At 71.8% G+C, this 57,671-nt stretch carries 45 protein-coding genes, 1 pseudogene and 1 riboswitch (1 of these 47 running past the window's edge); of the genes and pseudogenes, 26 read left to right on the plus strand and 20 right to left on the minus strand.

Translation table 11 applies throughout. The features are described 5' to 3' along the window. The 3 genes from ACFZB3_RS43750 to ACFZB3_RS43760 form a co-directional block, all read right to left on the minus strand. Nucleotides 1–989, minus strand: a 989-nt coding sequence (locus tag ACFZB3_RS43750; RefSeq protein ID WP_391387885.1) for an alpha-amylase family glycosyl hydrolase, incomplete at its 3' end; no start/stop codon positions are given. Next, a complete protein-coding gene (locus ACFZB3_RS43755; protein WP_391387888.1) occupies nt 986–3,040 on the minus strand; it encodes a maltotransferase domain-containing protein in 2,055 nt (684 codons plus the stop codon). The genes ACFZB3_RS43755 and ACFZB3_RS43750, both read right to left, overlap by 4 nt. A gap of 281 nt (nt 3,041–3,321) precedes the next feature. After that, nucleotides 3,322–4,524: a S8 family serine peptidase gene (locus ACFZB3_RS43760; protein ID WP_391387891.1), complete on the minus strand. Its 1,203-nt coding sequence runs from the start codon at nt 4,522–4,524 to the stop codon at nt 3,322–3,324. 255 nt (nt 4,525–4,779) lie between these two features. Here ACFZB3_RS43760 and ACFZB3_RS43765 point away from each other — a divergent pair, with 255 nt between their 5' ends. Next, nucleotides 4,780–7,404, plus strand: a complete 2,625-nt coding sequence (locus ACFZB3_RS43765; RefSeq protein ID WP_391387894.1) for an alpha-glucan family phosphorylase — start codon at nt 4,780–4,782, stop codon at nt 7,402–7,404. Nucleotides 7,405–7,483: 79 nt separating this feature from the next. On the opposite strand, the gene ACFZB3_RS43770 is transcribed toward ACFZB3_RS43765, so the two are convergent. The 3 genes from ACFZB3_RS43770 to ACFZB3_RS43780 all read right to left on the minus strand — a co-directional run bounded on the left by ACFZB3_RS43770 (nt 7,484) and on the right by ACFZB3_RS43780 (nt 12,013). Continuing rightward, complete coding sequence (locus ACFZB3_RS43770; RefSeq protein WP_391387897.1) at nt 7,484–7,999, minus strand: DUF1990 family protein; 516 nt, start codon at nt 7,997–7,999, stop codon at nt 7,484–7,486. Nucleotides 8,000–8,070: 71 nt separating this feature from the next. After that, on the minus strand, nt 8,071–9,717 hold the full coding sequence (locus ACFZB3_RS43775) for a M4 family metallopeptidase (protein WP_391387899.1): 1,647 nt from the start codon (nt 9,715–9,717) through the stop codon (nt 8,071–8,073). Nucleotides 9,718–9,967: 250 nt separating this feature from the next. Continuing rightward, nucleotides 9,968–12,013 (minus strand): M4 family metallopeptidase, encoded by a 2,046-nt coding sequence (locus ACFZB3_RS43780; RefSeq protein WP_391387902.1) that lies wholly within the window; start codon nt 12,011–12,013, stop codon nt 9,968–9,970. A 456-nt stretch (nt 12,014–12,469) separates the two neighbouring features. Here ACFZB3_RS43780 and ACFZB3_RS43785 point away from each other — a divergent pair, with 456 nt between their 5' ends. Both ACFZB3_RS43785 and ACFZB3_RS43790 read left to right on the plus strand, forming a co-directional pair. Beyond that, complete coding sequence (locus ACFZB3_RS43785) at nt 12,470–13,900, plus strand: ammonium transporter (RefSeq protein WP_391387904.1); 1,431 nt, start codon at nt 12,470–12,472, stop codon at nt 13,898–13,900. A gap of 55 nt (nt 13,901–13,955) precedes the next feature. After that, complete coding sequence (locus tag ACFZB3_RS43790; protein WP_089098676.1) at nt 13,956–14,291, plus strand: P-II family nitrogen regulator; 336 nt, start codon at nt 13,956–13,958, stop codon at nt 14,289–14,291. A gap of 9 nt (nt 14,292–14,300) precedes the next feature. Here the strand turns inward: ACFZB3_RS43790 and ACFZB3_RS43795 are convergent, their stop codons facing one another. From ACFZB3_RS43795 to ACFZB3_RS43810, 4 genes are all read right to left on the minus strand, one after another. Next, a complete protein-coding gene (locus ACFZB3_RS43795; RefSeq protein ID WP_391387906.1) occupies nt 14,301–16,040 on the minus strand; it encodes an ABC transporter transmembrane domain-containing protein in 1,740 nt (579 codons plus the stop codon). Further along, complete coding sequence (locus ACFZB3_RS43800) at nt 16,037–17,824, minus strand: ABC transporter transmembrane domain-containing protein (protein WP_391387909.1); 1,788 nt, start codon at nt 17,822–17,824, stop codon at nt 16,037–16,039. The genes ACFZB3_RS43795 and ACFZB3_RS43800 overlap by 4 nt, the downstream gene beginning before the upstream one ends. A 72-nt stretch (nt 17,825–17,896) precedes the next feature. Then, nucleotides 17,897–19,765 carry an ABC transporter transmembrane domain-containing protein gene (locus ACFZB3_RS43805; RefSeq protein ID WP_391387911.1) on the minus strand — a complete coding sequence of 623 codons (1,869 nt, stop codon included), beginning with the start codon at nt 19,763–19,765 and terminating at the stop codon, nt 17,897–17,899. After that, nucleotides 19,762–21,663, minus strand: coding sequence for an ABC transporter transmembrane domain-containing protein (locus ACFZB3_RS43810; RefSeq protein ID WP_391387914.1), 1,902 nt, complete (start codon nt 21,661–21,663; stop codon nt 19,762–19,764). Before ACFZB3_RS43810 ends, ACFZB3_RS43805 begins: the two co-directional genes overlap by 4 nt. Before the next feature lie 192 nt (nt 21,664–21,855). Between ACFZB3_RS43810 and ACFZB3_RS43815 the strand changes: the two genes are divergently transcribed. Genes ACFZB3_RS43815 through ACFZB3_RS43830 form a run of 4 tightly spaced genes read left to right on the plus strand, consistent with a single transcriptional unit; the run spans nt 21,856 to nt 25,423 of the window. Next, nucleotides 21,856–22,764, plus strand: a complete 909-nt coding sequence (locus tag ACFZB3_RS43815; protein ID WP_391387917.1) for an ATP-binding cassette domain-containing protein — start codon at nt 21,856–21,858, stop codon at nt 22,762–22,764. After that, nucleotides 22,761–23,495 (plus strand): ABC transporter permease, encoded by a 735-nt coding sequence (locus tag ACFZB3_RS43820; protein ID WP_391387920.1) that lies wholly within the window; start codon nt 22,761–22,763, stop codon nt 23,493–23,495. Before ACFZB3_RS43815 ends, ACFZB3_RS43820 begins: the two co-directional genes overlap by 4 nt. A gap of 28 nt (nt 23,496–23,523) precedes the next feature. Next, nucleotides 23,524–24,780 carry a histidine kinase gene (locus ACFZB3_RS43825; protein WP_391387926.1) on the plus strand — a complete coding sequence of 419 codons (1,257 nt, stop codon included), beginning with the start codon at nt 23,524–23,526 and terminating at the stop codon, nt 24,778–24,780. Continuing rightward, entirely contained in the window at nt 24,770–25,423 is a 654-nt protein-coding gene (locus ACFZB3_RS43830) for a response regulator (RefSeq protein WP_391387929.1), read from the plus strand. Before ACFZB3_RS43825 ends, ACFZB3_RS43830 begins: the two co-directional genes overlap by 11 nt. Before the next feature lie 28 nt (nt 25,424–25,451). Here ACFZB3_RS43830 and glgX read toward each other — a convergent pair whose 3' ends face one another. After that, nucleotides 25,452–27,746, minus strand: a complete 2,295-nt coding sequence (gene glgX / locus ACFZB3_RS43835) for a glycogen debranching protein GlgX (protein WP_391387932.1) — start codon at nt 27,744–27,746, stop codon at nt 25,452–25,454. 244 nt (nt 27,747–27,990) lie between these two features. Between glgX and ACFZB3_RS43840 the strand changes: the two genes are divergently transcribed. The 7 genes from ACFZB3_RS43840 (at nt 27,991) to ACFZB3_RS43870 (ending at nt 35,091) form a co-directional block, all read left to right on the plus strand. Then, nucleotides 27,991–29,226, plus strand: coding sequence for an Ig-like domain-containing protein (locus ACFZB3_RS43840; protein WP_391387935.1), 1,236 nt, complete (start codon nt 27,991–27,993; stop codon nt 29,224–29,226). 155 nt (nt 29,227–29,381) lie between these two features. Next, the gene (locus ACFZB3_RS43845; protein WP_391387938.1) at nt 29,382–30,623 is read left to right on the plus strand and encodes an Ig-like domain-containing protein; all 1,242 of its coding nucleotides are present in this window, start codon (nt 29,382–29,384) and stop codon (nt 30,621–30,623) included. Nucleotides 30,624–30,739: 116 nt separating this feature from the next. Beyond that, nucleotides 30,740–31,507, plus strand: coding sequence for an enoyl-CoA hydratase-related protein (locus ACFZB3_RS43850; protein WP_391387941.1), 768 nt, complete (start codon nt 30,740–30,742; stop codon nt 31,505–31,507). Nucleotides 31,508–31,797: 290 nt separating this feature from the next. Beyond that, on the plus strand, nt 31,798–32,301 hold the full coding sequence (locus ACFZB3_RS43855) for an ATP-binding protein (RefSeq protein ID WP_217547724.1): 504 nt from the start codon (nt 31,798–31,800) through the stop codon (nt 32,299–32,301). A 149-nt stretch (nt 32,302–32,450) separates the two neighbouring features. Then, the gene (locus ACFZB3_RS43860) at nt 32,451–33,215 is read left to right on the plus strand and encodes a polysaccharide deacetylase family protein (protein ID WP_391387945.1); all 765 of its coding nucleotides are present in this window, start codon (nt 32,451–32,453) and stop codon (nt 33,213–33,215) included. After that, nucleotides 33,215–34,405 carry a hypothetical protein gene (locus ACFZB3_RS43865; RefSeq protein WP_391387948.1) on the plus strand — a complete coding sequence of 397 codons (1,191 nt, stop codon included), beginning with the start codon at nt 33,215–33,217 and terminating at the stop codon, nt 34,403–34,405. Before ACFZB3_RS43860 ends, ACFZB3_RS43865 begins: the two co-directional genes overlap by 1 nt. 77 nt (nt 34,406–34,482) lie before the next feature. Continuing rightward, nucleotides 34,483–35,091 carry an ADP-ribosyltransferase gene (locus ACFZB3_RS43870; protein ID WP_391387951.1) on the plus strand — a complete coding sequence of 203 codons (609 nt, stop codon included), beginning with the start codon at nt 34,483–34,485 and terminating at the stop codon, nt 35,089–35,091. 3 nt (nt 35,092–35,094) lie between these two features. Here the strand turns inward: ACFZB3_RS43870 and ACFZB3_RS43875 are convergent, their stop codons facing one another. After that, on the minus strand, nt 35,095–35,733 hold the full coding sequence (locus tag ACFZB3_RS43875) for a GNAT family N-acetyltransferase (protein WP_391387954.1): 639 nt from the start codon (nt 35,731–35,733) through the stop codon (nt 35,095–35,097). A gap of 64 nt (nt 35,734–35,797) precedes the next feature. Between ACFZB3_RS43875 and ACFZB3_RS43880 the strand changes: the two genes are divergently transcribed. Further along, nucleotides 35,798–36,712 carry a MerR family transcriptional regulator gene (locus tag ACFZB3_RS43880; protein ID WP_391387957.1) on the plus strand — a complete coding sequence of 305 codons (915 nt, stop codon included), beginning with the start codon at nt 35,798–35,800 and terminating at the stop codon, nt 36,710–36,712. 47 nt (nt 36,713–36,759) lie between these two features. Continuing rightward, nucleotides 36,760–36,972: an EF-hand domain-containing protein gene (locus tag ACFZB3_RS43885; RefSeq protein WP_089098659.1), complete on the plus strand. Its 213-nt coding sequence runs from the start codon at nt 36,760–36,762 to the stop codon at nt 36,970–36,972. A 58-nt stretch (nt 36,973–37,030) separates the two neighbouring features. Here ACFZB3_RS43885 and ACFZB3_RS43890 read toward each other — a convergent pair. Next, a pseudogene (locus ACFZB3_RS43890) lies at nt 37,031–37,234 on the minus strand (helix-turn-helix domain-containing protein); the annotation flags it as partial. A 31-nt stretch (nt 37,235–37,265) separates the two neighbouring features. Between ACFZB3_RS43890 and ACFZB3_RS43895 the strand changes: the two are divergent. Next, entirely contained in the window at nt 37,266–38,051 is a 786-nt protein-coding gene (locus tag ACFZB3_RS43895; RefSeq protein WP_391388255.1) for a zinc-binding dehydrogenase, read from the plus strand. After that, nucleotides 38,048–38,866 (plus strand): NAD(P)-binding domain-containing protein, encoded by an 819-nt coding sequence (locus tag ACFZB3_RS43900; protein ID WP_391388257.1) that lies wholly within the window; start codon nt 38,048–38,050, stop codon nt 38,864–38,866. Before ACFZB3_RS43895 ends, ACFZB3_RS43900 begins: the two co-directional genes overlap by 4 nt. A gap of 100 nt (nt 38,867–38,966) precedes the next feature. Here ACFZB3_RS43900 and ACFZB3_RS43905 read toward each other — a convergent pair whose 3' ends face one another. Together ACFZB3_RS43905 and ACFZB3_RS43910 are read right to left on the minus strand one after the other, a co-directional pair. After that, nucleotides 38,967–39,527, minus strand: coding sequence for a GH25 family lysozyme (locus tag ACFZB3_RS43905; protein ID WP_391387960.1), 561 nt, complete (start codon nt 39,525–39,527; stop codon nt 38,967–38,969). 99 nt (nt 39,528–39,626) lie between these two features. Then, nucleotides 39,627–40,670: a Ca2+-dependent phosphoinositide-specific phospholipase C gene (locus tag ACFZB3_RS43910; protein WP_391387964.1), complete on the minus strand. Its 1,044-nt coding sequence runs from the start codon at nt 40,668–40,670 to the stop codon at nt 39,627–39,629. A 142-nt stretch (nt 40,671–40,812) separates the two neighbouring features. On the opposite strand from ACFZB3_RS43910, the gene ACFZB3_RS43915 reads away from it, so the two are divergent. Both ACFZB3_RS43915 and ACFZB3_RS43920 read left to right on the plus strand, forming a co-directional pair. After that, the gene (locus ACFZB3_RS43915; RefSeq protein WP_391387967.1) at nt 40,813–41,739 is read left to right on the plus strand and encodes a PfkB family carbohydrate kinase; all 927 of its coding nucleotides are present in this window, start codon (nt 40,813–40,815) and stop codon (nt 41,737–41,739) included. Nucleotides 41,740–42,317: 578 nt separating this feature from the next. Further along, nucleotides 42,318–43,208: a phosphotransferase gene (locus ACFZB3_RS43920; protein WP_391387970.1), complete on the plus strand. Its 891-nt coding sequence runs from the start codon at nt 42,318–42,320 to the stop codon at nt 43,206–43,208. Between the two features lie 318 nt (nt 43,209–43,526). On the opposite strand, the gene ACFZB3_RS43925 is transcribed toward ACFZB3_RS43920, so the two are convergent. Next, nucleotides 43,527–44,102, minus strand: a complete 576-nt coding sequence (locus tag ACFZB3_RS43925; RefSeq protein WP_391387972.1) for a hypothetical protein — start codon at nt 44,100–44,102, stop codon at nt 43,527–43,529. Between the two features lie 350 nt (nt 44,103–44,452). On the opposite strand from ACFZB3_RS43925, the gene ACFZB3_RS43930 reads away from it, so the two are divergent. Then, complete coding sequence (locus ACFZB3_RS43930) at nt 44,453–48,328, plus strand: hypothetical protein (protein ID WP_391387975.1); 3,876 nt, start codon at nt 44,453–44,455, stop codon at nt 48,326–48,328. Nucleotides 48,329–48,380: 52 nt separating this feature from the next. Here the strand turns inward: ACFZB3_RS43930 and ACFZB3_RS43935 are convergent, their stop codons facing one another. From ACFZB3_RS43935 to gcvT, 4 genes are all read right to left on the minus strand, one after another. Next, a complete protein-coding gene (locus ACFZB3_RS43935; RefSeq protein WP_391387978.1) occupies nt 48,381–49,748 on the minus strand; it encodes an L-serine ammonia-lyase in 1,368 nt (455 codons plus the stop codon). Between the two features lie 56 nt (nt 49,749–49,804). Next, the gene (gene glyA / locus ACFZB3_RS43940) at nt 49,805–51,067 is read right to left on the minus strand and encodes a serine hydroxymethyltransferase (RefSeq protein WP_391388260.1); all 1,263 of its coding nucleotides are present in this window, start codon (nt 51,065–51,067) and stop codon (nt 49,805–49,807) included. 24 nt (nt 51,068–51,091) lie between these two features. Next, nucleotides 51,092–51,469: a glycine cleavage system protein GcvH gene (gene gcvH, locus ACFZB3_RS43945; protein ID WP_391387981.1), complete on the minus strand. Its 378-nt coding sequence runs from the start codon at nt 51,467–51,469 to the stop codon at nt 51,092–51,094. Between the two features lie 123 nt (nt 51,470–51,592). Further along, the gene (gene gcvT, locus ACFZB3_RS43950) at nt 51,593–52,720 is read right to left on the minus strand and encodes a glycine cleavage system aminomethyltransferase GcvT (RefSeq protein ID WP_391387984.1); all 1,128 of its coding nucleotides are present in this window, start codon (nt 52,718–52,720) and stop codon (nt 51,593–51,595) included. 158 nt (nt 52,721–52,878) lie between these two features. Next, nucleotides 52,879–52,976: riboswitch (glycine riboswitch) on the minus strand. Between the two features lie 183 nt (nt 52,977–53,159). On the opposite strand from gcvT, the gene ACFZB3_RS43955 reads away from it, so the two are divergent. The 5 genes from ACFZB3_RS43955 to ACFZB3_RS43975 form a co-directional block, all read left to right on the plus strand. After that, the gene (locus tag ACFZB3_RS43955; RefSeq protein ID WP_391388263.1) at nt 53,160–53,834 is read left to right on the plus strand and encodes an AAA family ATPase; all 675 of its coding nucleotides are present in this window, start codon (nt 53,160–53,162) and stop codon (nt 53,832–53,834) included. Between the two features lie 185 nt (nt 53,835–54,019). After that, on the plus strand, nt 54,020–54,811 hold the full coding sequence (locus ACFZB3_RS43960) for an enhanced serine sensitivity protein SseB C-terminal domain-containing protein (RefSeq protein ID WP_391387987.1): 792 nt from the start codon (nt 54,020–54,022) through the stop codon (nt 54,809–54,811). 191 nt (nt 54,812–55,002) lie between these two features. Then, complete coding sequence (locus ACFZB3_RS43965; RefSeq protein WP_391387990.1) at nt 55,003–55,800, plus strand: enhanced serine sensitivity protein SseB C-terminal domain-containing protein; 798 nt, start codon at nt 55,003–55,005, stop codon at nt 55,798–55,800. 356 nt (nt 55,801–56,156) lie between these two features. After that, entirely contained in the window at nt 56,157–57,155 is a 999-nt protein-coding gene (locus ACFZB3_RS43970) for an ABC transporter permease subunit (protein ID WP_391387994.1), read from the plus strand. A gap of 37 nt (nt 57,156–57,192) precedes the next feature. After that, a protein-coding gene (locus ACFZB3_RS43975; RefSeq protein WP_391387997.1) for an ABC transporter substrate-binding protein crosses the window boundary here: on the plus strand, nt 57,193–57,671 show its beginning. It continues 1,297 nt past the right edge of the window; only the first 479 of its 1,776 coding nucleotides appear in the window; its start codon is at nt 57,193–57,195; the stop codon falls past the right edge of the window.

The following is a 57,671-nucleotide window of genomic DNA, read 5'->3' on the forward strand; positions in this document are numbered from 1 at the left end:
TCGTGGTTGCGCAGGAAGATGCCCCACTGGCAGCCGGAGGGGATGGCGGGGGTCTTGGCGAGGATTTCCGAGACGGGGTAGCGGGATTCCCGGCGTACCGCCATGAAGATCCGCGGCATGACGGGGAAGTGGAACGCCATGTGGCACTCGTCCCCGCCGCTGCGGTAGTCGCCGAAGTAGTCGACGACGTCCTCGGGCCACTGGTTCGCCTCGGCCAGCAGCACCGTGTCCGGATACTGCGTGTCGATCTCCTTGCGCACCCGCTTCAGGAAGTCGTGGGTCGCGGGCAGGTTCTCGCAGTTGGTGCCCTCACGCTGGTAGAGGTACGGCACCGCGTCCAGCCGGAACCCGTCGATGCCCAGGTCCAGCCAGAACCGGAGCGCGGAGAGGATCTCCTCCTGGACGGCCGGGTTCTCGTAGTTGAGGTCCGGCTGGTGCGAGAAGAACCGGTGCCAGTAGTACTGCTTGCGGACCGGGTCGTAGGTCCAGTTGGAGACCTCGGTGTCGACGAAGATGATCCGCGCGTCCTGGTACTGCTTGTCGTCGTCCGCCCAGACGTAGTAGTCGCCGTAGGGGCCGTCGGGGTCCTTGCGGGACTCCTGGAACCACGGGTGCTGGTCGCTGGTGTGGTTCATGACGAAGTCGATGATGACGCGCATGCCGCGTTGGTGGGCGGCGTCGACGAACTCCACGAAGTCGGCGAGGTCGCCGAACTCGGGGAGGACGGCGGTGTAGTCGGAGACGTCGTAACCGCCGTCCCGCAGTGGGGACTTGAAGAAGGGCGGCAGCCAGAGGCAGTCGACGCCGAGCCACTGCAGGTAGTCGAGTTTCGCGGTCAGGCCCTTGAGGTCGCCGATGCCGTCGCCGTCGCTGTCCTGGAACGAGCGGACCAGGACCTCGTAGAAGACGGCGCGCTTGAACCAGTCCGGGTCCCGGTCCCTGGCAGGTGTGTCCTCGAAGGTGTCCGGGACGGGTTCGTTGACGATCATTGTATGGGTGACCCTCCGATCCGCGGGGACGGTCGCAGGACGGTGAGGATGTGCGCGGCCCGGTGACCCGGTTCCAGGCGCACATAGTTGGCCCTGCCCCAGTTGTAGGTTTCGCCGGTGAGCTCGTCGCGCACCGGCACCGACTCGTGCCAGTTCAGGCCGAGTTGCGGCATGTCCAACGAGACCGTGGCCTCCTGGGTGTGGTGGGGGTCGAGGTTCACGACCACCAGAACCGTGTTCGATCCGCTCCGCTTGCTGTAGGCGATCACCGCGTCCTGGTCGGCGTGGTGGAAGTGGAGGTCGCGCAGCTGCCGCAGGGCCGGGTTCTCCCGCCGGATTGTGTTGAGGCGGGTGATGAGGGGGGCGATGCCGTCGGTGTCGGCGCGGGTCCAGTCGCGGGGTTTGAGCTGGTACTTCTCCGAGTCCAGGTACTCCTCGCTGCCCTCCTTCAGCGGGGTGTTCTCGCAGAGTTCGTAGCCGCTGTAGATGCCCCAGGTGGGGGAGAGGGTGGCGGCCAGGACGGCCCGGGCCTCGAAGGCGGGCCGGTGGCCGTGCTGGAGGTAGGCGTGCAGGATGTCCGGGGTGTTGGCGAAGAAGTTCGGCCGCATCCACGCCGCGGACTCGCCCGACAGCTCGGTGAGGTACTCGGTGAGTTCCTGCTTGGTGGTGCGCCAGGTGAAGTACGTGTAGGACTGCTGGAAGCCGGTCTGGGCCAGGGTGCGCATCATCGCGGGCCGGGTGAACGCCTCGGCCAGGAAGATCACGTCCGGGTCGGCCGCGTTGATCTCGGCGATCACCCGCTCCCAGAAGACGACCGGTTTGGTGTGGGGGTTGTCGACGCGGAAGATCCGCACCCCGCACTCCATCCAGTGCCGCAGCACCCGCACGGTCTCGGCGACCAGCCCGTCCAGGTCGGCGTCGAAGGCGATCGGGTAGATGTCCTGGTACTTCTTGGGCGGGTTCTCGGCGTAGGCGATGGTGCCGTCCGGGCGGTGGTGGAACCACTCGGGGTGCTTCTCCACCCAGGGGTGGTCGGGCGAGCACTGCAGCGCGAAGTCCAGGGCGATCTCCAGGCCGTGGCGGCCGGCCTCGGCCACGAACCACCGGAAGTCCTCGACCGTGCCCAGGTCCGGATGCACGGCGTCGTGGCCGCCCTCGGGGGACCCGATCGCCCACGGCACGCCGACGTCCTCGGGAGTCGGGGTGAGGGTGTTGTTGCGGCCCTTGCGGAAGGTGGTCCCGATGGGGTGGATCGGGGGGAGGTAGACGACGTCGAAGCCCATCCCGGCGATCTCCGGGAGGCGGCGGGCGGCTGTCCGGAACGTGCCGTGCGGGCGCTGCGGTGTCCCCTCCGAGCGGGGGAAGAACTCGTACCAGGAGCCGTACAGGGCCCGTTCACGCTCCACCAGCAGCGGCAGCGGCTCCGAAGCCGTCACCAGCTCCCGCAGCGGATACCGCGCCAGGATCTTGTCGACCTCGGGCGTGAGGGCGGCGGCCAGGCGCCAGGGGGCGGGCCGTTCCTCGTCGCGGAGGGCGGCGGCCGCGGTCAGCAGGATTTCCCGTTTTTTTGCCTTCGGGACCCCGGCGGCGGCCCGTTCGTGGAGCCGGGCGCCCTCCTCCAGGACCAGTTCGGTGTCGATGCCCGCGGGTATCTTGATCTTCGCGTGGTGGCGCCAGGTGGCGACCGGATCTCCCCATGCCTCGACCTGGTAGGTCCAGCGGCCCGGTTTCCCGTCGGCGGTGACGGTGGCGCCCCAGCGGTCGGTGCCGGGGGCCAGTTCCCGCATCGGGGTCCAGGGACCCGGTCGGCCCTTCGGGTCCTTCAGGACGACGTTGGCGGCGACGGCGTCATGGCCCTCGCGGAAGACGGTGGCGGTGACCTCGAACGACTCCCCGGTGACCGCCTTGGCGGGCCGGCGTCCCTGCTGGACCAGCGGGCGGACGTCGAGGACGGGTATGCGGCCGACGGCGGTGGCCTCGTCCGCGGGGGGTGGCGCGCCGGGTGACGTGCGCCGGGTCGGAGGTGCTGACGGCTGGTGCGTGGCGGGCATGACCGCTCCTGTCCGCGACAACGAGGGTGTGGGCGGATGGGTGGTGGGGAGGTGGGTCCTGCGGGGTGTACCTGGTGTTGTACCGCTGTCTGGTGTCAGTGCTGTGTCTGTGGGGTGTACCGGAGGAGCCTTCCCACCCTATTCGGGTGGGCAATCCGGCACTTTGTTAACTACTCAGCCGTATGTCTACGCACAAGACCGGCCCCGTTCACGGCGAACGGGGCCGGTGGCGTGATCGCATACCAGAAACCGCTTTACGACTCCGGTGAACCGCCCTACGACTACGACTCCGGTACCCGCAGGAGCCTGTTCGGCGACCCGGGCCCCGCACCGGACACCTTCCCGCTCGCCGCCCGCGCAATCAGGGCCCTGGCGACCTGGGCGGGGGTGGCCCCGCGGTGCCCGGCGAGATAGAGGGCGGCGGCGCCCGCCACGTGGGGTGCCGCCATCGAGGTACCGGAGTAGGTCGCCCGCGCGGTGTCGCTCGCGTTCGAGTCCGAGGTGATCGCCACGCCCGGGGCGAACAGGTCGACGGCCGGACCGTAGTCGGAGAAGCCCGGGCGGGTGTCGGTGCGGTCGGTGGCGCCGACGGTGAGGGCCTGCGGCACGTCGGCCGGTGAGTAACGGGCGGCGGGCAGGCCGTCGTTGCCGGCGGCGACCGTGTAGGTCACGCCGGCCTTCATCGAGTTCCGTACGGCGGTGTCCAGTTGGGCGCTGTGGTAGCCGCCCAGGCTGAGGTTGGCGACCGCCGGTCTGCGGGCGTGCGCGGTGACCCAGTCGACACCGGCGATGACCTGGGCGGTGGTGCCCGACCCGGTGTCGTCCAGGACCCGCACGGAGACCACCCGGGCCCTCTTGGCGACGCCGTACCTGGTGCCGGCGATGATGCCGGCGACGTGGGTGCCGTGCCCGTTGCCGTCGCCGGCGGACCCGTCGTTCCCGACGAAGTCCCAGCCGTAGCTCGCGCGTCCGCCGAAGTCGGTGTGCGTGATGCGGACACCGGTGTCGATCACGTACACGGTGACACCCGCGCCCGCCGACCCCGGCGAGGTGTACGACCCGTTCAGCGGGAGTCCCGCCTGGTCGACGCGGTCCAGGCCCCAGGACGGCGGGTTCCGCTGGGTGCGCGTCAGCCGGACCCGGCTGTCCTGGACGACGGAGGCGACCCGGGTGTCCGCGGCGAGCCGTCCGGCCTGTGCAGCGCTTGCCGCGACGGCGTAGCCGTTCAGCACGGTGCCGTAAGTATGGCTAATTTTCGCCCCGTACCGGGTGGCGACCTCTCTTCCGGCCGCCGACGCCCCCTCGATCCCCTCCTTGAACGTCACCAGATAACTCCCGCCGACCGCTCCGGCCCGGCCGGCGCCGACGATGGTCCCCTCCGCTACGGCGTGCGCGGGCAGGGTGGCCGTCGACAGCACCGCGGCCGTCACGACCGCGGTCAAGCCCCCCACCAGACGCAGCCGCCGGCTACACGTCCGTCCCATGGCTGTGAGTCCCCCTCCTCAGCTCAGGGAGGCAGGGTCTCGTACAGGACGAAAGCCGACAAGAAGGCACCGGGGGACGACGGCCGGTCCGCACCACGTCCCAGCCCGTCCGGCGTCCGAGGACGAGGCCGTTCAGGCCGAAGCGGGGGTCTGGGGGCGGCAGCCCCCAGTGGCACCCCCGCACCGGTACTGTCGGACAGACGCCGAGCCGCACAGGGTTGTACGGCTCCCCTTGCGAACTGCACGAGGTGGAATGTGAAGGCGATCCGTCGGTTCACCGTCCGTCCCGTTCTCCCCGAACCCCTCCGCCCCCTCAGCGACCTGGCCCGGAACCTGCGCTGGTCCTGGCACGCCGAGACACGTGACCTCTTCCAGGCCGTCGACCCCGAGCGCTGGGCCGCCTCGGAGGGCGACCCGGTGCGGCTGCTCGGCAGTGTGCCGCCGGCACGCCTCGCCGAACTGGCCGGTGACCGCCGTTTCCTGCGCCGGCTGACCGCGGTCGCCGACGACCTGGGCGACTACGTGACCGGCGACCGCTGGTACCAGACCCGGCCGCAGTCGGCCGAACTCCCGGCCGCCGTCGCCTACTTCTCACCCGAGTTCGGCATCACGGCCGCCCTGCCGCAGTACTCCGGCGGCCTCGGCATCCTGGCCGGCGACCACCTCAAGTCGGCCAGCGACCTCGGCGTCCCGCTGATCGGCGTCGGCCTGCTCTACCGGCACGGCTACTTCCGGCAGACCCTGTCCCGGGACGGCTGGCAGCAGGAGCACTATCCCGTCCTCGACCCCAACGAACTCCCCGTGGCCCTGCTGAAGGAGGCCGACGGCACCCCGGCGCACGTCTCCCTCGCGCTGCCCGGCGGCAGACTGCTGCGCGCCCGGATCTGGCTGGCCCAGGTCGGCAGGGTGCCGTTGCTGATGCTGGACTCGGACGTCGAGGAGAACGACGTCGGTGAACGCGGGGTCACCGACCGGCTCTACGGCGGCGGCAGCGAGCACCGGCTGCTCCAGGAGATGCTGCTCGGGATAGGGGGCGTGCGGGCCGTACGGACGTACTGCAGGCTGACCGGCCACCCCGAACCGGAGGTGTTCCACACCAACGAGGGCCACGCCGGCTTCCTGGGCCTGGAGCGGATCGCCGAACTGGTCGCGGCCGGGCTCGACTTCGACGCGGCGCTGGAAGCGGTCCGGGCCGGCACGGTCTTCACGACCCACACGCCCGTCCCGGCCGGCATCGACCGCTTCGACCGCGAGCTGGTCGCCCACCACTTCGGTGCCGACGCCGAACTCCCCGGGATCGGGGTCGAGCACATCCTGCGGCTCGGCATGGAGACCTACCCGGGCGGCGAGCCCAACCTGTTCAACATGGCCGTCATGGGGCTGCGGCTCGCCCAGCGCGCCAACGGGGTCTCGCTGCTGCACGGCAACGTCAGCCGGGAGATGTTCTCCGGGCTGTGGCCGGGATTCGACCCCGACGAGGTGCCGATCACCTCCGTGACGAACGGCGTGCACGCCCCGACCTGGGTGGCCCCGGAGGTGGTCCGGCTGGGCGCCCGGCAGCTGGGCGACCGCCGTACCGAGGAGGCGCTGACCGTCGGCGGCCCGGAGCGCTGGGACGCGGTCGCCTCCGTCGCCGACGAGGAGATCTGGGAACTGCGCCGCGGTCTGCGGGAGCAGCTGGTGCTGGAGGTGCGGGAGCGGCTGCGGGCGTCCTGGCGGCAACGCGGCGCCGGTACCGCCGAGCTGGGCTGGATCGACGGCGCCCTCGACCCCGACGTGCTCACCATCGGGTTCGCCCGGCGCGTCCCCTCGTACAAACGCCTCACGCTCATGCTGCGCGACCGCGACCGGCTGATGGACCTGCTGACCCACCCGGACCACCCGATCCAGATCGTCGTGGCCGGAAAGGCGCACCCTGCCGACGACGGCGGCAAGCGGCTGGTGCAGGAACTGGTCCGGTTCGCCGACGACCCGCGGGTCCGGCAGCGGCTCGTCTTCCTGCCCGACTACGGGATGGCGATGGCGCAGAAGCTCCTGCCCGGCTGCGACATCTGGCTCAACAACCCCCTCCGCCCCCTGGAGGCGTGCGGGACGAGCGGGATGAAGGCGGCGCTCAACGGCGGCCTCAACCTCTCCGTCCTGGACGGCTGGTGGGACGAATGGTTCCAGCCGGACTTCGGCTGGGCGATCCCGACGGCGGACGGCGCCGGCACCGATCCCGACCGCCGGGACGACATCGAGGCCGCCGCCCTGTACGACCTCCTCGAACAGCGGGTCACCCCGCGCTTCTACGAGCGGGGCCGCACCGGACTGCCCGACCGCTGGATCGAGATGGTCCGCCAGACCCTCACCCTCCTCGGCCCCAAGGTGCTGGCGGGCCGCATGGTCCGGGAGTACGTGGAGCGCCTCTACACCCCGGCGGCCCACGCCCACCGGTCCATGACCCCGGACACGGCCCGTGAACTGTCCGTCTGGAAGGGCAGGGTGCGGGCGGCCTGGCACGGCGTCTCGGTGGACCACGTCGAGACGGCCACCGTGACGGCCACCGCCGAACTCGGCACCACCCTCGCGCTGCGCGTCCGCGTCCGACTCGGCGACCTCGCCCCCGACGACGTGGAGGTCCAGGCCGTCTCCGGCCGCGTCGACCCGGAGGACCGCATCACGGACGCGGCGACGGTCCCCCTGAAGCCGATCTCCGGCCCGGACCTGGAGGGCCACTGGACCTACGAGGGCCCCCTCTCCCTGGACCGCACCGGCCCCTACGGCTACACGGTCCGCATCCTCCCCACCCACCGCCTGCTGGCGTCCGGCGCGGAACTGGGGCTGGTGGTGGTGCCCGCGGAGGGGGCGGTCACGGGGGCCGGGGTGCTGATGCGCTGAGGCCCTGCGAGGTCCCGAGGGCGGGTGGTCTCCGCTCGCCCTCACGTCCGTCCGTCAGGAGTCTGCCGTCGGAGTCGCGTCAGAACTCCGGCGCCGGATCCGCGCAGAGGCGGCGCAGTACCGTCCCGCACCTGCGGGCGTACGCCTGCTGCAGCCCCCGGGTCGCGGCGCCGCCCGCGCGGGCGTACCACTTGGCGGGTCTGCTGAAGGCCGCGACCGTGAGCCAGACCGTGCCGTCGCCGGTGCGGTCGACGACGAAGGCCTCCTCGCCGCTCTCGGGGTGGCCGGCGAGGGTGCCGTAGGCCCAGCCGGCGCGGCGGGACTCCTCGGCCGTCCAGACGATCCGGCAGGGGGCCTTGATCAGGCCGGCCAGGGTGACGGTGACGTCGACGCCGGGGGCCGCGCGGTCGGCGGCGGCGTCGATGCCCACGCCCAGGGCGCGGTGGAGTTCCCAGGTGAGGACCGCCTCGGCGGCCCGGTGGAAGACTTCCTGGCCCTCGCCTATGCGCGTGCGCACGTGCAGCGGGTGGAAGCCCGGTGGGCAGGCGGCGAGGTTCTCCCGGGTGGCGCCGACCGCCTCGTACGTGAAGGACATGGGAGAGAGCGTAGGGCGGGCCCCCGGGACGACTTCTCCCCGGGGGCCCGCCCACAGCGCTGGGGGCGGGGTCAGCTGACGTTGACCGCCGTCCAGGCCGCCGCCACCGCGTTGTACTCGGTGGAGCCGGAGCCGTACAGCGCGGCCGCCGCGGACAGCGTGCCGGTGCGGGCCGACTTGTAGTTGGTGGTCGACGTGAAGTACGTCGTCAGCGCCTTGTACCAGATCTGCAGCGCCTTGTCCCGGCCGATGCCGGTGACCGTGGAGCCGTTGTACGTCGGGGAGTTGTACGACACCCCGTTGATCGTCTTCGAACCGCTGCCCTCCGAGAGGAGGTAGAAGAAGTGGTTCGCGACGCCGGACGAGTAGTGCACGTCCAGGTTGCCGACCGAGGAGGACCAGTAGTTGGCGGAGCCGCCGTCCTTGCTGGGCTGGTCCATGTAGCGCAGCGGGGTGCCGTCGCCGTTGATGTTGATCTTCTCGCCGATGAGGTAGTCACCGGGGTCGGAGGCGTTGGCCGCGTAGAACTCGACGCCGGTGCCGAAGATGTCGGAGGTGGCCTCGTTGAGGCCGCCGGACTCGCCGCTGTAGTTGAGGCCCGCGGTGTTGGCGGTGACGCCGTGGCTCATCTCGTGGCCGGCCACGTCCAGCGAGGTCAGCGGGTGGGTGTTGCTGGAGCCGTCGCCGTAGGTCATGCAGAAGCAGTCGTCGTCCCAGAACGCGTTGACGTACGAGCTGCCGTAGTGGACGCGGGAGTAGGCGCCGACACCGTCGTTCTTGATGCCGCTGCGGCCGAAGGTGTTCTTGTAGAAGTCCCAGGTCTCCTGCGCGCCGTAGGCGGCGTCGGCGGCCGCGGTGACGTCGGTGGTGGAGCTGGATGCGGTGCCGGTGCCCCACGTGTTGGTGGTGTTGGTGAACAGGGTGCCGGTGCCGGAGCTGGTGGTGTGCTTCAGGTTGTACGTCTTGTGGCTGCCGCGGGAGGCGTCGGTCAGCGAGTACGTCGAGCCCGACAGCGAGGTGGTGAGGCTGACCGTGCCGGAGTACAGGGTCTTGCCGGTGCCGGTGGCGTTCTCGACGCCCTGGTACTCGAAGAGCTTCTTGCCGGTGGCCGCGTCGGTGATGACGTGCAGCTTGTTCGGGGTGCCGTCGTCCTGGAAGCCGCCGACGACGGTCTCGTAGGCGAGGACGGGGGTGCCCGAGCCGGCCCAGATCACCTTGCGGGCGCCGTCGGCGGCCTGCTTGGTGGAGCCGAGGGTCTTCGCCGCGGTGAGCGCGGTCTTCTCGGCCTTGGCGGCGGTGACCTGCGGCTTGAGCGAAGCCACCTTGATGGTCGCCTTGGTCGCCTTGGTGACGCCCTCGGTCTTGCCGGCCTTCGAGGTGTGCACGACGATGTCGCCGCCGAGGACGGGCAGGCCCGCGTAGGTGCGCTCGTAGCGCGTGTGGACCGTGCCGTCGACGTCCTTCACGACGTCCTTGACGACCAGCTTCTCCTTGGTGCCGAGGCCTATCTGCCGGGCCGTCTCGGCGACGTTCGCGTCCGCCTTCTGGATCAGGGCGGTGCGGGCGGAGTTGGAGAGCAGCGTGGGGGCGGCGGCCAGCGGCTTCTTGTCGACGGCCGAGGCGTTCGCGGTCATACCCGTGGTGAGCAGGGCGCCGGCGGCGACAGCGGTGGCGATGGCCAGCGTGGTGCGCTTGTGACGCGCGTAGAGGGGGCTCACTCAAGCTCCTTCAGGATGTGGGGAGTCCGGGCTGGAATGGGGTTGCCTGCCCGGCTGTGGGGTGTGAAGTTGCTGTGCTGTGCGACGGGTGAAGGAAGAGTGACATCAAGGTCGCGTACATGTCAGGACCCTGAAGTGATGTTGGCCGAAAAGCAGGTGTTGGGTGAACGTTGCGGGCATGTAAAACGGGCGCCGCCCGAGGGGAGGACCCCTGCGGACGGCGCCCGGAGCGCGCGGTTGTTACCTGCGGTTACGGGAAGGTCAGCTTCCACCCGTTGATGGTGCCGACGTCCTGTGCGGCCTGGTCCTGGACCTTGAGTTTCCAGGTGCCATTGGCCGATTCCGACGAGGCGTTCACCGTGTAGGTGTCCGTCACGTTGTCCGCCGAGTCGGAGGAGCTGAAGTTCTTCAGGCGGTACGACGTCCCGGACGGGCCGACGAGGTCGATCACCAGATCGCCGCGCCACGTGTGGCTGATATTCGGCGTTACCTGCAAGTTGCTCGGCGCGTTCCCGGTCCGGCCGGAGACCGTGATCGACGAGGTGACCGCGGGCCCGTTGTCCGGGATCGACACGGCCGTGGTGCTCTCGTACGAGGTGCCCGTACCGCCGCCGCCACCGGAGCGCGCCCCGACCGCCACGGCCGCCCACGCGTCCTGCACCGCCTTGTACTCGGTGCTGGTGGTGCCGTACAGCTCACCCGCCGCCGCGAGGGTGCCGGTGCGGGCCGCCGCGTAGTTGGTGGTCGAGGTGAACTTGGTGGTGAGCGCCCGGTACCAGATCTGGAGGGCCTTGTCGCGGCCGATGCCGGTGTTCGGAAGGCCGTCCTTGGTGGGCGAGTTGTAGCTGACGCCGTTGATGACCTTGGCGCCGCTGCCCTCGCTCAGCAGGTAGAAGAAGTGGTTCGCGACACCGGACGAGTAGTGCACGTCGAGGCCGCCGACGGACGAGGACCAGTAGTCGGCGGAACCGCCGTCCTTGCTGGGCTTGTCCATGTAGCGCAGCGGGGTGCCGTCGCCGTTGATGTCGATCTTCTCGCCGATGAGGTAGTCGCCGACGTCGGAGGAGTTGGCCGCGTAGAACTCCACACCGGTGCCGAAGATGTCGGAGGTGGCCTCGTTCAGGCCGCCCGACTCGCCGCTGTAGTTGAGGCCGGCCGTGTTCGACGTGACGCCGTGGCTCATCTCGTGGCCGGCCACGTCGAGGGCGGTCAGCGGGTCGGCGTTGCCGGAGCCGTCGCCGTAGGTCATGCAGAAGCAGCCGTCGTCCCAGAACGCGTTCACGTACGAGTTGCCGTAGTGGACGCGGGAGTAGGCGCCGACGCCGTTGTTCTTGATGCCGCTGCGCCCGAAGGTGTTCTTGTAGAAGTCCCAGGTCTCGGCGGCCCCGTAGTGCGCGTCGGCACCCGCGGTGGCGGCGTTCGACGTGGTGCCGTTGCCCCAGGTGTTGCTCGACTGCGAGAACAGCGTGCCGGTGCCCGAGGTGCCGTGGTTCAGGTTGTACGTCTTGTGGCCGCCGCGGTCGCCGTCGGTCAGGTTGTACGTCGAGCCCGACTGGGTCGTCGACAGCGACACCGTCCCGCTGTACTGGGTGTTGCCGGTGCCGGTGACGTTCTCGATGCCCTGGTACTGGAAGAGCTTCTTGCCCGTGGCGGCGTCGGTGATGACGTGCAGCTGGTTCGGCGTGCCGTCGTCCTGGAAGCCGCCGACGATCGTCTCGTAGGCGAGGACGGGCTTGCCCGAGCCGGCCCAGATGACCTTGCGGGCGCCGTCGGCCGCGGACTTGGTGGAGCCCAGCGTCCTCGCGGCGGTCAGGGCGGTCTTCTCGGCGCTCGCCGCGGTCTTCGCCGGGGTGAGGTCGGCGACCTTCAGCGTGGCGTTGTTCGCCTTGATGACCCGCTCGGTGGCGCCCGACTTCGCGGTGTCCACGACCAGGTCGCCGCCGAGCACCGGCAGGCCCGCGTAGGTGCGCTCGTAGCGGGTGTGCAGGGTGCCGTCGGCGTCCTTCACGACGTCCTTGACGACCAGCTTCTCCTGGGTGCCGAGGCCTATCGCCTTGGCGGTGGCGGCCCGCTCGCCGCTCGCGTCGCGGAGCAGTTCCGCGCGCTGCGAGGGGGAGAGCTTGACCGCCGCGTGGGCCGGGTTGACCCGGCCGAGCTGCGGGGCGGCCGGGGCGGCGCTGGCGGCGCCCGACTGGACGGCCGCGGCGATCAGGGCGGTGACGCCCGCGAGGGCCACTGCTGCGGTACGGCGGTACGTGCTGTGGGGGGTGCGTCTGCGAGAGGAACTGCTTCTCAACACTGACTCCTTCTGCGTGGCCGCGGGTCGCACGGCCAGGGGAGATCCGGACGGCGGGTGGGCCGGCCGGGCAGAACTGGGCGGAACGCGGAACCGTGTGCGCGTGCAGTACCCGACCCGACAGCAGCGGCGTGGTGGAGCTGTGGGGTTGCTGTGAGTCGGCCGTGGGAAGAGTGGCAGCAGAAAACGCCACCTGTCAGGACCGCGTCAGAAACTTGGCCGGAAATCGTTCGTTGACCGGATGTTCAGGTTCGGTATGCGGACTGTTGGCCGGCGCGGTCGGAGCAGGGGCGGCGTAAAGCCCTCGTAAGTCCGAGGGAAAAGCCCGGTATGTGAGGGGAAGTTTGCGGGCGCGACATGCCCCCGGAACCACGGAGCAACACCAGCGGGCGGATCCTGCCGTGCAATTCGGCGGTCTGCCGGACCGCCGCTCCCAGGAGGGGAGTTGACGGTGCAGTGATTCCGTATCCGAGTTGGCTGGACGCCGGGGACAACGCCTGGCAGCTCGTCGCCGCGACCCTGGTCGGGCTCATGAGCATTCCCGGCATCGCGATTCTTTACGGCGGCCTGGTCCAGCGCAAGTGGGTCGTGAACACCATGTTCATGGCCTTCACCGGCTTCTCGCTGGTGCTGGTGGGCTGGGTGCTGTGGGAGTTCAAGATGGGCTTCGGGGAGCCCCTGAACGCACACTGGCCCGGCATCCTCGGCGCGTTCGTCGGCCGGCCGGGCACCATCATCGGCTCGGCGGGCGAACAGCAGCAGGCCTACATCCCGCTCGTCAACGGCAACGACCTGATGCCGAGCTTCCACTTCCCGCAGTCCACACTCGCCTACTTCCACTTCGCCTTCGCGGCGATCACCCCGCTGCTCTTCATGGGCAGCGTCATCGGCCGCATGAACATCCGCGCCTGGCTGCTCTTCGTCCCGCTCTGGTCCACCCTGGTCTACACCGTCAACGCCTTCCTGCTGTGGGGCGGCGGCTGGTGGGCCGGCCAGGGTGCCCTCGACTACTCCGGCGGATACGTCATCCACCTCGCCGCCGGCACCTCCGGGTTCGTGGCCGCCGCCGTGATCGGCCCCCGCCTCGCCAAGGACCGCGCGCACGGCGTCCCCAACAACCTGCCCATGGTCGCGGTCGGCGCCGGCATCCTCTGGCTCGGCTGGAACGGCTTCAACGGCGGCGACATGTACTTCGGCGGCCACAACGCGGCCGCCGCCGTCCTCAACACCAACCTCTGCACGGCCGTCGCCCTGCTGGTCTGGGTCCTGTGGGACATGCTCGCCGGACCACAGCGCAAGCCGACCTTCCTCGGCGCGGTCAACGGCATGATCGTCGGCCTGGTCGCCATCACCCCGGCGGCCGGGTTCGTCACCGGGATCGGCGCGATCTACATCGGCGTCATCTCGTCGTCGCTCGTCTGGCTCGCCTGGACCTACCTGCCGAGGATCAAGCCGTTCTCGAAGGTCGACGACGCGCTCGGCGTCGTCTACACCCACGGCATCGCGGGCCTGGCCGGCGGCATGCTCGTCGGCATCTTCGCCGACCCGGCGATGGCCGTGTACCTCAACAAGGACGGCTCCACCGCCTGGTCCACCAGCGGCTGGCTCTACGGCAACCTCGACCAGCTGTGGAAGCAGGCGGGCGCGGCCGGCACGGTCATCGTCTACGACGCGGTGATGACCTTCCTGATCCTCCGGGCCATCGGCCTGTTCGTGAAACTCCGGGCGCCGGACGCCGTCCTGGAGAGCGGCGACCTCGCCGTCCACGACGAGGAGGCCTACCCGGCGGAGACCGCGACGGCGGCCGGGGCCGAGCCGGTGGGGGTGGCCGCGGCGAGCGCCGCCGCACCGGCACCGGAGAGGGAGCGTGAGCCGGACTCCGGCTGAGACGGCGGGAGCCGGGGTCCGCAAGCCGTAGCAGCCGCCAGGCGAAGGGGTTTCGGTGAAGCTGATCACCGCGGTCCTCCCCCCGCACCGCGTCCCCGACGTGATGAAGGCGCTCCAGTCCTTCGGGGTGCGGGGCGTGACCGTGACCGAGGTCCAGGCGTACACGCCACGCCGGGTCCGGGTGGAGATCTACCGGGGCACCGAGTACCGGGTGGACCTGAGCCCGCAGCTCCGCCTCGACATCCTCACCCTCGACTTCGACGCCGCCGACCTGGTCCGCGTCATCCGTGCCGCGGGCGGCCGCGGCACGGGCGGCGGGACGGTGTGGGTGACGCCGGTGGAGGAGGTGGTCCGCATCCGGACGCGGGAGCGGGGACCGGACGCTCTGTGAGGAGGGACCTCAGGAGGGGGCGCCGTGCCAGGTCGCCCACAGGGCCGCGTACGCCCCGCCCGCCGCCACCAGCTCCTCGTGCGTGCCGAGTTCGGTGAGGAGGCCGTCCTCCATCACGGCCACCCGGTCGGCGTCGTGCGCGGTGTGCAGCCGGTGGGCGATGGCGATGACCGTACGGCCTTCGAGTACGGCGGCCAGGGCGCGCTCGGTGTGCCGGGCGGTCGCCGGGTCCAGCAGCGCGGTCGCCTCGTCCAGGATCAGCGTGTGCGGGTCCGCCAGCACCACCCGGGCCAGCGCGAGCTGCTGCGCCCGGGAGCCGTCGGCGGCCGCGCCGTCCGCGCCGAGCGGGGTGTCGAGGCCGTCGGGCAGGCCGCGCACCCAGTCGTCGGCGCCGACGGCGGTCAGCGCCGCCCACAGGTCGGCGTCGGCCGCGGCCGGTTCGGCGATCAGCAGGTTGTCCCGGACCGTGCCGAGGAAGACGTGGTGCTCCTGGGTGACCAGGACGACCTGGCGCCGCAGCCGCTCCGGTTCCAGACCGGCGATCGGCACCCCGCCCACGGTCACCGTGCCCGACCCGGGCGCCTCGACGCCCGCCAGCAGCCGGCTCAGCGTCGTCTTCCCGGCGCCGGACGGCCCCACCACCGCGAGCCGCTCCCCGGGCCGCACCGTGAGGTCCACCCCGCGCAGCACCTCACCACCGCGCTCATAGGCGTACCGCACCCCGCGCACGTCGATCCGGTCGTCCGCCGGAGCCGGCGCCGCGCCGTCCGCCGCCCCCCGCGGGGCCCGCGCCAGCCCCTCCACCCGGGCGAACGAGGCGCTGCTGGACTGGAGTTGCTCCACCCGCATCAGGATCTGGTCCAGCGGTTCGGTGAACTGCCGCAGATACAGCGCCGCCGACACCACCACACCGACGCCCGCGTGCAGCAGCCCGCCGACCAGCAGCACCCCGGCCACCGGCACCGTGTACGACACCTCGACGGCCGGGAAGAACACGGTCCGCAGCCACAGGGTGTAGAACCGGGCCTTCCGGTTGGTCTCCAGGGCGTCCCGGCTCGCCGTGATCCGCTGCTCCTGGAGCCGGAACGCCTCCACCGTGCGGGCGCCCGTCACCGTCGCCGTGACGATCTCCGCGACCCCGGAGGTGGCCGCGCCCTCGGCGAGGTAGCCGTCCCGGGCCCGGCGCAGGTACCAGCGCAGCGCGAACCAGACCGGGGTCAGCCCGAGCACCCCGAACGCGGCCAGCATCGGGTCGAGGACGAACACCGCGCCCATCACGAACAGCGCCTCCACCGTGCAGACCAGCAGCTCGGGCCCGGCGTCCCGCAGCGTGGTGCCGACGGTGCTCACGTCGCTCGTGCCGCGCGCGGTCAGGTCGCCGGTGCCGGCCCGCTCCACGACCGACGCGGGCAGCGCCAGCGCCCGGTCCACGAACTCCTCGCGGACGCGGGCCAGCGTCCGCTCGCCGAAGCGGTGGCCGAGGTAGCGGGCGGAGCGGGCGAGCAGCAGCTGGGCGAGGGAGCAGAGCAGGATCCACCGGGCGAGGTGGTCCACGGCGCCGACCCCGCCCCCGGCCCGTACCTCGTCCACGATCCGGCCCACCAGCCAGGGGCCGGCGAGGCCGGCGCCGGCCGCCGCCGCGTTCAGCAGCAGCGCGGCGGCGAAGGGCCCGCGGTCCGCCCGCACCAGGCGGAGGGTGGCCCGGCGTACCTCGGCGCGTCCGGCGACCGGCAGCTGACCTGTCGTCACCGTACGGCCTCCTCGTCCTCGGTGTCCCGGGCCACGAGGGCGCGGTAGCCGGGTTCGTCCTCCAGCAGCCCCTCGTGCGTGCCGGTCGCGGCGACCTTGCCGTCGACCAGGAAGACCACCTCGTCGGCGTGGGTCAGCAGCAGCGGGGAGGTGGTGGTGAGGAGGGTGGTGCGGCCGGCCCGGGCGGTGCGGAGGCGCTCCGCCACGAGGGCCTCGGTGTGGGCGTCGAGCGCGGAGGTGGGTTCCACGGCGAGGAGGACCTCGGGGTCGGCGAGGAGGGCGCGGGCGAGGCGGACGCGTTGGCGCTGGCCGCCGGAGAGGTTGCGGGCCTGGGCGTCGATCTGGGAGTCGAGGCCGTGGGGGAGGGCCTGGACGATGTCGCCGGCTGCGGCCGCGTGGAGGGCTTGGGTCGTTTGCGCGTCAGGCGGTGCGGTGGGGGGTGCGACGGCGGGTGCGGGCCGGTGGGGGCCGGTCGCGCAGCTCCCCGCGCCCCCGTGGGGCGCGTCGACGCTTCCGGCGATGACCTCCAGCAGGGGGCCTGCGAACAGGTCGGCGTCGTTGTCGGCGACCAGGATTCGGGTCCGTACCTCCCGCAGGGGGACGGCGTCCAGGCGTACCCCTCCCCATGTCACGTCCGAGCGGGTGTAGCGGCCCAGGCGGTCCACCACCGTGCCCGTCTCGGTCGGGCTGGCGCCCACCAGGGCCGTGAGCCCGCCGGGGCGGACGCGTACCCCGGACTCCGGGTCGTGCAGGACGGCGGGGTCGGCCGGGGGCCGCCCGGTGCCCTCGTCCGGCTGCGGCTCGTGGCGCAGGAAGCCGACGACCCGGCGGGCGGCCACCACGCCCCGGCTGAGCTGGTAGCCCATGTCGAGGAAGAAGGCCACCGGGCCCACCAGGACCGCGACATAGCCGTACACCGACACCAGCTGGCCCACCGTGATCTCGTCGCGGGCGGCCATCCGGGCGGCGATCCAGGTCACCACCGCCAGGAACACCGTCGGCAGGCCCATGCCCAGCGCCTGGACCCAGCTGGCGATCGCGCCCACCCGGTAGCCCTGGGCGCGCAGGTGCTGGGAGTCGCGGCGGAAGGCGTCCGCGAACAGGCCCTTGCCGCCGAGGCCGTTGAGGACGCGCAGGCCGCCCGCGAGGTCGCCGATCCGGGCGGTGAGGACGCGCTGGCGCTCCCGGTACTCGGTCTCCCTGCCCTGCAGCCGCCGGGTCAGCGGGCCCGCGAACAGGGCCACCACCGGCACCCCGAGCAGCACCACGACGGTCAGCAGCGGCGAGATCGTCAGCAGGAGACCGGCCACCACCGCGTACACCACGACCGCGCCCACCCCGGGGCCGACGACGGTCAGCGCCTGGGAGATGGTGTGCACGTCGCCGACGCCGATCGTCACGACCTCCCCGGCGTCGGACCGGCGCGACAGCTCGGCGCCGAGCCGCACCGTCTGCGCGACGAGCACCTTGACGGTGCGGAAGTAGGCGTCCATCCGCACCCGGGTCATCGTGCGGTGGCGCATGATGCTGAGCCAGGCGTTGACCGCCCCGAGGACGAAGATCGCCGCCGTCCAGCCGGCCAGCACCCCCGTCCGGCCCGGCACCAGGCCGTCGTCCACGGCCCGGGCCATCATGTACGGCGTCGCGGCCATCAGCGTCAGCCAGGTACTGGCCAGCAGCGCCCCGGCGAGCGAGCGGCCCGGCTGGCGGGCCACCAGCCACCACAGGTAGGACCAGCCGCCCCGCGTGTCGGGCGTGCCCGGATCCTCGTACGCGTCGATCACCCTGCGCTCCCCGTTCTCCCGCCTCGGCCCGCCTTCGCCTGCTTTCTCCTGCTCTCTCCTGCCTTTTCCCGGCTAGGCGAGACTGTCCCGCCATGCGCGGTGCAGATCCGCGAACCGGCCGGTGCCCGCTATGAGTTCGGCCGGGCGGCCGTCCTCGACGATGCGGCCGTGCTCCATCACCAGCACCCGGTCGGCGATCTCCACGGTGGACAGCCGGTGCGCGATCACCACCGCCGTACGGCCCTTCAGGACGGTCGACATCGCGCGCTGCACGGCCCGTTCGCCGGGGATGTCCAGGGAACTGGTCGCCTCGTCGAGGATCAGCACCGCCGGGTCGGCGAGCAGGGCGCGGGCGAACGCGACCAGTTGGCGCTGCCCGGCCGAGATGCGCCCGCCGCGCTTGCGGACGTCCGTGTCGTACCCGTCGGGCAGTGCGGCGATGAACTCGTGGGCGCCGATCGCCTTGGCGGCCTGCTCGATCTCCTCGCGGGTGGCGTCCGGGCGGCCGATGGCGATGTTCTCGGCGACCGTGCCGGAGAACAGGAACGACTCCTGGGTGACCATCACCACCCCGCGGCGGAGTTCGGGCACGGTCAGTTCGCGCAGGTCCACGCCGTCCAGCAGGACCCGGCCGGCGGAGGGGTCGTAGAAGCGGGCGAGGAGCTTGGCGAGCGTCGACTTGCCGGCGCCGGTGGAGCCGACGACCGCGACCGTCTGCCCGGCCGGGAGGACGAGGCCGAAGACCGGCAGCACCTCGCCGCCGGTGCGGTAGGCGAACCGCACCGAGTCGAAGACGACCTCGCGGCCGGGGAGTTCACCCGACCGCGGGGGCAGTTCCCTCGGGACCGAGGGCTCCGGGACCGACGGGGTCTGGGCCAGCAGACCCGCGATCTTCTCCAGGGAGGCCGCGGCCGACTGGTAGGAGTTGAGGAACATGCCCAGGCGGTCGATCGGGTCGTACAGCCGCCGCAGGTAGAGGACGGCCGCGGCCAGGACGCCCAGCTCCAGCGAGCCGGACGCCACCCGGTAGGCGCCCCACAGCACGATCACCGCGACCGAGGTGTTGGCGACCAGCCGGGAGCCGACCACGTACCGCGCCATTTCGAGGAGCGCGTCGCCGTTCGTCCGCTCGTGGCGGTGGTTCAGTACGGCGAACTCGGCGTCGTTGGCGGCCTCCCGGCGGAACGCGCGCACCGGGCGGATGCCGTTCATCGTCTCCACGAACTTCACGATCACCGCCGCGATCGCCGTGGACCGCGTCTTGTACACCCGCACCGCGCGCCGCTGGTACAGCCGCACCAGCAGGTACAGCGGTACGAAGCTCGCCACCGCGACCGCGCCGAGGCTCAGGTCCAGCCAGAGCAGCATCGCCGAGATGTAGAGGAAGGAGAGGATGACCGTGACCAGCTCCTGGAGGCCCTCGGCCAGCAGCTCGCGCAGCGACTCGACGTCCGTGGTGGAGCGGGAGATGAGCCTGCCGGACGTGTAGCGCTCGTGGAAGTCGACGCTCAGGGCCTGCGCATGGCGGAAGATGCGGCCGCGCAGGTCGAGGAGGACGTCCTGGTTCACACGGGCGGAGGCCTTGACGAACGCGTACTGGAGGCCGCCGGAGAGCAGCGCGCTCAGGCCGTAGCCGGCCGCGACCGCGAACAGCGGGCCGTGGTCGTGGCGGCGGAACGCCGGGACGGCCGTGTCGATGGCGTACGCCACCAGCAGCGGGCCCGCCTGGACCGCCGCCTGCTGGAGCAGCAGGAGGAGCGTGGTGACGGCGACCCGCGCCTTCATGGGGGCGAGCAGCGAGCGCAGCAGGGTGGCCGTGGCGCCGGGCGGGGTGGGCAGGACGTCCCGGTCGAAGGGGTCGCCGCCGGGGGCGCCGGCCGGGTCCGGGTGCGGGCGTTCGTCGTCCTCGTCGGGGGCGGGGAGGGAGGTGGCGGCGGTCATCGGCGGTGATCCTCCCCGGACATCAGGTGGGCGTACTCGGCGTTCGTGCGCAGCAGTTCGTGGTGGCTGCCGACGGCGGTGACCCGGCCGCCGGAGAGCAGGGCGACGCGGTCGGCGAGCAGGACGGTGGAGGGGCGGTGGGCGACGATCAGCGCGGTGGTGTCGGCGAGCACGTCGCGCAGGGCGGCCTCCACGGCGGCCTCCGTGTGCACGTCCAGGGCGGAGAGCGGGTCGTCGAGGACGAGGAAGCGGGGCCGGCCGACGACCGCCCGCGCGAGCGCGAGGCGCTGCCGCTGGCCCCCGGAGAGGCTGAGGCCCTGCTCGCCGACCTGGGTCGCGGTGCCCTGCGGGAGGGCGTGCGCGAAGTCCGCCTGGGCGACGGCGAGGGCACGGGACAGCTCCGGCTCCCCGGCGCCCGCTTCGGCTCCCATGAGCACGTTCTCGCCGACGGAGGCGGAGAAGAGGGTGGGCTCCTCGAAGGCGACGGCGACGAGCGAGCGCAGCTCCTCGCGGGGCATGGCGGCTATGTCCACGCCGTCGAGGGTGATCCGCCCCGAAGTCACCTCGTGCAGGCGGGGGACGAGGGCGGTGAGGGTGGTCTTGCCGCTGCCGGTCGCGCCCACGAGGGCCATGGACTCGCCGGGGCGGATGTGCAGGTCGACGTGGGTGAGGGTGGGGACGGAACCGGGGGCGGCGTCGGGGTAGCGGAACTGCACGTTCTCGAAGCGGATGCCGTCGGGTTCGGGAGCGGAGGGCCGGGGGCCGTCGTCGGGTGCGGGTGCGTGGGGGCTGAGCGCGCAGTTCCCCGCGCCCCTTTGGGGCGCTGCGCCGAGGCGCCCCGTACGGGGCGCGGGGAACTGCGCGACAAGCCCCCACCGGCCCGCAGCCGACGACGAGTCGGCGCCCTCCTCCAAGGCGTCCCGCACCTCGAAGTACCGCTCGGTCGCGGTCGCCGCCTCCTGGCTCATCGCCAGCAGGAAGCCGATCGACTCCACCGGCCACCGCAGCGCCAGCGCCGTCGACAGGAACGCCACCAGCGTCCCCGCGCTCAGCTCGCCCTCCGCGACCTGGATCGACCCCCACAGCAGCGCCGCCCCGATCGCCACCTCCGGCAGGGTGACGATGACGCCCCAGATCATCGCCAGCATCCGCGCCTTGCGCAGCTCCGTGCCCCGCAGGGTCCGCACCAGTTCGCGGAACGCGTGCGCCTGGCTGCGGTGGCGGCCGAAGCCCTTGATGATGCGGATGCCGAGCACGCTCTCCTCGACCACCGTCGTCAGGTCGCCGACCTGGTCCTGGGCGAGCCGGGCCACCTCCGCGTACCGGTTCTCGAAGATCACGCACGTCCAGATCACCGGGATCGTGGGGCCGAGGATGACCAGGCCGAGCGTCCAGTCCTGCGCCAGCATGATCAGCACGCCGACGAGGATCGTCACCCCGTTCACCAGGAGGAAGGTCAGCGGGAAGGCGAGGAACATGCGGAGCAGCATCAGGTCGGTGGTGGCCCGGGAGAGCAGCTGGCCGGAGGCCCAGCGGTCGTGGAAGGCGACCGGCAGGCGCTGGAGATGGCCGTACAGGTCCGCCCGCATCCCCGCCTCGACGCGGGAGAGCGGTCTGGCGACCAGCCAGCGGCGCAGGCCGAAGAGCAGTGCCTCCGCGATGCCGAGCAGCAGCAGGTACAGCGCGCCGAGCCATACCCCGGCCGGGTCGTGGTCGGCCACCGGGCCGTCCACCATCCACTTGAGGACGAGGGGGATCACCAGCCCCGTGCAGGAGGCTACGACCGCGACGAACGCGGCGACGGACAGCCGCACCCGGACCGGCCGTACGTACGGCCACAGGCGCAGCAGGGTGCGGACGGCGGACCGGTCCTTGGTGGTTGCACGTGTCGCAGGCATCAGGGGCGAGCCTACGGATCGGCACTGACAACGCCCACCGAGTTTTGGCCGGACCGGAATCCGCCGCTGGTCCTACGACCTGGGTGTTCGAGGGGGCGTACAGGTGGATCCGCGGCATCAGCCGATCGGTTGATGGCGGTTCGAGCGGGGCGGCCGATGTGGCGGACCCGGGCCGGACGGGACCCTCGGAGCATGCCAACCGTCATCGAAGTGACAGATCTGCGGAAGTCGTACGGCGGCCGGGCCGTCGTCGACGGGGTGAGCCTCGCCGTCGAGGAGGGCGAGATCTTCGGGATCCTCGGGCCGAACGGGGCCGGCAAGACCACCACCGTGGAGTGCGTGGAGGGGCTGCGGGTACCGGACGCGGGAAGCGTGCGGGTCACCGGGCTCGACCCGGTCGCCGACCACGAGAAGGTCGCCCGCGTCCTCGGCGCCCAGCTCCAGGAGAGCGAGCTGCAGGCCAAGCTCACCGTCCGCGAGGCCCTCGACCTGTACGCCTCCTTCCACCCGGGCCCGCTCGACTGGGCGCCGCTCGCCGAGCGTCTCGGGCTCACCGGCAGGCTCGCCACCCGGTTCGGCAAGCTGTCGGGCGGGCAGAAGCAACGGCTCTTCATCGCGCTGGCGTTGATCGGGAATCCCCGGGTCGTCGTCCTCGACGAGCTGACGACCGGGCTCGACCCGCGGGCCCGGCGGGACACCTGGGAGCTGATCGAGGACGTCCGGGACCGCGGGGTCACGGTCCTGCTCGTCACCCACTTCATGGAGGAGGCCCAGCGCCTCTGCGACCGGATCGCGGTGATCGACAAGGGCCGGGTGGCCGCCCTGGACACCCCGGCCGGGCTGATCCGCCGCAGCGCCGGCGCCACCGTCATCAGCTTCACCCCGTCCGCACCCCTGGACGACCACGACCTCGCCGGCCTCCCGGCCCTCGCCTCGATCGAGCGCAAGGACGGCCGGATCACGCTCTCGGGCACCGACGAGACCGTCGACGCCGTCATCACCCTGCTCGCCCGGCACCGCGTCACCGCCCACCAGCTCCGGGTCGTGGACGCCACCCTCGACGACGCGTTCCTGGACCTGACTAAGGAGGAAGCAGCATGAACACCGCCGTCCTGCGCACCGAGTTCCGGCTGTTCCGCCGCGAACCCGGCGCCGTCTTCTGGGTCTTCCTGTTCCCGACCCTGCTGCTCGTGATCCTCGGCTCGATCCCCTCGTTCCGGGAGGCCGACAAGTCCCTGGGCGGGCTGCGCCCGGTCGACGCCTACGTCCCCATCGCCGTACTGATCGCCCTGATCATGTCCGGGGTGCAGATCCTGCCCCAGGCGCTCACCGGCTACCGGGAGCGGGGCATCCTGCGCCGGATGCGGCTCACCCCCGTACGGCCCTCCGCGCTGCTGTCCGCGCAGATGGCGGTGCAGGGCACGGTCGCGCTGGGCTCGGCGCTGCTGGCGCTCCTCGTCGGCCGGCTCGCCTTCGGCGTACGGCTGCCGAAGCAGCCGGGCGGCTACCTGCTGGCGCTGCTGCTCGCGGCCGCGGCCGCCCTCGCCCTCGGCTCCGTCGTCTCCGCCCTGTCCCGCACCACGAAGATCGCGGGCGCGGTCGGCTCGGCGGTGTTCTTCCCGATGATGTTCTGCGCGGGCGTCTGGATCCCGGTCCGGAAGATGCCGCACGCCATGGCCCTGGTCGTGCAGGCGACCCCGTTCGGCGCGGCGGCCCGCGCCCTGGACCAGGCCGCCGCCGGACACTGGCCCGGCTGGCAGCACCTGGCCGTGCTCGCCCTCTGGACGGTCCTGCTGACGGCGGGTGCCGCCCGCTGGTTCCGCTGGGAGTAGGGGACGGCCCGCCGTGCAGACTGGGGACATGACCGCGGAGGACAACCGGCTCGACCGGCGCTGGGAGCAACTGCACACCTGGGGGCCGTACGGGTTCCTCGGCGTCAGCATCGTCCTCGGGGCCGCCTCCGCCGATCCCCGCACCCCGCAGGCGACGTGGCTGACCGCCTGGTCCCTGGTCGGTGCCGCCGTCGTGCTCCAACTGTGGTGGCACGGCACGCGGTTCCGGCGCCCCGGCCGCGGCCGTACGCCCTCCCCGGCCGGGAGCGCGTACTACGCCGTCCGCTGGGCCCTCGCCTTCGTCCTCACCTGGCTCAGCCCGTTCTTCGCGTTCTACGCGGCCACCGGATACATGGACGCCGACGAACTGCTGCCGCGCCGGTGGCGGCGGCTCGGGCTGCTGGCGAGCGCGGTCACCGTGGCCGGTGCGCAGACGGGCGGGATGCCGCTCCGCAGCGTGCTCCAGTGGGCCCTCTTCGCCGTGCTGGTGGCCGTCAACTCCGCGCTCCAGGTGGGCATCGCCCACCTCAACGAGCAGGAGAAGCAGCGGTCCCTGGAACGCACCGAGACCATCACCGCCCTGCGCCAGGCCCTGGACGAGAACGCGGCCCTGCACGCGCAGCTCCTCGTCCAGGCGCGGGAGGCCGGGGTAGCCGACGAGCGCCGCCGGCTCGCCGCCGAGATCCACGACACCATCGCCCAGGGGCTGGCCGGGATCATCGCCCAGCTGCAGGTCGTCACCAACACCCCCGATCCGGAGGCGGCCGAGGAGCACGTGGGCCGCGCCCTCGCGCTGGCCCGGCACAGTCTGGGGGAGGCCCGCCGGTCCGTGCACAACCTGGCCCCGGTCGCACTGGAGCACGACGGGCTGCCCGAGGCGCTGCACAAGACGGTCGCCGAGTGGAGCGAACGGACCGGCATACGCGCCGAGTTCACCGTCACCGGCACCGCCGAGCACCTGCACGAGGAGGTCGCGGCCACCCTCCTGCGCATCGTCCAGGAAGCCCTCTCCAACGCCGCCCGGCACGCGCACGCCTCCCGCGTCGGCGTCACCCTCTCCTATCTGGGCGGCCTCCCGGGCGGCGAGGTCATCCTCGACATCCGCGACGACGGCACCGGCTTCGACCCGCTCGCCGTGCCCGCCCGCAGCCGGGCCGGCGGCTTCGGCCTGGACGGGATGCGCGCCCGCGCCGAGCGCATCGCGGGCTCCCTGACCGTGGAGTCCGAACCGGGGCTCGGCACCGCGCTGTCGGCCCGCGTACCGTTGGTCCGCCATGACAACTGAGCCCCCGATCTCGCTGCTCGTCGTCGACGACCACCCCGTCGTCCGCGACGGACTGCGCGGCATGTTCGAGTCCGCCGCCGGCTTCACGGTCCTCGGCGAGGCGTCGAACGGCGCCGAGGCCGTCACGCTCGCCGGCACCCTCGACCCGGACGTGATCCTCATGGACCTGCGGATGTCGGGCGGCGGCGGGGTCGACGCCATCCGCGAACTGACCCGGCTCGGCGTCCGTGCCCAGGTCCTGGTCCTCACCACCTACGACACCGACTCCGACACCCTCCCCGCGATCGAGGCGGGCGCGACCGGTTACCTGCTCAAGGACGCCCCGCGCGAGGAACTCTTCACCGCCGTCCGTGCCGCCGCCCAGGGTCGTACCGTCCTCTCCCCGGCCGTCGCCTCCCGCCTGGTCTCCGCCGTCCGGACCCCCCGCGCCGCCGGCACCCCGGGCAACGAACCCCTCTCCGCCCGGGAACGCGAGGTGCTGGCCCTGGTCGCGCGGGGCACCTCGAACCGCGAGATCGCCCGCGAGCTGTTCATCAGCGAGGCCACGGTGAAGACCCACCTCACCCACCTCTACGCCAAGCTGGGCGTCAACGACCGCGCGGCGGCGGTGGCCACGGCCTACCAGCGGGGGATCCTCGGCTGACCCGTGGGCCCCACGGGCCGGAGCCGTCTCAGCCGGCCACCCGCAGCAGCAGCACCGACCGCGCCGGCACCGTGATCACCGTCCCCGCCTCGTGCACCACCCCCGGTGCCTCCCCCTGCTCCTCCAGCGCGGTGTCCACCAGCACCTCGTAGCGCTCCGCCCACGGCGGGCCCGGCAGGACGAACGGCGCCGGGCGGCCGCCGGCGTGCAGAACCGTCAGGAAGCTGTCGTCCAGGACCGGGGCGCCGCGTTCGTCGCGGCCGGGTATGTCCCGGCCGGAGAGGTACATGCCGAGCGTGGCGGCGGGCGCGTACCAGTCGCCCGCGGTCATCTCCTCGCCGTGCGCCGTGAACCAGGCCAGGTCCCGCAGGCCGTCCGCCGAGTGCGCGCGCCCGGAGAAGAAGGCACGGCGGCGCAGCACCGGGTGGCGGTGGCGGAGCCGGACGAGGCGGGCGGTGAGGTCGAACAGCGGCCGCCAGGCCGGGTCGTCCAGCAGGCTCCAGTCCAGCCAGCTGATGTCGTTGTCCTGGCAGTAGGCGTTGTTGTTGCCGCGCTGCGTACGGCCCAGCTCGTCACCCGCGACCAGCATCGGAACCCCCGTCGACAGCAGCAGGGTCGTCAGCAGGTTCCGCAACTGCCGCCTGCGCAGCGCCCGCACGTCCTCGTCGTCCGTCTCGCCCTCCGCCCCGCAGTTCCAGGACCGGTTGTCGCCGGCACCGTCCCGGTTCTGCTCGCCGTTGGCCTCGTTGTGCTTGCGCTCGTACGACACCAGGTCGCGCAGGGTGTAACCGTCGTGCGCGGTGACGAAGTTGACGGAGGCGTAGGGGCGGCGGCCGCCCCAGGCGTAGAGGTCACTGGAGCCGGACAGGCGGTACCCGAGGTCGCGTACGTCCGGGAGGGCGCCGCGCCAGAAGTCGCGGACGGCGTCGCGGTAGCGGTCGTTCCATTCGGTCCAGAGAGGTGGGAAGGCGCCGACCTGGTAGCCGCCGGAGCCGACGTCCCAGGGCTCGGCGATCAGCTTCACCCGGCGCAGCACCGGGTCCTGGGCGATCACGGCGAGGAACGGGGAGAGCATGTCGACGTCGTGCATCGAGCGGGCCAGCGCGGCGGCGAGGTCGAAACGGAAGCCGTCCACGCCCATCTCCGTGACCCAGTAGCGGAGCGAGTCGGTGATGAGGCGCAGCACGTGCGGGCGGACCACGTGCAGGGTGTTGCCGCAGCCCGTGTAGTCGGCGAAGCGCCGGGCGTCGTGGTCCTGGAGGCGGTAGTACCCCCGGTTGTCGATGCCCTTCAGGGAGAGCGTCGGGCCCAGCTCGCCGGCCTCCGCGGTGTGGTTGTAGACGACGTCGAGGATGACCTCGATCCCGGCCGCGTGCAGTGCGCGCACCATCCGCTTGAACTCGCCGACCTGCTGTCCCGTCGTACCGGAGGCGGCGTAGGCCGCGTGCGGGGCGAAGTAGCCGATGGAGTTGTAGCCCCAGTAGTTCTTCAGACCGCGCTTGAGCAGGTGGTCCTCGTGGGCGAACTGGTGCACGGGGAGCAGCTCCACGGCCGTCACGCCCAGGCCGGTGAGATGGTCGAGCGCGGCCGGGTGGGCCAGCCCCGCGTAGGTGCCGCGGAGTTCCTCGGGTATCCCCGGGTGCAGTCTCGTGAAGCCGCGCACGTGCAGCTCGTAGATGACGGAGTCCGCCCACGGCGTCTTCGGGCGGTGGTCGTCCGACCAGTCGTCGTCATCGTGGACGACCACGCCCTTCGGGACGTACGGCGCCGAGTCGCGGTCGTCGCGGACGGTGTCGGCGACCTGCTGGTCCGGCCAGTCCCGGACGTGCCCGTACACCTCGGGCGGCAGCGCGAAATCGCCGTCCACCGCCCGCGCGTACGGGTCCAGGAGCAGCTTCGCCGGGTTCCACCGGGCGCCGGTCCACGGGTCCCAGCGGCCGTCGACCCGGTAGCCGTACCGCTGCCCCGGCAGCACGCCGGGCACGAACCCGTGCCAGATCTCGTGCGTGAGTTCGGTCAGCGGGATGCGGGTCTCCCGCCCCTGCTCGTCGAAGAGGCACAGCCGGACCGCCTCCGCGCCGGCCGCCCACAGCGCGAAGTTGGTGCCCGCCACCCCGTCCGGACCGACCCGGAACCGGGCCCCGAGCGGGGTCGACGCCCCCGGCCACGCCGACGGGACGGGCAGGGGCGTCCCGTTCACCGCGGGGGCGTGCGCCGGGGAACCGGCCGCCGCGCGGCCTTCCACCGCGGCGCCGTTCACCCCGGCGCCGTCCGCCCTCGGGGCCCGCGCCGGTGCCCCCTGCTGCTCGGCTGCGCTCGTCACCTGTCGGCCCCTTATTCGTGTCCCGCGGCTCGCCGACCAACGGGGCGCACCCACCCGCGTCCGAGCAGCCGACGGCGCCCGGACTCCCGGTCCCGGGCACGGTCGGCGGCTCGCTACGGACGTGCCCGCGACGGCTCTCGCACGGGCACGGCGGCTCCCCAGCTCGTCGTCCTTCCCTCTGTTCTGCCCAGTGCCGGCGTCGCACTCACGTTTCCCCGGGGCATGCCCGCTCGTTGAGCCGCACGTGAGGCATCCACAAGGGCGCGCACGGCGCGCGGGGGCCGCGCTGGCCGCGGTACTGACATGGACGGGGCTGCTGGCGGGAGCCGCCGGCTGCTCCTCGGACGGCACGGGCGGGCTCGGCATCGACCGCGTCCTGGGCGGCAAACCACCGGCACCCGAGGACGTCATCCGCATCACCCCGGACGACGGCACCAGGGCCGTACGGCCCGACGGACCGCTGACGGTACGGGTGCCGGACGGCCACCTGGAGTCCGTCCGCGTCGTCAGGTCCCAGGACGCCCAGGACTCCCCGGTCCCCGGGCACATCGCCGCGGCCGGCACGATCTGGCGGCCGGACGACCCGAAACTCGCGCTCGCCGCGAAGTACACCGTCGACGCGGTCGCCGTGGACGGCGACGGCCACCGCTCGGCCCGCCACACCACCTTCACCACGCTCGTCCCCGGCGAGCGCTTCATCGGGTACGTCACCCCGGAGAACCGGGCCACCGTCGGCACCGGCATGATCGTCTCCCTCGCCTTCAGCCGTGACATCGAGGACCGCGCCGCCGTCGAACGCGCGATCCAGGTGACCGCCAAGCCGGCGGTCGAGATCCGCCCGCACTGGTTCGGCCGGAACCGCCTCGACTTCCGCCCCGAGCGCTACTGGCAGCCCGGCACCGTGGTCACCGTCGGCCTGAACCTCCGTGACGTCGAGGGCGCCCGCGGCGTCTACGGCCTCCAGTCCAAGACGTTCACCTTCACCGTCGGCCGCAGCCAGGTCTCCCTCGTCGACGCGGCCGCCCACACCATGGAGGTCCGCCGGGACGGCGAACTGCTCGCCACCGTGCCGATCACCGCGGGGGCGCCCGAGCACACCACCTACAACGGGAAGATGGTGGTGATGGAGATGCACGACGTGACCCGCATGAACAGCCGCACGGTCGGCTTCGGCGGCGAGTACGACATCCCCGACGTCCCGCACGCCCTCAAACTCACCGACTCCGGCACCTTCCTGCACGGCAACTACTGGGCACCGGACGCCCCCGGCCGCGTCAACGTCAGCCACGGCTGCGTGGGCCTGCGCGACGTGAAGGGCGGCAGCTCGGACACGCCCGCGGGCTGGTTCTACGACCGCAGCCTCATCGGTGACGTGATCGAAGTCGTGAACAGCCAGGACAAAATGGTCGCTCCCGACAATGGCCTCGGAGGATGGAACATGGGGTGGAAGGAGTGGAAGGCGGGCAGCGCGGTCAAGTAACCAGGTGGGGGGCGGGTCGGTGGGGGCGAGAAGTTGCGACGCAACGGTGACATTCGCCCAACACCAAGCTCAAAACCCTGCGGTTACTATGCGCCAGAGCGCGCGCCTGACGCGCCGGGGTGGGCCTGACCAGGCCCTGGGAGGGGAGAACCACTTTGAACGAGCGGCCGATATCGGGGGCGTCGGTTCGGGGGACGCGGCGGAAGCAGGGGATGGCGGTCGTCGCCGGCGTCCTGCTGATGGCCGTCACCGCCTGCGGTGGCGGCTCCTCCTCCGGCAAGGGGGCGGACGAGGGCAACACCAAGGCCAAGGACTCCACCACCCAGGCGAGCAAGCAGTCGGTGGCCACCGTCAGCATCAGCCCCAAGTCCGGCGCGACCGGCGTGGACACCAGCGGGGCGCTCAAGGTCAGCGCCGCCAAGGGCAAGCTGACCGACGTCGAGGTCAAGGACGCCAAGGGCAAGGAGATCGACGGGGCGATAGCGGCGGACGGCGCCAGCTGGACGCCCTCGACGCATCTCGCCAACTCCACGAAGTACACGGTCCACGCGGTCGCGAAGGACGCCGACGGCCGTGAGTCGGCGGAGGACTCCAGCTTCACGACGCTGACCCCGAAGAACACGTTCATCGGCTACTTCACGCCGGAGGACGGTTCCACGGTCGGCGTCGGCATGCCGTTCTCCGTCCACTTCACCCGGGGCATCACCGACCCGGCCGCGGTGGAGAAGGCGATCACCATCAAGACCGAGCCCGCGGTCGACGTCCAGGGCCACTGGTTCGGCAACGACCGCCTCGACTTCCGCCCCGAGAACTACTGGAAGTCCGGCACGAAGGTCTCCGTCTCCCTCAACCTCAACGGCGTCGAGGGCCGGGACGGGGTGTACGGCGAGCAGGCCAAGACCGTGAAGTTCACGATCGGCCGCAACCAGGTGTCCGTCGTCGACGCCAAGAAGCACACGATGAAGGTCATGCAGGACGGCAAGGTCGTGAAGACCCTCGCGGTCACCACCGGCAAGCCGGGCTACGACACGTGGAACGGCCAGATGGTCATCAGCGAGAAGCTGCGCGTCACCCGCATGAACGGCGAGACGGTCGGCTACGGCGGCGAGTACGACATCAAGGACGTGCCGGACGCGATGCGGCTGACCACGTCGGGCACGTTCATCCACGGCAACTACTGGGGCGGCGACGCGTTCGGCAACTACAACGCGAGCCACGGGTGCGTCGGGCTCCGGGACATCCGGGGCGGGGGCGACCGGTCGGTGCCGGCCGCCTGGTTCTTCGATCACTCGATCATCGGTGACGTGGTGACGGTGAAGCACTCCAACGACCAGACGGTTTCGCCGGACAACGGGCTCAACGGCTGGAACATGTCCTGGGCCGAGTGGACCAAGTAGTTCGTCGGCTGCGGGCCGGTGGGGGTGGTTCGCGCAGTTCCTCCCCCAGCCTTCGGCCGGGGGTGCCCCCAGCGCCCCTGAGGTAGGGGTGGTGAACGCCCGCTAACCTGCGAGGCATGACTGTAACCCTCGAAGTCTCCTCAGGCGTAGGTACGCTCCGCCTCGACCGGCCGCCGATGAACGCGCTCGACGTCGCCACCCAGGACCGGATCAAGGAGCTGGCGGGCGAGGCCGCCCGTCGCGAAGACGTTCGTGCCGTCGTGATCTACGGCGGCGAGAAGGTCTTCGCGGCGGGAGCCGACATCAAGGAAATGCAGAACATGGACCACGCGGCCATGGTGCTGCGCTCCCGCGACCTCCAGGACTCCTTCTCCGCCGTCGCCCGGATCCCCAAGCCGGTCGTCGCCGCCGTCACCGGCTACGCGCTCGGCGGCGGTTGCGAGCTCGCGCTCTGCGCGGACTACCGCATCGCCGCCGACAACGCCAAGCTCGGCCAGCCCGAGATCCTGCTCGGGCTCATCCCGGGGGCCGGCGGCACCCAGCGGCTGCCGCGGCTGGTCGGCCCGTCGAAGGCCAAGGACCTGATCTTCACGGGCCGTATGGTCAAGGCCGACGAGGCGCTCGCCATCGGGCTCGTCGACCGGGTGGTGCCCGCCGCCGACGTCTACACCGAGGCGCACGCCTGGGCGGCGAAGCTGGCGCAGGGTCCGGCGATCGCGCTGCGGGCCGCCAAGGAGGCGGTCGACACCGGCCTGGAGACCGATCTGGAGACCGGGCTCGCCGTCGAACGGAACTGGTTCGCCGGGCTGTTCGCGACCGAGGACCGGGAGCGCGGGATGCGGAGCTTCGTCGAGGAAGGGCCGGGCAAGGCCAAGTTCCTGTGATCTTCGCCGCGCTGTGAAAGCCCCCGAACCACTTGCAATTGACGCGATGTCTGATTCCGGGTCCCCCGATGGGGCGGATTATGGGAGCCTTAAGGCAATCCTAAGTCCGCCTTGTCGAGGGGGTCTGGCGATTGCCCGGAGATGGGACGTCTTCGCAGGTCGGGCCTGCCGTCGAGGCTTCCGTCATGCCGATGGCATATGCCGATCGCCCGGTATCGGACGGAAGCTTTGCGGGGGCGTATTCCCCGGGAACGGCCACGGAGGGCGCTCTCGGCGGCCATGATGGGGGCATGGCGGGGCTGGAGGGCATCGAACAGCCGCGGGGACACAGCCGTGCGGCCGCGGCGCGCTGGTCGCCTGCGGTCGAGGACGAGCGGGCGCTCAAGGCGATCGAACTGTTCGGCAACCCGACGGACGCGGAGGTTCCGCTGCCGTCCCGCCCCGAGTCCGCGGCGACCGCCCGCCGGCTCGCCCAGGTCGTCGTACTCCGCCAGTGGCGGCTCAGCCCCAAGATGACGGAGGACGCGGTCTTACTCGTCTCGGAACTCGTGGGCAACGCAGTACGGCACACGGGTGCCCGGGTCTTCGGTCTGCGCATGCGCCGCCGCCCCGGATGGATCCGGGTGGAGGTGCGCGACCCGTCCCGGGGGCTGCCCTGCCTGATGCCGGTTCAGGAGACGGACATCAGCGGCCGCGGCCTGTTCCTGGTGGACAAGCTGTCCGACCGGTGGGGTGTCGACCTGCTGCCGAGAGGCAAGACGACGTGGTTCGAGATGCGGGTGGCTGATCGATAGGGCCCAGTGGATGCGCCTCTTGGGGGGGCGCGGGGCTGTATCGATGTGTGGCTGCCGTCGTGTGGGCGCGACCGGCCCTCACCGACCCGCAGCCGACAAACCGACAATTATCGGGTCAATCGCCCATTTTCTTACCCGTCGCCTTTTAAATGGTGCAGGTGACCCCCACCAACCGACGCGACCTCCTCCGCGCAGGCGCGGCCCTCTCTGCCGGAGGCGCCTTCGTCACGGGTTGCGCCACCACCGGTACGGCCACCGCAGCACCCCCCGCCACCACCTCCGCCCCACGGTCACCGTCGGCTTCCGCCACCCCGCTCCCCTTCCAGGTCACCCACGGCCCCCGCAGCACCGCCTCCGTCGCCCTCACCTTCCACGGCCAGGGCGACCCCGACCTCGCCGACCGGCTCCTCACCACCGCCGAGCAGCAGGGCGCCCGCCTCACGGTCCTGGCCGTCGGCAGCTGGCTCGACGCGTACCCCGCCATGGCCCGCCGCGTCCTCGACGGCGGCCACGACCTGGGCAACCACACCCAGCGGCACGTCTCCATCAACGCCATGGCGGAGGCCGACGCCCGCAAGGAGATCACCGACTGCGCGGAGCGGCTCAAGGGGCTCACCGGATCGATCGGGACCTGGTTCCGCCCCTCCAGGGCGCCGACCGCCTCCCCGCTCGTCGCCCGGCTCGCGGCCGAGGCCGGCTACCCGCACGTGCTGTCGTACGACGTCGACTCGCTCGACTACACCCGGCCCGGCGCGGCGGCCATCACCCGCAAGGTGCTCGCGGAGGTCACGGGCGGCTCGGTGGTGAGCATGCACTTCGGGTATCCCGACACGGTCGCCGCCCTCCCCGCCGTCCTCCAAGAACTCCACCGCCGTGGACTGCGCGCGGTCACCACCACGGAGCTGCTCAGCTGATGCGAACCACGAACGCCGCCCGTCTGCTGTCCGCCGGTGCCGTCCTCGCCGCCCTGGCGCTGCTGCCCGCGTGCAGCGGATCCGAGAGCCCCGCGGCCCCGGCCGCCGGCACCGCCGCGGCCGTGCCGCCGCCGGTGAAGAAGGCGGAGCCGGCCGTCGACGGACTGCCGGGCATGCCCCCGGTGCTCGACCCGAAGGACGTGTACGCCGCCGACCGCCCCGGCAACCTCTCACCCGCCGTCAAGGGCTTCCCGTCCCTGGTCTACGTCCCGAACACCAACTCCGACACGGTCTCGGTCATCGACCCGAAGACGTACAAGGTGGTCGGGACCATCCGGGTCGGCCGGCAGCCGCAGCACGTCGTGCCGTCCTGGGACCTGAAGACGCTGTGGGTCAACAACGACCTGGGCAACAGCCTCACCCCCATCGACCCGAAGACCGGCCGGGCCGGCAAGCCGGTCGCCGTGCACGACCCGTACAACCTGTACTTCACGCCCAACGGCCGGTACGCGATCGTGATGGCCTCCAACGACCGCCAGCTGGTCTTCCGGGACGCCCACACCATGCAGACCGTCAAGGCCCTGCCGGTCAGCTGCTACGGCGTCAACCACGCCGACTTCTCCCTCGACGGCCGGTACTTCATCGTGTCCTGCGAGTTCAGCGGCGAAGTGCTCAAGGTGGACACGGAGCAGATGAAGGTGCTCCGGCAGGAGAAGCTTCCGTTCCACGGCGCCATGCCGCAGGACGTCAAGGTCTCGCCGGACGGCAAGCGGTTCTACATCGCCGACATGATGGCCGACGGGGTGTGGATCCTGGACGGCGACGCCTTCACCAAGCCGACCTTGCTGCCCACCGGCAAGGGCGCGCACGGGCTGTACGTCAGCCGGGACTCCCGCGTGATGTACATCTCCAACCGGGGCGAGGGCACCATCTCCCTCTTCGACTTCGCCCAGAACCGGCTGACCGGGAAGTGGCGGCTGCCGGGCGGCGGCAGCCCCGACATGGGCGGGGTCTCGGCGGACGGCAAGGTGCTGTGGCTGTCCGGCCGGTACAACTCCGAGGTGTACGCCATCGACACCCGCACCGGCGCCGAACTGGCCCGCATCCGCGTCGGCAGCGGCCCGCACGGCCTCGCCGTCTACCCGCAGCCGGGCCGCTACTCGCTGGGGCACACGGGCATCTTCCGCTGACCGGGGGCCGGCCGGACACGCCGCCGATCGAGTGACGGTCCCCGGCACGCCGTCACCGAACCGACATCGTGCTGCCCATGATCACCACTCGCCTCGGGCGGCGTGCCGCTGCCGCCGTCCTGTCCCTCGCCGCCGTCCTCGCGACCACGGCCGCCGTACCGTCGACCGCGGCGCCCGCCGTCTCCGCGAGGGCCGCCGCGCCCGCCTGCCCCCAGTTCGAGGACAAGGTCAAGGCCGCCGCCGACCGCCGCGTCGACGTCGACCGCATCACGCCCACCCCCGTCTGGCGCACCACCTGCGGCACCCTCTACCGCAGCGACAGCCGGGCGCCCGCGGTCATCTTCGCGGAGGGCTTCCTGCCCAGGGACGTGGTGAACGGGCAGTACGACGTGGAGAAGTACGTCCTGGTCAACCAGCCGTCGCCGTACGTCTCCACGACCTACGACCACGACCTGTACAAGACCTGGTACAAGTCCGGCTACAACTACTACATCGACGCGCCCGGCGGTGTCGACGTCAACAAGACCATCGGCGACACCCACAAGTGGGCCGACCAGGTCGAGGTCGCCTTCCCCGGCGGGATCCTGAGCCAGTACGTCATCGGGGTCTGCCCGGTCGACAGGAAGACCAAGACCGAGATCATGGACGACTGCCAGGGCAACCCGAACTACGAGCCCTGGCACTGAGCCTCAGGCCTTGAGCAGCAGCGCCTCGGCGCCGACCGGTACATAGCCGGCCGCCTGGAACGCCCGCATGCTGCGGGCGTTCCCCGGGGCGATCTGTGCCCACAGGGGCTCCGTGGCGAGCTGCCGGGCGGCGGTCAGCAGGGCCCGGCCCAGCCCCCGCTGCCGTACCCCCTCGTCGACCTCCAGGGAGACCTCCAGGCGTCCCGCGACGCCCCGGCCCAGCACCAGCACCCCGCCGTCCGCCGCCCAGGCGCGTACCTCGTCCCGGCGGGCCCGGGCGTAGGCGACCCGGGAGTGGTCGGGGCCGGTGAGCTGGGTGAGGGGCAGGTCCGGGCGGCCGGGCAGCGGGCCGGCCACCAGCAGCGCGTCGATCGTCTCCTGCTCACGGCCGGTGCGGTCCATCAGGGCGGTCAGGAAACGCGAGTTCATCGTCGCGGCCAGCGGGTCGCTGGGGGTCGCGCGCAGGGTGTCGTACACCCACTCCGGGTCCTCGTCGACGAAGACGACCGAGTGGGCGGTGAAGGAGAGGACGCCCGCGTCCCGCGGGGACGGCTGGGGCACGACCGTTGTACGGCCGTCGGGCGGCGGGAAGACACCCCGGGCCGCCGCGTCCAGAATGTCCCGCAGGCTGCTCTCCGCCACCGTGCTCCTCGACTCCCCGGGACTCCTTGAGTCTCCACCCGCTGGAAGGCCCACACTCGCAGACATGATCGAAGACGGCACCGGACTTTTCACCATCGGTGAGCTGGCGAAGGCCACCGGGCTGACCGTGCGCACCATCCGCTACTGGTCCGACGAGGGCGTGCTCACCCCGGTGACCCGGTCGCCGGGCGGCTACCGGCTGTACGACGCCGGGTCCTTCGCCCGCCTGGAGCTGATCCGCACCCTGCGCGAACTGGGGCTCGGCCTCGGGCACGTGCGTGCGGTGCTCTCCGGCGAGCAGACCGTGGCCGAGGTCGCGGCCGCGCACGTGGCGGCGCTGGACGCGCAGATCAGGTCGCTGAAGGTGACCCGTGCGGTGCTGTCGACGGTGGCGCGACGTGGTTCGAACGCGGAGGAGATGACGCTCATGAACAAGCTGGCGCGGCTGTCGGCGGCCGAACGGAAGCGGATCATGGAGGAGTTCGTGGCGGAGCTGTTCCACGGGCTCGACGCCGTGGACCCGGCCATCGAGGAACGGATGCGCTCCATCGCGGTGGACCTGCCGGAGGAGCCCACCCCCGAGCAGGTGGACGCCTGGGTGGAGCTGGCGGAGATGGTCCAGGACCCGGAGTTCCGGGCGCAGATGCGGCGGGTGGTCGAGTTCAACGCGGCGGACCAGGGGGGCTCCGCCGGTCCCGGGCGGGCCATGTGGTTTCCCATGCGGCTGGTGCAGCTGGGCGGGCAGGCCCTGGAGCGGGGCGTCGCCCCCGAGTCGCCGGAGGCGGAGGCGATCGTGCGGGAGGTGCTGGGGAGCGGGGACCTGACCGCCGTACTCGAACGGATGGAGTCGGCGTCCAACGACCGGCTCGCCCGGTACCGGCAGTTGCTGTGCGAGGTGAAGGGTACGGGGCCCGCGGCCGCACACCGTGCGGAGTTCGCCTGGGTGGTCGCCGCACTGCGCGCTCGCGCGGCCGGTTAATCTGACCTCCGTCAACAGGCAGTAAAGCGTACGAAGGGGCGGATCCGGTGGCGGACATCGAGGAAGCACGCAAGCAGTTCGAGCGGATCGATACGGACGGTGACGGCGTCATCACCGCGGCCGAGTTCAAGACCGCCCTGGCGCAGGGGGGCGACTGGAACGTGACCGACACGGTCGCGGAGGCCATCATCAAGACCCGGGACCTCAACGGTGACAAGGTCCTGTCGTTCGACGAGTTCTGGGCCTACCTGAGCAAGTGAGCCGACGGCGAGGGGCGTCCGGCACGTGGAGTGCGGGCGCCCCTTTCCCATGCCCGGTTCACCCGGCCCCCCGCGAGGAGATGGCTCTGCGGTACTGGCCCGGTGCCGTGCCGTACTCCCGCTTGAAGGCTTTGGCGAAGGCGAACTCCGAGGTGTAGCCGGTGCGTTCGGCGATCTGGCGCAGGGTGAGGGTGTCGTCGCGCAGGAGCCGGCCGGCGCTGGTCATCCGCCACCAGGTCAGGTAGGCCAGGCCGGCCCTGCCCGCCTCCCGGCTCGGCTACGAGGCCGCCGGGATCGTCGAGGCCGTCGGCGAGGGCGTCACCGAACCGGCCGTCGGCGACCCGGTGACCACCGGCCCGGGCATCGAGATGAGCGCGCAGGGTGTGTACGCGGAGCGCGTGGTGCTGCCCGCGGCCCCGGTCGTCCCGCGCCCCGCCGGCGTGGACGCGGTCACCGGCGCCGCGGCCTGGCTGACCTACACGACGGCGTACGGCGGGCTGCTGGAGACCGCGGGGCTGCGGCCCGGCGACCGCGTCCTGATCATCGGGGCGTCCAGCGGCGTCGGCACCGCGGCGATCCAGGTCGCCCGCCGCGTCGGCGCGGTCCCGCTCGCCACTACCCGCACCGAGGCCAAGCGGGAGCGGCTGCTGGAGCTGGGCGCGGCGGAGGTGATCGTCACCGGGGAGTCGACGGCGGAGGCCGTGGCGAAGGAGGTCAGGCGGCTCACCGGGGGCAGCGGCGCCGAGGTGATGTTCGACGCGATCGGCGGCCCGGGCTTCCGCCCGCTCGCGGAGGGCCTGGCCGCGGGCGGCTCGGTGGTGGTCTACGGCTGGCTGGACAGCAGCCCTGCCGAGATCCCCCGGAACTGGCCCTTCACCATCCACACCTACGCCAACCAGGCCCTCACCTCGACCCCGGAGGGCCGGCGCCGCTCCACCGCCTTCGTCAACGCGGGCCTGGCCGACGGCGGTTTCCGCCCGGTCGTCGGTGAGGTCCTGGACGGCCTGGACCGCATCCGGGACGCACACCGCCTGCTGGAGTCCAACACGCACGTCGGCAAGATCGTCGTACGGATCTGAGGGGCGGGACCCGGGGGCCGGAAAGCCGGGCCGGGGGCCGGAATCCGGGCCTCACCCGTTCGGCCCAGCCGTGGAATAGGCCGCGCACGCCCGGGGTTGTCGCCGCACAGCAGCGTATGCATGCAGGTGCATGGACTCTCGAAAGGCGTGTCATGAAGATCGGCATCATCGGCGCGGGCAACATCGGCGGCAACCTCACCCGGCGGCTGACCGCCCTCGGCCACGACGTGTCCGTGGCGAACTCGCGGGGCCCCGAGACGCTCGCCGCACTGGCCGAGGAGACCGGAGCGACGGCGGTACGGGCCGAGGAGGCGGCGCGGGGCGCCGAGGTCGTGGTGGTCACGGTCCCGGTGAAGGCGGTCCCGAACCTGCCGTCCGGCCTCCTGGACGGCGCCGCGGAGAACGTCGCCGTGATCGACACCGGCAACTACTACCCGCGGGAGCGGGACGGCCGGATCGCCGGCATCGAGGACGAGGGCAGCACGGAGAGCCGCTGGACCGAGCGGCAGATCGGGCACCCCGTGATCAAGGTGTTCAACGGCACCTTCGCCCAGGACATCCTGGACCGCGGCCGTCCCGCCGGCGACCCCGACCGCCAGGCCGTCCCGGTCTCCGGCGACGACGAGGCCGCCAAGCGGGTCGTCCGCGCCCTGATCGACGAACTCGGCTTCGACACGGTCGACAACGGCGGCATCGACGACTCCTGGCGCCAGCAGCCGGGTACCCCGGTGTACGGCCTGCGGGCGGACGTCGAGGGTGTCCGGAAGGCCCTGGCGGAGGCGTCCCCGGAGCGCCCTGAGGGCTTCCGCGGCTGACGACCGCGCAGGGGCCTGCGGGGTCCGGGCCTGCGGGTCGGGGCCCGCGGGGTGGACGGCGGCGGGACCGCACCGGGGAGCCCGGTCCCGCCGCCGCTGCTCAGTCCTCCGGGGACGCCCAGGCCTTGAGATCGTCCTTGTCGTCGAAGTCCGCCACGTCCTTGTCGTGCGGGTCGCTGGTGTACTGGTGGAAACGCCAGTCGGCCTGGATGCGGGGGTGGCCGGCGCTGACGTAGTCGGCGATCCACAGGCCGTCGCCGGCGTACGAGGTGGTGTCGATGTTCAGCCAGAAGTTCCGGTTGGTGTAGAGGACCACCCGGTGGCCGGGCCGCAGTGCCTTCACCTTGCGGATGAAGGAGTCCTTCTCGGCGTTGCTCGCGTGGGTGCCGTCGCCGGTGGTCTCCCAGTCGACGGCGAGGATCTCGCCCGCCTTCTCGGGGGCGTGCTGGACGAAGTACTCGGCCTGGGCGGTGAGGTTGCCGGGCCAGAGGAAGTGGTAGAAGCCGACGACCAGTCCGGCGTCGCGGCCGGTCTTGGTCTGGGCGGCGAGTTTGGGGTTGACGTACGAACGCCCCTCCGTCGCCTTGATGAAGACGAAGGAGAGGCCGTCCGTGTCGTAGCCGGAGGACTGGTACGCGCTCACGTCGATTCCGTGCAGCATGGGGGAACTCCCTGGGTGCCAGTGGGGTGACACAAGTTGCAACTGCGTATGTCGTATTCCCCGACACGCCGGGCGGGATCCGCGGGGGCGCGTGAATTGTCAGCTCCGGGCCGCCACCTCGCCGAGCACGGCCGCCGACTTCGCCGACCAGTCGGAGGTGATGATGCTGGCGTGGTCGGCGGCGAGCAGCGCCAGCCGGGCCGCGACCTCGGCGTCGGTCGGAGCGGTCGAGGAGATCGCCGGAGAGACGTTGTAGGCGTCCGTCATGATCAGGATGTAGTGGTTCGCGGCGTAGAACGACGTGTCGTAGCCGTTGTTGACGTACGTCGCCGCGTCGCCGTCGAAGAACACGAACCAGGGCTGGATCGAGGCGTCGTACCTGCTGGTCCGCGGATCCCCGTTCGCGGCGCCCAGCACGGCGGGGAAGGCCTGGGCCTGGGAGATGTTCCCGGCCGCGGACAGGTCCCGCAGGTGGTCGCCGTACTCCTGGTCCGTCCAGTAGTGGTCGAACGGGTTGGCCTGCTCCACCGTGCCCGGGATCACTTCGAAGATGAACTTGCCCTTGAGCTGGTCGCGGGTGGGCCAGGCGTTGGCCTTCGCGGCGGCGTCGAGCGTGGAGTACGAGGAGCCGAGCAGGTCGGCCGGCTTGTACACGCTGCTGCCCAGCTTCTGCGAGACGAGCGTGTCGAACGCGGTGGGGCCGAGGCCGATGGTCTGGTTGAACCCGACCTTCATCTCGACCTTGACGACGATGGGCGCGTGGTCCGGGTGCAGCTGCTCCCAGGCCGCCATGTTGTCCAGGCAGCTGCCGAGATCCTGGCTGGTGGCCTGGCTGTACAACTGGCTGGGGGTGTTGGCGTATTCGCAGTTGTTGTTGTCGCCCCACGGGTTGCTGTGGCTGACCCGCCACCGCTTGCTGATGCTGTCGACGTAGACGTCCAGCTCCAGCAGCGAGGCCCCGGAGTCCAGGGCCTGCGCCCAGTAGGTGTACTTGCCCTTGTCGTACGCGTTGTGCGTGCCGATGGCGGTGGTCTCGGAGAACTTCGCCGCGTTCAGGCCGGTGTCCGCGTGCGCGGCGGAGCCCGCCATCACGAACAGGGCCCCGGCACCCACGACCGCCGCCAGCCGTCTCAGTACACGCATGACCCAACTCCCTTGGGTTGGTGGTGAGTTGGCGGCAGCGTAGAAGCAGACGGTTACTGAGCGGTAGCCCCTGGGGGAACATCGGCCTCCGGAACTTGCCCAGGACGCCCAGGACCCGGGAGGCCGCACGTACGCTGACCGCATGCCGAGGCCGGAGGAGGCGCTGGTGGGCACGGGACCGGTGGCGGGGCGGCGGCCCGTGGGCCTGTTCGTGGGGCTGTGCACCCTGGACGTCATCCAGCTGGTGGACCGGGTGCCGGGGCCGGACGAGAAGCTGACGGCCCGTGACCAGGTGGTGGCGGCGGGCGGCCCGGCCACCGGGGCGGCGGTGGCCTTCGGCCGGCTGGGCGGCCTGCCCCGGCTGCTCACGGGCCTCGGCTCGCATCCGCTGGCCCTCGGCGTCCGGGCGGACCTGGACGCGCTCGGCGTGCGCGTCACGGACCTGGCCGCCGACCGCGTGGACCCGCCCGCGGTGTCCTCGATCCTCGTGACCGCGTCGACCGGAGAGCGCGCGGTCGCCTCGACCAACGCGACCGGGCACCGGCTGCGGGCCCCGGCCGGCCTGGAGGAACTGGTGGCGTCGTGCGACATCGCCGAGTTCGACGGGCATCACATGGACCTGGCCGTCGAGGTCGCGCACGCCGCCCGCTCGACCGGCCGCCGCACCCTGCTCGACGCGGGCAGCTGGAAGGACGGCACCGAGAGGCTGCTGGCCTCGACCGACGTCGCCGTGTGCTCGGCGGACTTCCACCCGCCCGGTACCGGCACGCCCGCCGAGACCCTGGAGTTCCTCCGGGACCACGGGGTGACCTGGGCGGCGGTCACCGGTGGCGGGGCGCCGATCGAGTGGGCGGGCCCCGGTGGCGGCGGCCTGGTCGGCGTTCCCGGGACCCGCGTGGTGGACACGCTGGGCGCGGGTGACGTCCTGCACGGTGCCCTCGCCCACCACCTGAGCGGCCCCGGCCGCCTCGACGGGCCGGCCTTCACCGAAGCGCTGTCGCGGGCCGCGGCGGTGGCCTCCCGCGCGTGCGCCTCGTTCGGTACGCGCGCCTGGCTGACCGCGGGCTGACCGGCGACCACGAGCGAACGCGGAATCCTTCGGCTTCCTCATCGGTCCCACGGGCCCCGTGCGTGTCCGCTCGCGGCGATTCGGCCATGTCCGGTGGCCCGGGAGGCGCGCCGACCAGCGGCCGCTGAGACGTGACCCCCGGAATCACGCGGTTGCGGATCCGACTCAAACACGCGTGTTCGAGCCGGGCCGCCGGGTCGTTGTCCCGGTCATCATCAGTCATCCCCAACGCGGCGGCGACACCGCGCTGTTGGTGGCAGGCCGGGACGCTCGCGCCCCGGCCTGCCACCGCCGTCCCGTCATGCCGTCGCTCGGCCGACCACCGGAGGAACCATGAATCCCGTCCCCGTCCCCGTCCCCGTCCATGTGCCCGTCCATGTGCCCGTCCCCGTCCTTGTGCCTGTACCTCGCGTCGCCCATCGGGTCGCCGTGCGCCCCGGGGCCGTCCGGGCGGTACCTCGCGGCCGCACGGTGACCGCGGCCGACAACAGCGCTCCGGCGTACGCCCCGACATCCACCCCGACATACGCCCCGGCGTACGCCCTGGATACGCCGAGCCCGACACCGAGGTGGGGGGCATGACCGCACAGCAGTCACCGCCGGCACCCGTCTTGGCCTGGGCGGAACGGACCCTGGGTCCGCTCGCCGTGCTGCGCGGCGCCGCGGCCGGCCCGCAGCACGCACGTACGTGGCATGTCGTACGCACCGGTGACGGTGGCCGCTTCCACGTCAGGGTCGCCCCGGACCCGGGCGCCTTCACCCGCGAGACCTTCGCCCACCGGCACGCCGTGCCCGCCCTCGGCCCCGGTGCGGCTCCCCGCCTGCTGGCCACCTCCGCCGCGCACCTGGCCCTGATCGTGACGGCCCTGCCCGGCACCCCCCTCGACCGGCTGCGGCCGGCAACGGCCATGCTCAGGACGGTCCACTGGCGGGCCGGTTTCCTCCTGGCCCAGCTGCACCAGGCCGCAAGGCGCACCGGTACCGCGCACCACGACGCGCCGACGGACCTGTCCCGCCTGGCCGACGAGGCGGCCCGTCACCTCGGCACGGTCGGCGACCGCCTGTCGGCGGACGAACAGAAGCGGGTCATGGCCCTCGCCGACCGGCTGGGCTTCGTCGGCCGGCTGCCCCTCGGCTACATCCACGGCGGCGCCCTCGGCTCAAGTCTCCTCTGGACCGCCGACGCGCAACTCGCCCTGGGCGACTTCGAGTCGGCGCGGTTCGCCCCCGTGGTCCTCGACTTCGTCGACCTCGCCTGCGGGCCCTGGACGGCCCAGCCGCGCCTGCGTACGGCGTTCTTCACCGGCTACGGCCGCACCCTCGGCCACGACGAGCGGCTTGCCCTGCACTGCCTGACCGCCCTCACCGCCGCCCGCCGGCTGGCCGAGGCACGCGCCCTCGGCGACCGGGCCGCCGCGGACGCCTGCGAGGCCGTACTCGACCGGGTGAACCACGAGGTGAGCGGGTGACGGCCGTGCCACCGCCCGGCTGAACAGCCGATCAGAGCCACTGCGCTCGGGCAACCGGACCACGTCCCGGAGCGGGCGTCGGGAGCCGCGCCGGCCGACCGGCGAACGGGTGAGGGCCGGAAACCCGTCATCACGACAGGCCGCGTCGCGCGGGAGGACCCCGTACCCGGCAGCGCCGGGTACGGGGTCCTCATCGGCGTCTCGCGCGGAGTGTCCCGGCGGGGGACGGCGGGACCGGCGGGAGCCGCCCCCCTCTGCGCGCCCGCCAGGAAGAGCAGGCACTGGGCCGGGCGGACTGCCCGGAGTGGATGCCCGCCGTCAGGAGACGCAGGTCAGCTCGACGTCGTCGATGCGGACGAACTGCGGGTCCGTCCTGCTGTTCCCGTAGATCGCCTGGACGTACACGGTGCTGAGGCCGCTCAGGTTCAGCGGCGCGGTCCTGATCTGCGTGTACCTGCCGGCGCTGAGGCCCGGTGCGGTACTGGTCAGTTTCACCCATCCGTTGGCCCCGTTGGGGTCCCAGACCTCGAGACCGACTCCGGCACCGTAACTGACGGGGTCGGCCCAGATGCTGGCGGTGCAGTTGGTCCGGTTCGTCCAGGAGTCGATCGGCACCGCGATCTTCTCGGCGGCCCAGCCCGTGCCGGCACGGAGCCATCCGTTGTTGACGCCGGTGCGGGCGACGACCGGGTTCCCGTTGACGTCGGCTCCCGGCACACCGTCGCCGCTCTGGAGGCCCTGCCAGTCGTTCCAGGGGTTCCCCTCGAAGCTGTTGGTGAACGAGAAGGTGGTGGCCGGTGCCGCCTGTGCCGGCAGTGCGATCCCGATCGCGGTCACTGCCGCGGCCGCGGCGACCAGCATCGAACGAAACAGGCTGCGCTCGTTGTTGACCATGCGTTCTCTCCCTGTTCTTTCCGTCCTGGATGTCGGCGTTTCACTGAGACGAAGCGAAACCGCCGACCTGCCGGGTCCGGTGTGCTGTCTCACGCCGGTTGTCTACCGGGTTGCCGTTGTCCGGCTCCGGAGACGGGAGGCTGGACAAACAAACACCGGACAATCAGCCCCTGATCCCGGCGAGGCCCACCCGGTGCCAAGGCCAAACCGGCCGTGGTAGCCATCGCGTTGACCATGCGAGAACGCCCGGTGCCGGGATGACGGTGTCGCGGACTCGAATACCGCTGGAAATCACCCACCGCTGACTGCGCGCCGCCTGTGTGAGATCCGGCCCACCGAGCAGAATCTCGATGGACGGCGGACAGCGGGTTTCGGAGGGTTCGCGCTGCCGTTGTCTCAGGGGGGAAGCAGGCGTGCCACGATCCGAGAGTCCGCTCGACCGGACGGACAGCCCGCTCGTCCGATTCGCGGCCGAACTGAGGCAGTTGAGGAAGGCCGCGGGCACGCCCACTTACCGGGCACTCGCCAAGCACGCTCATTACTCGGCCACGACGCTCTCCAACGCCGCGGGTGGTCGCTCTCTGCCAAGCCTTGCGGTGACCTTGGCGTATGCCCAGGCGTGTGGCGGGAACCACGGGGAATGGGAACAGCGGTGGCACACCACCGTGGCCGAAATCGCCGCGCAGAACGACGGCCTGCACACGGCGGTTCCTCATGATGAATCGACCGCACCGTACGTGGGGTTGGCCGCGTTTCAGCCCGAGGACGCATATCGGTTCTTCGGCCGGGACAGACTCGTCGGCGAACTCGTCGCGAAGGTGGGCCGCCAGCGGCTTACGGCCGTTTTCGGCCCGTCGGGGTGCGGGAAATCCTCGCTATTGAGGGCAGGCCTCGTCGCCGCGGCCGGGAAGGCGGGGCTGAACGGCACCCCACTGCCCGTCCTCCTGTTCTCGCCCGGGACCGACCCATTCGAGGAGTGCGCCGTCAGACTGGCGGAACTCGTCGGTGATTCGCCTTGCACGCTCAAAGCGGAGTTCCGCGACGACCCCGGCAGTCTTCATCTGCGGATCAGGCAAGCCCTGGCCGGCTGGCCCGAGGAGGCCGACCTGCTGATCGTGGTCGATCAGTTCGAGGAGGTCTTCACGCTGTGCACCGGCCGTGACGAGCGTGACCGGTTCGTCGCGGCGCTGCTCACCGCGGCCGGCGCAGCGAACAGCCGGGCCCGTATCGTGCTCGGCGTCCGTGCCGATTTCTACGGCCACTGCGCCCAGAACCCGGATCTGGCCGACGCGTTGCGGGACGCGCAGGTCATGGTCGGGCCCATGAGCGGCGAGGAACTGCGTGAGGCCGTGACGCGACCGGCGATCGGCGCGGGGTACAGCGTGGAGAGCCCGCTGCTGGCGGCCGTGGTCGCCGACGCGACGGGCCAGCCCGGTGCGCTGCCGCTGGTCTCGCACGCCATGGCCGAGACCTGGCGACGGCGCAGCGGCAACCGTCTCACCGTGGACGGCTATCGAGCGGCCGGCGGCATCCGGCACGCGGTCGCGCACAGCGCCGAGGCCGCCTACCAGGCGTTGTCCCCGGCCCAGCAGGACCTGGCACGCGGGATCTTCCTGCGCCTTACGGCGCTGGGCGAGGGCACCGAGGACACCAAGCGCCGCATCCACCGGCGCGAGTTGGACGCGCGTCCCGACACGACTGCCGTTGTCGAGGCACTGGCTGCGCGCCGGTTGCTCACGCTCGACCGGGACTGGCTCGACATCACCCACGAAGCCCTCATAGGCAACTGGCCACGATTGGGGAACTGGCTCACCGAGGACCGCAACGGGCTGCGGATCCACCGCCGTCTCACTGACGCCACCGACGTGTGGGAGAGCGGGCAGCGCGACGAGCACAGCCTCCTGCGGGGCACCCGGCTGGAGGCGGCAACCGAATGGGCCGACGCCCACGAGGACCTGCTCACCGAGCGCGAGCGCCGGTTCCTGTCCGAGAGCCGCGCCGCGGCGACCGCCGTCGAGGCCGCGACCCGTCGCCGTACACGACGCCTGTGGCAGCTCCTCGCGCTGCTCACCGCCGCGTTGATGGTGGCCGTCACCTCCGCCGTGCTGGCGGCACGGGCCCGGCAGGCCACCATCGACGAGCGCGACGCGGCCCTCGCCCGGCAGGCGTCGGCAGCGTCAGCCGACATCCGCGGGAGCAATCCGGCCCTCGCGGCCCAACTCGGGCTCGCCGCCTACCGGCTGGCCCCGACACCGGAGACCCGTGACGGCCTGCTCAGCGCCTCGGCCACGCCGTACGCCGCACCGCTGACCGGCCACACCAGCGACCTGGTGTCGCTGGCGTTCTCCCCGACGGGATCCGTACTCGCCACGGCAGGCTGGGACCGAGCCGTCCGGCTCTGGGACGTGCGGGACCCTCGGCGTCCCCGCACGCTGACCGTCATCCGCCGCCCAGGTGCGTTTCACGCCGTCGCCTTCGACCGGACCGGCGACGTCCTCGCCACGGCCGACGGCGACGAGGTGGTGCTGTGGGACGTCACCGACACCCGGAACCCCCGCGTGCTCGGCACACTCACCGACCGGACCGGTGCCGTCACCTGGGTGGCGCTCAGCCCGGACGGCCGGACCATGGCCACGGCCGGGCAGGACAGAACGGCGGAGTTGTGGGACGTCGGCGACCCGCACCGGCCGCGGCGGCTGGCCGTGCTCCGAGGCCACAGCGACAGCCTCACGTCGGTGGCCTTCAGTTCCGACGGACGCCTGCTGGCCACCACCGGCGACACCACCGTACGGTTGTGGGACGTCAGTGACCCGCACGCCCCGAAGAAGCAGGGGGTGCTGACAGGACACACCCGCAAGGTGCAGTCGGCGGCCTTCAGCCCGGACGGACACACGCTCGCCACCGCGAGCTGGGACCACACGGTCCGCGTCTGGGACATCACCCGCCCCACCGCGCCCCGCTCCCTGGCCACCCTGACCGGCCACACCGCGCTGGTGTGGTCCGTGGCCTTCAGCCCGGACGGCCGCACGCTGGCCTCCACCGGCGGCGGCACCCTCCTCTGGGACATGTCCGACCCCCGGCGGCCGAGCCTGCTCACCGACCTTCCGAACGGGGTCTACTCAGCCGCGTTCAGTCCCGACGGGACCATGCTGGCAGCCGGCTCGGTGCTGCACGATCTGCGTGAACTCCCCCTGTTCCGCCACGGCGACGTCATCGACACCGTCGCGTTCAGCCCGGACGGCCGCATCCTCGCCTCCGGCAGCTGGGACAACACCGTACGGCTGTGGGACGTCACCCCCGGCCGCCCCCGGCTCCTGCTGGCGACGCTGACCGGCCAGCGGGACTTCATCCGCTCCGTGGCGTTCAGCCCGGACGGGCGCACGCTGGCGACCGCGAGCAACGACGGAACGGTGTGGCTGTGGAACGTGCGCGACCCCCGCGACGCCCGGCAGCTGAGCGTGATCGAGCCGCACGCGGGCGAAGTGGCGACGGCCTCCTTCAGCCCGGACGGCCGCACGCTCGCCACCGCCGGGCTGCGGACGGTACGGCTCTGGGACGTGACCGACCCGGACAGCCCCAGACCGCTGGCGCGCCTCGGCGGGTATCTGGGGGACGGCGGAGCGGCCGTGTTCAGTCCGGACGGCCGCACACTGGCCACCGGCAGCAACGAAAGGCCGTCCGCGCTGTGGGACATCACCGACCCACGCCGGCCGAGGACAAGGGACTTCGCCTTCTCCGCCGACTCCGTCCGGCCCGGTTCCTTCAGCCCCGACGGCCGCCTCCTGGCCACGGTGAACACTGCCGACAACACCGTACGGCTCCTGGACATGACCGACCCCCGCCACCCGCGGCAACTGGCCCTGCTGACCGGCTACACCCACTTCGTGTACGCGCTGGCCTTCGCTCCGGACGGCCGCCGCCTGGCCACCGGCGACGGCGGCACAAGGGCCCAGGTGTGGGACGTGCGCGACCCCCGCCGCCCCAGGGAACTGGCCGACCTCGCCGGAAACGAACTCGCGGTTCCCGCGGTGACGTTCAGCCCGGACGGCCACACCCTTGCCGCCGGCGGCAACGACCACACCCTGCGCCTGTGGGAAACCGACATCGACCGCGCCACGGCACGCGTCTGTGCTGTCGCAAGCCCCTCCCTCACCCGCGGCGAGTGGGAGCACTACCTACCCGGAGTGCGCTACCACCCGCCCTGTCCGGCAGCCCCGGCCGGATGACGTCGTGCCGGCCGTCCGGGAAGTAACGAACATGCCGGTCAGGGCCCGTCCCTCAGCACTCGATGATGTTCACCGCCAGCCCGCCCCGGGCCGTCTCCTTGTACTTCACGCTCATGTCGGCGCCGGTGTCCTTCATGGTCTTGATGACCTTGTCGAGGGACACCTTGTGGGAGCCGTCGCCGCGCATGGCCATGCGGGCCGCGGTGACCGCCTTGACCGCGGCCATGCCGTTGCGTTCGATGCAGGGGATCTGGACGAGGCCGCCGACCGGGTCGCAGGTGAGGCCGAGGTTGTGTTCCATGCCGATCTCGGCCGCGTTCTCGACCTGTTCGGGGGAGCCGCCGAGGACCTCGGCGAGCGCGCCCGCCGCCATCGAGCAGGCCGAGCCGACCTCGCCCTGGCAGCCGACCTCGGCGCCGGAGATGGACGCGTTCTCCTTGAAGAGCATGCCGATCGCGCCGGCCGCGAGGAGGAAGCGGACGACGCCGTCCTCGTCCGCGCCGGGGACGAAGTTGAGGTAGTAGTGCAGGACGGCGGGGATGATGCCGGCCGCGCCGTTCGTGGGGGCGGTGACCACCCGGCCGCCCGCCGCGTTCTCCTCGTTCACGGCCATCGCGTAGAGCGTGATCCACTCCATCGCGTGCGCCAGCGGGTCGCCCTCGGCGCGCAGCTGGCGGGCGGTCACGGCGGCCCGGCGCTTCACCCGGAGCCCGCCCGGCAGGATGCCCTCGCGGGCCATGCCGCGGGAGACGCACGCCTGCATCACCCGCCAGATGTCCAGCAGGCCCTCGCGGATCTCCTCCTCGGTGCGCCAGGCCCGCTCGTTCTCCAGCATCAGCGCGGAGATCGACAGACCGGTCTCCTGCGTCAGGCGGAGCAGCTCGTCGCCGGTGCGGAAGGGGTACTTCAGGACCGTGTCGTCCAGCTTGATGCGGTCCGCGCCGACCGCCTCCTCGTCGACGACGAACCCGCCGCCGACCGAGTAGTACGTCTTGGCGAGGAGTTCGGCCCCGGACGCGTCGTGGGCCCAGAGGGTCATGCCGTTCGCGTGGTAGGGGAGCGCCTTGCGGCGGTGGAGCTTCAGGTCGTTGTCGAAGGAGAACGGGATCTCGTGCTCGCCGAGGAGGGACAGGCGCTTCGTGGTCTTGATCGTCTCGACGCGGTCGTCCGCGGTCTCCACGTCCACGGTGCGCGGCGAGGCGCCCTCCAGGCCGAGCAGCACCGCCTTCGGGGTGCCGTGCCCGTGGCCGGTCGCGCCCAGGGAGCCGTACAGCTCGGCGCGTATGGAGGCGACGGCGGGCAGCAGGTCCTCGTTGCGCAGGCGGACGGCGAACATGCGGGCCGCGCGCATCGGGCCGACGGTGTGGGAGCTCGACGGGCCGATGCCGATCGAGAACAGGTCGAAGACCGAGATGGCCACGGGAACTCCTCCAAAGAGGGTGGGGGCACACGTCGTCGGGTGCCCCCACCAGGGAACTACTTGTTCAGGCCGGGGTACAGCGGGTACTTGTCGGTCAGGGCCACCACCCGGGCCCGGAGGGCCTGGGCGTCGTAGGACGGCTTCAGGGTCTCGGCGATCACGTCCGCGACCTCGGCGAAGTCCTCGGCCGTGAAGCCCCGGGTGGCCAGCGCCGGGGTGCCGATCCGCAGACCCGAGGTGACCATCGGCGGCCGCGGGTCGTTCGGGACGGCGTTGCGGTTGACCGTGATGCCGACCTCGTGGAGGCGGTCCTCGGCCTGCTGCCCGTCCAGCTCGGACGCGCGCAGGTCGACGAGGATCAGGTGGACGTCCGTGCCGCCGGACAGGACGCTCACGCCGGCCTCGCGGGCGTCGGCGGCGGTGAGCCGCTCCGCCAGGATGCGTGCTCCCTCCACCGTACGACGCTGGCGCTCCTTGAAGTCCTCCGAGGCGGCGACCTTGAAGGAGACCGCCTTCGCCGCGATCACGTGCTCCAGGGGACCGCCCTGGAAGCCCGGGAAGACGGACGAGTTCAGCTTCTTCGCGAAGGCCTGGCGGGCGAGGATGATCCCGCCGCGCGGGCCGCCCAGCGTCTTGTGGGTGGTGGAGGTGACCACGTCCGCGTAGGGGACCGGGTTCGGGTGCAGCCCCGCCGCGACCAGGCCGGCGAAGTGGGCCATGTCGACCCACAGGTACGCCTCGACCTCGTCGGCGATCCGGCGGAACTCCGCGAAGTCCAGCTGCCGCGGGTACGCCGACCAGCCCGCGATGATCACCTTCGGCCGGTGCTCCTTGGCGAGCCGCTCCACCTCGGCCATGTCGACCAGACCGGCGTCGTCGACGTGGTAGGCGACCACGTCGAACTGCTTGCCGGAGAAGTTCAGCCGCATGCCGTGGGTCAGGTGGCCGCCGTGGGCGAGGTCCAGGCCCAGGATGGTGTCGCCGGGCTGGGCCAGCGCGAACAGGGCCGCCTGGTTGGCGGAGGCACCGGAGTGCGGCTGCACGTTGGCGTACTCGGCGCCGAACAGCTCCTTCACCCGGTCGATGGCGATCTGCTCGGTGACGTCGACGTGCTCGCAGCCGCCGTAGTAGCGGCGGCCCGGGTAGCCCTCGGCGTACTTGTTGGTGAGGACCGAGCCCTGCGCCTCCATGACCGCGAGCGGAGCGAAGTTCTCCGAGGCGATCATCTCCAGGGTGGACTGCTGGCGCACCAGCTCGGCGTCGACCGCGGCGGCGACCTCCGGGTCGAGCTCGTGCAGGGGCGTGTTCAGAAGCGACAACTCAGACATCCGTTCTACGACTCCTCAGCCGGCGGTGAAGGCGGTGTACTCGTCGGCGGAGAGCAGGTCCTCCGGCTCGTCCGCGATGCGCACCTTGAACAGCCAGCCGCCCTCGAAGGGGGCCGAGTTCACCAGGGACGGGTCGTCGACGACGTCCTCGTTGACCGCGGTGATCTCACCGGTGACCGGCGCGTACAGGTCGGACACCGACTTGGTCGACTCCAGCTCGCCGCAGGACTCGCCCGCGGTCACCGTGTCGCCGACCGCCGGGAGCTGGACGAAGACGACGTCACCGAGCGCGTTGGCCGCGTGCTCCGTGATGCCGACCGTCGCCACGCCGTCCTCGGCGGCCGTCAGCCACTCGTGCTCCTTGCTGTAACGCAGCTGCTGGGGGTTGCTCATGGCCTGAATTCTCCTGTACGCGGGGGAGTGCTGGTGAAGGGGGGACTGCTGGAAACGTGCGTGACCAGCGGCGATGTGCGCCGGATCACGCTCGGTGGCCGTTGCCGGCGCTCGCGGAGGCGATCACTTCCGGCGCTTGTAGAACGGCAGCGGCACGACCTCGTACGGCTCGTGACTGCCGCGGATGTCCACGCCGACGCCCGCCGTGCCCGGTGCCGAGTGCGCCGCGTCGACGTACGCCATGGCGATCGGCCTGCCCAGGGTCGGGGAGGGGGCGCCCGAGGTGACCTCGCCGATCACCTCGCCGCCGGCGACCACCTGGTAGCCGGCGCGCGGCACCCGGCGGCCCTCGGCGACCAGGCCGACGAGCACCCGCGGCGGGTTCTGCTCCGCACGGGCGGCGGCCTCGGCGAGCGCCGCGCGCCCCACGAAGTCGCCCTCCTTCTCGAACTTCACCACCCGGCCGAGCCCGGCGTCGAAGGGGGTGAGCGAGGTGGTGAGCTCGTGCCCGTACAGCGGCATGCCCGCTTCGAGGCGCAGTGTGTCCCGGCAGGACAGCCCGCACGGCACCAGGCCGGCGGCCTCACCGGCCTTGGTCAGCGCCTGCCACAGCTCCACCGCGTGCTCCGGCTTCACGAACAGCTCGAAGCCGTCCTCGCCGGTGTACCCGGTGCGGGCGATCAGCGCCGGGACGCCGGCGACGGTGCCGGGCAGCCCGGCGTAGTACTTCAGTCCGTCCAGGTCGGCGTCGGTGAGGGACGCGAGGATGCCGGGGGACTCCGGGCCCTGGACGGCGATCAGCGCGTACGCGTCCCGGTCGTCGCGCACCTCGGCGTCGAACCCGGCGGACCGCTCCGTGAGCGCGTCGAGGACGACCTGGGCGTTGGAGGCGTTGGCGACGACCAGGTACTCGGTCTCGGCCAGCCGGTAGACGATCAGGTCGTCCAGGATGCCGCCGTCGGCGCGGCAGATCATGGTGTAGCGGGCCCGGCCCACGCCGACGGAGGCGATGTTGCCGACCAGGGCGTGGTTCAGCAGGGCGGCGGCCTGCGGGCCGGTCACGGTGATCTCGCCCATGTGGGAGAGGTCGAAGAGCCCGGCCCGGGTCCGTACCGCGACGTGCTCGTCGCGCTCGGAGCCGTAGCGCAGGGGCATGTCCCAGCCGGCGAAGTCGGTCATGGTCGCGCCGAGCGAGCGGTGCAGGGCATCGAGCGCGGTACGGCGGGGTGCGGCGGAATCGGTACTGCTCATCGGTCGGTCGTCTCCCGGAGGTCCCAAGGGCATGACAGGCGAGGGCTGTCCTCCCCATCTGTCATCGGAACCTGAGAGGTTCGCCCTGATCACCTGAGTGATCACGGCTTGCACCTTGGGTGGAGCCACTGACACAGCGGCCCGCTTTTCAGATGTGCCTCGCCCGCGCGGTAACGGGGCCTGAGAGATTCAAGGGAGGGACTTGCTCCTTCGGCGCCCCAGCGAAGACGGCTGGGGACTCTCCCGCGCGGATTCAAGCGGCCGGTATGCAGTTGGCGCGGACATCATTGCACGCCGCCCGGCGCCATGGCAGGCCGGACCGGCCGCTCCGTTCTGTGACGGGTCTGTGGCAGGACGCGAACGGAACCGCGAGACACCGTGCATTACCTTCTCTTTACGTTAAGTGGGGAGAACCTTTCCTGAACCCCCAGGGAGGAAGATCACGGTGACAAGGACCACGGCATACGCGACGACGACGGGCATCGCCCTGCCCCAGCAGCCGACGGCCCCGGCCCGCGAGCGGTGCGGCGAGCTTCCCGCACCGGTCGTCCGCGACCTGCGCGACCGCGCCGGGCGCAGCCCGCACGGCCTGCTCTTCGGCCCCCGCGACCTGGTGGTGGTGACCGGACTGCCCGGCAGCGGCAAGTCCACCCTGATGCACCGCACCGTCCAGGGCATCCGCATCGACTCCCAGGACACCCGGGACCGCTGGGACGCCCGCCTGGCCCGCCTCCTGCCGTACGCCGTCTACCGCCCGCTGGTCCGCCTCGCCCACTACGCCGGGCTGCGCCGGGCCCTCGGCACCCGCGAGGGCGTGGTCGTGCACGACTGCGGGACCCAGGCGTGGGTCCGGGACTGGCTGGCCCGGGCGGCCCGCCGCCGCGGCGGCACCCTGCACCTGCTGCTCCTCGACGTCACGCCGGGCACGGCACTGGACGGCCAGCGCGAGCGCGGCCGGGGCGTCTCCCGGTACGCCTTCCTGCGCCACCGCCGGGCCGCCGGCCGGCTGCTGCGTGCGGCGGAGCAGGGCAGGCTGCCCGAGGGGGTCGGCTCGGCGGTCCTGCTCGACCGGGACGCGGCGGACGTACTGCGCCGGATCGACTTCGCGCGCTGAGGCGTGCTGAGGCCGCTCTCGCGGAGATCGCCTTCGCGGAGACCGTGTTCGCAGGGATCGCCTTCGCAGGGATCGCCCTCGCGGAGATCGTGTTCGCGGGCCGAACCGGCTGGTGGGGTGGCTTTGTCGGCGTCACCCGCTAGCCTTTCCAGCCTCAGCAGCGGTTTCCAGCAGGCGGTAGGCAGATGGACTTCCCGGCGGACATTCCCGCGGACTTCCCGGCACAGGCGCACCCCCACCCGCACGGCGGGTGGCCCGGCAACGAACTGGAGGAGGTCCTGTCGGCCTCCCTCGGCGTGCCCGCGGCGGCGGGCCGGCTCATCGAGGTACTGGGCCGGAGCTTCCTGTGGATCCCGCTGCCGGAGGGCGGCGGCCCGCACAGCGGCCCGCTGGACCTGCCCACCACGCAGATCGAGGGCCAGGTGTACGTGCCGGTCTTCAGCTCCGAGGAGCAGTTCCGCCTGGTGGCCGGCTCCCACCTGTCGTACACGATCGCCCCGGCGGTCGAGTTCGCCCGCGGGCTGCCCCCGCAGGTCGGCATCGCCGTGAACCCCGGGGGAGTGGTCGGTGTCCCGCTGCCGCCGGAGGCGGTCGCCCAGCTCTGCCGGGCCGGCCGCAGCGAACTGGACGGCCCCGCCTCCGGCGGCCGGGTCCGCCTCTTCGAGCCGGACTGGCAGGACGACCCGATGGACTTCCTGGCCGCGGCGTCGGCGGAGTTCGCGGCGATCGGCGTGGTCGCCTCGGCCCGCCGCTGCCTCGCCGCGGTCGAGACGGCGGACCCGGTGATGTTCGTGGGCGTCGAACTCTCCCAGTGGGAGGGCGACTTGCGCGCCCTGCCGCTGGCGGCCCTGGGCAAGGCGCTGGGCCGGGTGCCGGTGAAGTGGCCGGTCAACCTGGTCCTGCTCGACGTGGCGGACGACCCGGTGGGCCACTGGATGCGGGAGAACGTGCGCCCCTTCTATCAGTACGGTCACTAGAAGCGCCCTCAGGACAGCCAACCAAGGGGCGGGGCTGTACTCGTGTGCGGCTCCGCCGCGTGGGCGCGACCAGCCACCACGGAGCCGCACCCGCGCACGGACAATCGGCCCCCGCCCCCTGGGCGCATAAGCTGTCTCCAAACGCGGGGCGCCCTCCAGACGCGGGGCACCAGATGAAGGGGCGGTAACACGTGAGCGCCAGCGGCACCGCGGCGACCGGACAGGTCGAGCACATGCTGCGCCAGGTAACCCCCGGGCGCTACGACGCCTACGAGGCACTCCTCCGCGCCCTCGCCACGCCCTCCTCCGGCCAGATCTGGATGCTGCTCTGGCACGGCCAGGCCGGCTCCCCCGACGCCCAGTACGGGAACATGGAGGTCGAGGGCCACGGCTACGCCCCCTGCGTGACCTCGGCCCAGGAACTCTCCGCGAGCGGCTGGAACCGCTCGTACGAGGTGGTCGACGGCGTCGACGTGGCCCGCACGCTCTACCCCGACCACTTCGGGCTCTGGCTCAACCCGCACGCCCCGGGCGGCGGCGTCGGCATCCCCTGGCTGGACCTGCGCCGCATCGCCACCGGCCTGGACCGCCAGCCGGCCGGCCCGCTGCGGCTCGCCGAACCGGCCATCGAGATCCCGCAGTTCTACGCCCTGCTCGCGCAGAACGCCCACCGCACCCCCGCGGTCCGCTCGCTGCGCCGCGCCTGGGTGCAGCCGGCCCTCGGGGCGCCGTACCTCGCGATCGGCCTGGACGTGTACGACACCTCGCCGCCGGCCGTGGACTCGGTGCGGGGGATGATGCAGCAGTCGATCGGGGCGGTGCCGGACGGGCTGCCGGTGTCGACGGTGGCGATGACCGACGAGTACGACCCGGTCGTGATGTGGATGCGGGCGACGGCACGGCCGTTCTACGACCGTGAGGCGCACGCGGCGCTGCCGCCCGCGCCGGCGACGGGTTACGGGTACCCGCCGGCCCAGGGCGGTTACTGACGCGACGGGGTGCCCTCCCGGCGGGCCGGCCGGGAGGGTTCACAAGATTTACGTAACGAACACATTTCTCCGCGCGTAGATGACGGTGGAACGTTCCGTTCCGGCCGGATTCGGCGTTCTGTCCCAAGTGACCGGCGTCCGGGGGGCGTTACCCACTGTTCGGATAACGGAATCCCTCGGACTGCATCACGGTTGCGCATACTTTCTTCGTCAGATCTGGCGGGTGATCGCGACGACGCTGAAGACTCGCCAGTCAGACGTGAGGTCTGTTTAAACCTCATGATCGAGCAAGTCGACAAAGCCGCAATCCGCGGCTGGCGTAGGCCGGTCACCGCCGGCGAGAGGGGTCGCTCACCGTGACCGCACCGATCGAGACCACCGGAGCGGCATCCGAAGCACAGCCGGAAGCTGTGCTGGAGGGTGCCGGTAAGGGGCAGATCGAGGGTCGTTCCCTCGGGCAGATCGCCTGGACCCGGTTCAAGAAGGACAGGGTCGCCGTGGCCGGCGGCATCGTTGTCGTTCTGCTGATTCTCGTCGCGATCCTCGCCCGCCCCATCCAGGCCCTGTTCGGTCTCGACCCCAACGCCTTCCACCAGGAGCTGATCGACGCCAACACCTCGCTGCCGACCGGCGGCTGGGGCGGCATGAGCCTCGATCACCCGCTCGGCGTGGACCCGAAGTTCGGCCGCGACATCGCCACCCGGATCCTGGAGGGCTCCTGGGTGTCGCTGGTGGTCGCCTTCGGCTCGACGATCCTGTCCAACGTGATCGGCGCGATCATGGGCGTCGTCGCGGGCTACTACGGCGGCCGTGTCGACTCGATCATCAGCCGGCTGATGGACACCTTCCTGGCCTTCCCCCTCCTGCTGTTCGCCATCGCCATCTCCGCCACCCTCCAGGGCGGCGCGTTCGGCCTCAACGGACTGCCGCTGCACCTGAGCGTGCTGATCTTCGTCATCGGCTTCTTCAACTGGCCGTACCTGGGCCGCATCGTGCGCGGCCAGACCCTCGCCCTCCGGGAGCGCGAGTTCGTCGACGCCTCCCGCGGCATGGGCGCCAAGGGCCCGTACATCCTGTTCCGCGAGCTGATGCCCAACCTGGTCGGCCCGATCATCGTCTACTCGACGCTGCTGATCCCGACCAACATCCTCTTCGAGGCGTCCCTCAGCTTCCTCGGCGTCGGCATCCAGCCCCCGCAGGCTTCCTGGGGCGGCATGCTCCGCGAAGCGGTGACGTACTACCAGGTCGATCCCGAGTACATGATCGTGCCCGGCCTTGCCATCTTCGTGACCGTGCTGGCGTTCAACCTGCTCGGTGACGGTCTCCGCGACGCTCTCGACCCGCGCAGCCGCTGACGTCTGCTGCCACCGAGAGCCCGAAAAGTTTCCGACAATGGAGGGGAACCCGCCCATCATGCGAAGGTCAGCGCTGGCCGCGATCGCGGCCATCGGCTCCGCCACCCTGCTGGTTGCAGGGTGCAGCAAGGCCGATGACAACAAGGACGGCAACGGTGGCGGCAGCTCCGCCGCGGCCAACGCGGCTACCAAGGGTGTCGTCAACGCGTCCGACAAGAAGGGCGGGACGGTCACCTACGAACTGTCCGACGTCCCGGACTCGTTCGACCCCGGTAACACGTACTACGCGTACATGTACAACTTCAGCCGGCTGTACGCCCGCCCGCTGATGACGTTCGAGCCCGGCCCCGGCTCCAAGGGCAACACCCTGGTCCCGGACCTCGCCGCGAGCAAGGGCGTCCCGAGCGACGGCGGCAAGACCTGGACGTACAAGCTGCGTTCGGGCGTGAAGTACCAGGACGGCACGGTCATCACGTCCAAGGACGTCAAGTACGCCGTCGAGCGCTCCAACTTCGC

Source organism: Streptomyces sp. NPDC008092 (assembly GCF_042957285.1).
Classification (GTDB): domain Bacteria; phylum Actinomycetota; class Actinomycetes; order Streptomycetales; family Streptomycetaceae; genus Streptomyces.

Excerpts from the sequence above, each read along its gene's own strand:
- ACFZB3_RS43910 (WP_391387964.1), bottom strand. The coding sequence starts at position 40,670 with ATGCGTGTACTGAGACGGCTGGCGGCGGTCGTGGGTGCCGGGGCCCTG.
- ACFZB3_RS43960 (WP_391387987.1), top strand. The coding sequence starts at position 54,020 with ATGGACTTCCCGGCGGACATTCCCGCGGACTTCCCGGCACAGGCGCAC.
- ACFZB3_RS43815 (WP_391387917.1), top strand. The coding sequence starts at position 21,856 with ATGCCAACCGTCATCGAAGTGACAGATCTGCGGAAGTCGTACGGCGGC.
- gcvH (WP_391387981.1), bottom strand. The coding sequence starts at position 51,469 with ATGAGCAACCCCCAGCAGCTGCGTTACAGCAAGGAGCACGAGTGGCTG.
- ACFZB3_RS43915 (WP_391387967.1), top strand. The coding sequence starts at position 40,813 with ATGCCGAGGCCGGAGGAGGCGCTGGTGGGCACGGGACCGGTGGCGGGG.
- ACFZB3_RS43930 (WP_391387975.1), top strand. The coding sequence starts at position 44,453 with ATGGACGGCGGACAGCGGGTTTCGGAGGGTTCGCGCTGCCGTTGTCTC.
- ACFZB3_RS43880 (WP_391387957.1), top strand. The coding sequence starts at position 35,798 with ATGATCGAAGACGGCACCGGACTTTTCACCATCGGTGAGCTGGCGAAG.
- ACFZB3_RS43830 (WP_391387929.1), top strand. The coding sequence starts at position 24,770 with ATGACAACTGAGCCCCCGATCTCGCTGCTCGTCGTCGACGACCACCCC.
- ACFZB3_RS43810 (WP_391387914.1), bottom strand. The coding sequence starts at position 21,663 with ATGCCTGCGACACGTGCAACCACCAAGGACCGGTCCGCCGTCCGCACC.
- ACFZB3_RS43855 (WP_217547724.1), top strand. The coding sequence starts at position 31,798 with ATGGCGGGGCTGGAGGGCATCGAACAGCCGCGGGGACACAGCCGTGCG.
- ACFZB3_RS43920 (WP_391387970.1), top strand. The coding sequence starts at position 42,318 with ATGACCGCACAGCAGTCACCGCCGGCACCCGTCTTGGCCTGGGCGGAA.
- ACFZB3_RS43770 (WP_391387897.1), bottom strand. The coding sequence starts at position 7,999 with ATGTCCTTCACGTACGAGGCGGTCGGCGCCACCCGGGAGAACCTCGCC.
- ACFZB3_RS43860 (WP_391387945.1), top strand. The coding sequence starts at position 32,451 with ATGGTGCAGGTGACCCCCACCAACCGACGCGACCTCCTCCGCGCAGGC.
- ACFZB3_RS43820 (WP_391387920.1), top strand. The coding sequence starts at position 22,761 with ATGAACACCGCCGTCCTGCGCACCGAGTTCCGGCTGTTCCGCCGCGAA.
- ACFZB3_RS43925 (WP_391387972.1), bottom strand. The coding sequence starts at position 44,102 with ATGGTCAACAACGAGCGCAGCCTGTTTCGTTCGATGCTGGTCGCCGCG.
- ACFZB3_RS43755 (WP_391387888.1), bottom strand. The coding sequence starts at position 3,040 with ATGCCCGCCACGCACCAGCCGTCAGCACCTCCGACCCGGCGCACGTCA.
- ACFZB3_RS43850 (WP_391387941.1), top strand. The coding sequence starts at position 30,740 with ATGACTGTAACCCTCGAAGTCTCCTCAGGCGTAGGTACGCTCCGCCTC.
- ACFZB3_RS43870 (WP_391387951.1), top strand. The coding sequence starts at position 34,483 with ATGATCACCACTCGCCTCGGGCGGCGTGCCGCTGCCGCCGTCCTGTCC.
- gcvT (WP_391387984.1), bottom strand. The coding sequence starts at position 52,720 with ATGAGCAGTACCGATTCCGCCGCACCCCGCCGTACCGCGCTCGATGCC.
- ACFZB3_RS43905 (WP_391387960.1), bottom strand. The coding sequence starts at position 39,527 with ATGCTGCACGGAATCGACGTGAGCGCGTACCAGTCCTCCGGCTACGAC.
- ACFZB3_RS43805 (WP_391387911.1), bottom strand. The coding sequence starts at position 19,765 with ATGACCGCCGCCACCTCCCTCCCCGCCCCCGACGAGGACGACGAACGC.
- ACFZB3_RS43760 (WP_391387891.1), bottom strand. The coding sequence starts at position 4,524 with ATGGGACGGACGTGTAGCCGGCGGCTGCGTCTGGTGGGGGGCTTGACC.
- ACFZB3_RS43865 (WP_391387948.1), top strand. The coding sequence starts at position 33,215 with ATGCGAACCACGAACGCCGCCCGTCTGCTGTCCGCCGGTGCCGTCCTC.
- ACFZB3_RS43825 (WP_391387926.1), top strand. The coding sequence starts at position 23,524 with ATGACCGCGGAGGACAACCGGCTCGACCGGCGCTGGGAGCAACTGCAC.